Source organism: Salinisphaera shabanensis E1L3A, from assembly GCF_000215955.2.
GTDB classification, from domain to species: Bacteria; Pseudomonadota; Gammaproteobacteria; order Nevskiales; family Salinisphaeraceae; genus Salinisphaera; species Salinisphaera shabanensis.
The window spans coordinates 1-57014 of sequence record NZ_AFNV02000025.1 but is presented as its reverse complement, the minus strand read 5'-3'; the positions used below and the strand labels follow the sequence as shown (position 1 = coordinate 57014).

Here is a 57014-nt window from a genome sequence, read left to right as displayed (position 1 = left end):
GCCAGCAGGCCGTGCGGCAACTCGTAGCGTAGCTTGAGTTCGACCTGGGTGCCGCGTCCGCCCGGCGCCTCGACGAACCGAATCTCGCCGGTCTGGGGCACATCAGCGCCTTCGAGACTGCGCCAGACGATCCGTTCGCCGGGCACGTCCTCGACGATTTCGGCCTCCCATTCGTAGGTGCCGCCCAGGGGTGTTTCCGCTTGCCAGCGCGAGCGGCCGTCAGCCAGATTCTCGACTGCGGTAATGGAGGTCATGATCGCGGGCAAGCGGGTGAAATCGCGCCAGTACGCATACAGCTCTTCGCTCGGGCGGGCGATGGTGACGGCCGCCGACAGTTCGAGCGGCCCGGCTCGATGGCCGGTCAGGGTGCGCTCGGCGCCTTGCATGAGCGAGCGGCCGGTGCCCTTGAGCCCGCGCCCGGTCGAGGCGCGATAGGCCAGATAACCACTGAACGCGCCCAGCACCAGACCGGAGAGGCCGCCGCGACGCATGCCCACCATGAGCGAACCCACGCTTGCGGCCAGCGCCAGTGCGCGCTGTTTTTCGCGCTCTCTTGCACTGTCCAGATGTGAATCGTCGTTGCTGCGATAGTCGATCGGCCGGTGTGAGGTCATGCGCGCGCTCCATGCGATTGGCGAGCCTCAATGTAGCGCGCTGCGCATGAGAACGCGTCGGTGGAAGTCCTGACATGATTTCGGCGTGGCCGGGGTTACACTCGGCTAGGGTTCGACTGACTCACGCGTCGGTCGAATCACTCGAATACGGGCGGCCACGGCTTGCCGGGTGCTGGCTGGCCGGTGGGCCCGCCGATTTTGCAAAGGCTCTGAAGAGCTCTGGAGAGGTTATGGATACGGGACTCGAACGCCGCAACGGCCGGCCGCTGACTGCATCGCGCGTCGTGGATGAAGTTTGTCGGCATCCGGTGATTACCGGCGCAGCGGTGGTGGGTACGGCGGTCGTACTCGGCGCGCTGCTTCACTATGGCCCGGCGCCGCGCAGACGGCGCTCGCTTTTCGAGCGGGTTCGCGCTTCCCTGCGCTCGCTGTTCGACTGACGCGCCCCGGCTTCTGCCGTCCGCCTGAAGCCGAGAACGAAAAAGCCCCGGCCGAATAATCGACCGGGGCTTTTTTCGTGCCGTCGAGGCAGCGGGCTATCAGGCCAGCTTGCGGTGCTTGGCCTTGGCCGAGCCTTCCGAGGCGCTGCCCAGCCGGCGCTTGCGGTCGGCTTCGTAGTCCTGGTAATTGCCTTCCAGGAACACGACGTCGTCGTCCTCGAACGCCAGGATATGCGTGGCGATACGGTCGAGGAACCAGCGATCATGCGAAATCACCAGCACCGCGCCCGGGAACTGCAAGAGCGCTTCTTCGAGCGCACGCAGGGTTTCCACGTCCAGATCGTTCGTCGGTTCGTCGAGCAGCAGGGTGTTGCCGCCTTTCTGCAACAGCTTGGCCAGTTGGAGGCGGTTGCGTTCACCACCGGAGAGTTCGGATACGCGCTTTTGCTGATCCGAGCCCTTGAAGTTGAAGCGCCCGATATAGGCCCGCGACGGAATCTCGTAGTTGCCAATCTGCAGGATATCCTGCTCGTTGGAGACTTCCTGCCAGACGGTCTTGTCGGAGTTGAGCTCTTCTCGGGACTGGGTCACATAGGCCAGGTCGACCGTATCGCCTACGCGGATTTCACCCGAATCCGGCTCTTCTTCGCCGTTGAGCATACGAAACAGCGTCGTCTTGCCCGCGCCGTTGGGGCCGATGATGCCCACGATCGCGCCTTGCGGCACCTTCAGCGAGACATCTTCATAGAGCGTACGGTCGCCATAGGACTTGGTGACGTTGTTCATCTCGAACACGAGATCGCCCAGGCGCGGCCCCGGCGGGATATAGATTTCGTTGGTCTCGCTGCGCTTCTGATATTCCTTGGACTGCAGTTCCTCGAACTGCTTCAGGCGCGCTTTGGACTTGGACTGGCGGCCCTTGGCGTTCGAGCGTACCCATTCCAGCTCGGCCTTGATGGCTTTCTGGTGCGCGTCTTCGGATTTCTGCTCCTGTTCGAGGCGCTTTTCCTTCTGTTCCAGCCAGGAGGAATAGTTGCCCTCGTAGGGAATGCCGTGGCCGCGGTCAAGTTCCAGAATCCAGCCGGCGACGTTGTCCAGGAAATAGCGATCATGGGTCACAGCCACGACCGTGCCCGGGAAGTCCTTCAAAAAGCGTTCAAGCCAGGACACGGATTCCGCGTCGAGATGGTTGGTGGGCTCGTCGAGCAGGAGCATGTCCGGCTTGGACAGCAGCAGTCGGCACAGCGCCACACGACGGCGCTCGCCGCCCGAGAGCTTGGATACGTCGGCGTCCCACGGCGGCAGGTTGAGGGCTTCACCGGCACGATCCAGCGTGTTGTTGATCTCCCAGCCGTCGGCGGCGTCGATGGCTTCCTGCAGCTCGGCCTGTTCGGTGAGCAGGGCATCGAAGTCGGCGTCCGGGTCGGCGAAGGCTTCGCTGATTTCGTTGAAGCGGGCCAGCTTGTCGGCGATATTGCCCAGGCCTTCCATGACGTTGCCGCGTACGTCCTTGGATTCGTCCAGCTGCGGCTCCTGCGGCAGATAGCCGATATTGATGCCGGGCATCGGCCGCGCCTCGCCTTCGATCTCGGTATCGATACCGGCCATGATGCGCAGCAGCGTGGACTTGCCGGCGCCGTTGTAGCCGAGCACGCCGATCTTGGCGCCCGGGTAGAAGGACAGATAGATATCCCGAAGGATATGTTTTTTCGGCGGCACGACCTTGCCGACGCCGTTCATCGTGTAGATGTACTGAGCCATGGTTTCGCGGGCCTGTGTCAAAGGGTCGTCAGTGTAAGCCAACACGCGGTGCGACTGAATGCCGAATCAGCGCAATCGCGCGAGGATTATGTGTCCGGGCAAATATCCTTATTCCGGATCAGTCTAAGAAAGCGTCTTTAAAATAACGCAATCACGCTTATCATAAGCGCCATTCGTAGTCGCGCGCTGCGATGCGCCGCTCGTGGCGTGAGTCGCGCGAACCAATTCAAACGAGGTAGCAGCATGCAAGTCGATGTCGCCAAAGCCAATGCCGAACTCGCCGGCAAGCATCCCAAGGAAATCGTCGAATGGGCGGTGGGCCTCAGTGGCAAGACCATCGTCACCACCAACTTCGGCCCGGACGAGGCGGTGATCCTGCATCTGGCGACCCAGGTCCAGCCGGATATGGACGTGGTCTGGATCGATTCCGGCTATGCCACGCGCAAGACGTACCTGTTCGCCGAAAAGCTCATCGAAGACCTCAAGCTGAATATTCACGTGTTCAACCCGCTGTCCTCGGCGGCGCGCCGCGATGCGCTGATGGGCATTCCGGATGTGGATGATCCGCAGCACGAAGAATTCACCCGTCAGGTCAAGCTGGAGCCCTTCGGCCGGGCCATGGAAGCGATGGCGCCGGATGTGTGGCTGACCGCGGTACGTCGCGATCAGACCGAATTCCGCAAGAACATGGATATCGTCTCCCAGGACAAGCCGGGCGGCGTGGTCAAGGTCGCGCCGGTGCTGGAATGGACCGCCGACGACATGGCGGCCTATCGCGAGAAGCACGGCCTGCCCAACGAAACCAACTACTACGATCCGACCAAGGTGCTGGGCAACCGCGAATGCGGCCTGCATAACCGCTTTACGGCATAGTCGGGTCTTTTAAAGTGCCGCTGTACTAGCGGCGCACAACGAAAAAGGTCGCAGGCGTTTCGCCTGCGGCCTTTTTTGTGCGCACTCGATCAGGGATACGAACCGGCACGTGTGTTGACGCGCCGATTCCGTCAGCTAATCCGTCTTTCGTGCGTCTACGCGTTTCGTCGCGTCCATTTGCGGACTGTCGTCTGCAAGCGATCAGAACGCAGGCGAATCGATCGAGATCGTCGCCGTGTTCTCTACCGCGGTCTCGCTTTCGGGGGCGGTGGGCGACTTGCCTTCGTCCAGTGCCGGTGGTTCCTGTGCGGTACGGTTGTTGGTCATCCAGGTGAGGATGTCGAAATAGGCCCGGATATTGCCCACATACGTGGCGGCTTCATGCCCGCGCGCGTAGCCATAGCGGGTCTCGGAAATATAGCGTTCCTGGGTGAGCCAGGGCAGCGCATCGCGTAGGTTCACCCACAGATTCGGGTCGCGTCCGCGATCTTCGAGCAGGCGGCGTGCGTCCATTACGTGCCCGTAGCCGATGTTGTAGGCGGCCAAAGCGAACCATGTCCGGTCGGGCTGCTGGATCTCTTCGGGCATGCGTTCGAGCATGCGTACGAAATAGCGTGCACCGCCGTCGATGCTCTGGGCCGGATCGCGCCGGTTGGTGACGTTCATGTCGGATGCGGCGGCGCGTGTAAGCATCATGATGCCGCGCACGGTCGTGGGGCTGACCGCGTTCTTGTCCCAGTGGGACTCCTGATAGCCGATCGCGGCGAGCAGGCGCCAGTCCAGGCCGTATTCCTCGCCGGCGCGCTTGAAATAGTCTTCCCACAGGTGCAGGCGGTTATCGACCTGGCGGGCGAACTCGTGCCCGCCCACAAAACCCAACCGTTTGACGTGGCCGAAGTAACGATCACGCAGAATATGCAGGCGGCCGTTTTCCTTGACCTGCTCGAGAAAGGCGATCGCTTCGTTATAGAGCGTGTTGTCGCCGCCCATGTCGCCCCGACCCGGCATGGCCCAGGCCGTATGTTGGCGTACCTCGTCGAGGCTGAATGCCACGCGCAGGTTGGGGTAGTAGCGCTGGTTCATGTCGACGATGTCCGCGCTTGCGATCGTCGCCGCGAGATCGCCGGCGGCCACCCGGTCCATCAGTTCTTCGGTATTGGCCTGCTCGTCGACCGTGAATTCGATATCCGGTCGATTCGCGCGCAGCCAATCGGCAAACGCCGTATGCGCCGGTAACACCAGATCGCCGGACAGGTCGGCGAGTTTCCTGGGTTTATGTTTGTAGACGCGATAGACCACTTCCAGCTTGGCTTCATCGTAGGGGGGCGTGAAGCGCGCTTTTTCCCGGCGCGGCTCGCTGACCGCGACGCCTACGCCGATATGCGCATGCCCGGAGGCGACCGCGTCGATCACGGCCTGCTGGTCTGGCATGACGACCATATCGAAGCGCAGCCCAAGCGACTGCGCGAACTCGCGGATCAGATCGTATTCGAAACCGGTGGGGCCATCGGCGTCCAGATAGTAGGTGGTGGCCGAGTTGACCGTGGCCACGCGCAGCGTGCCGAGCGTGTCGATTTGTTCGAGCAGGCCGGGGCGTTCGATGCACGTTGCCAGCCCCAGCGTCAGCGCGGCGATCGTAATCAGCTGCAGGAGGCGCAGCAATTCGCGCAATCCGCTCATTGCGCGCAGCACCGCATTAGGCGCCAGGAGGGGCGTCGGGACGAAATCGTGGTCATGGCATCAGGCTATCTTGCACACAAGTCTTGGGAAAGCCGTCTTAATCATTTAACATACGCGACTTCGCAATAAGCCGGCGGCCAGCGTACCCCGCTAAAGCGCCAGCAGGCTGAACGAGTTTCAGGAGAGGTACCGAAGCGGTCATAACGGCACCGACTCGAAATCGGTTGGGGGCTAACCGCCCCACGTGGGTTCGAATCCCACCCTCTCCGCCATCTTTTGACCCCCTGGACCGGCCCTGCCATGTCGTCAGCAGACTCCAAGCAGCGTCTCTACCGCGTGGCCTTCTTCAACCAGGGTGAAGTCTACGAAGTATTCGCGCGCTCGGTGTCCCAGGGCGCGCTGTTCGGGTTCGTCGAAATCGAAAAGCTCGTCTTCGGCGAGCGCTCGTCGGTGGTCATCGACCCGGCCGAGGAAAAGCTCGCCAACGAGTTCGCCGACGTCGAGCGCTCCTATATCCCCATGCATTCGGTGATCCGTATCGACGAGGTCACCCGCCGCGGCACGGCCAAGGTCACGCCGGCCGATAGCGATAGCAAAGTGCGTCCGTTCCCTGTTTATACACGCCAGGGCCCCGGCGGCGGTGGTCAGGGCAATCGCTAGTGCGGCATCTCGTGAAGCGCGTATGAGCCAGGCCAACGCAAGCATGCGTTTCGCGCTGCTGGGCAGCGGCAGCAAGGGCAATGCGCTGGTCGTCGAATACGCCAACACCCGGTTGCTGATCGATTGCGGCTTTTCTGCGCGAGAAATGGAGCGCCGGCTGGCGCGCCTGGAGCTCACGCCGGCGGATATCGATGCGCTGGTCATCACTCACGAGCACGACGACCACTGGCGTGGCGTGTCGCGTTTTTCGCGCCGCCACAACATCCCGGTGTGGCTCACGCCCGGTACCCAGGCGGCCAAGGCGACCGATGTACTCGCGACGACCGAGCTGTATTCCCCGCACGAACCGTTCGCGATTGGCGATCTCGAACTGTTTCCTTATCCGGTCCCCCACGACGCGCGCGAACCCGCGCAGCTGGTGGTGGGCAACGGCGACAAGCGGCTGGGCATTCTGTCCGATATCGGCTACGCGACGCCGCATGTGCGCGAGATGGTCGATGCCTGCGATGCGCTGGTGCTCGAATGCAACCACGACCCGGAACTGCTGGCCATGGGCCCGTATCCGGCATCGCTCAAGCGGCGTGTGGCCGGCAAGCTCGGGCATCTGAGCAACAACCAGGCCGCCGAACTGCTCACACAAATCGATGCCACGAGCCTGCAGCAGCTGGTCGTGGCGCATATCAGTGAATCCAACAACCGCCCAGAACTGGCCCAGGCGGCGCTTGCCCAAGCGCTGTCGACCACGGCCGACTGGGTGCATGTGGCTAATCAAAGCGAGGGTCTGTCGTGGCGCAGTCTGGTCAACCGGTAGGCGAACACGCGATCGCTGCCGTGGAAATCATCGTCGGTAAGCCGGCGTTGGCGGAATTCGAACTCGAACGTCTGCGCGGTGGTCTGTCCGGCGCGGGCATCGACGTAGCCAGCCTGGTGGCCCGCGAAGTATTCGTCGCGGCGTTCAAGCGCACGCCCAGTGATGACGACCATGCGCGCCTGCGGGCGTTGGTGGGTGTCGATGCGGGCGACGACATGCCCGACGGCGTGATCGCGATTCCACGCCTGGGCACGGTCTCGCCCTGGTCCACCAAGGCTGAGGATATTGCGCGCAACAGCGGTCTGGATGCGCTTTCGCGCCTGGAACGCGGTGTGGTGTTCTCGTTCGGCAGCGCACCGGATTTCGAGGCCCTGGCGCAAAGCGGCGTGCTGCACGATCCGATGACGCAGTCGCTGCTGCCCAATGCCGAACGCCTGCCGCGGTTGTTCGATACGCTCGCCCGGCGCGGTCTGCGCCGTGTGCCGCTGGCGGCCGAGGGCGTCACCGCACTGCAGTCTGCCAATCGCGACTGGGGTCTGGCGCTGGCCGACGAGGAAATCGAATACCTCGCCGAGCAATACCGCGCGCTCGATCGCGACCCGACCGACGTCGAGCTGATGATGTTCGGCCAGATCAACTCCGAGCACTGCCGGCACAAGATCTTCAACGCCGAATTCACTGTCGACGGCGAGACCCGCGCCAAGTCGCTGTTCGACATGATTCGCGACTCGCACCGCGCCCGCCCCGAGGGCGTGCTTTCCGCCTATCGCGATAACGCCGCGGTCATCGAAGGCCATAGCGCGACCCGCCAGCTGGTCGGCGCGGATCGCGTCTATCGCTTGCACGAAGAACCCGTGCATATCCTGATGAAGGTGGAGACCCATAACCACCCGACCGCGATCGCCCCCAATCCCGGTGCGGCGACGGGCGCGGGCGGCGAGATTCGTGACGAGGCCGCGACCGGCCGGGGCGGCAAGCCCAAGGCCGGTTTGAGCGGTTTCTCGGTATCGGATCTGCGCCTGCCGAACGATATCCAGCCCTGGGAAACCGACGACAGCCGGCCGCCACAGGTCGCCACGCCGCTCGACATCATGCTCGAAGGCCCGATTGGCGCGGCGCGCTACAACAACGAGTTCGGCCGTCCGGCGCTGGGCGGCTATTTCCGCAGCTTCCAGTACCAGTCGGAAGAAACCGGCCTGCGCGGCTATCACAAGCCGATCATGATCGCCGGCGGCATGGGCAACGTCCGGCCCGGCGACGTGGAAAAGCATGCGGTGCCGGTCGATGCCGCGCTGATCGTGCTCGGCGGCCCGGCCATGCTCATCGGTCTCGGCGGCGGGGCGGCCTCGTCGATGGCGAGCGGCACGTCCTCGGCCGAACTCGATTTCGCCTCCGTACAGCGCGCTAATCCGGAAATGGAGCGCCGCTGCCAGGAAGTCGTCGAGGGCTGTATCGCGCTGGGCGAGGGCAACCCGATCGCCTCGATTCACGACGTGGGCGCGGGCGGGCTGTCCAATGCGCTGCCCGAAATCATCGACGCCGACGATCGCGGCGGGCGTATCCGCCTGCGCGACGTGGACGCGGCGGATGTGAGCCTGTCGCCGATGGAAATCTGGTGCAACGAATCGCAGGAGCGCTACGTGCTCGCGATCGCGGCCGACCGGCTCGATGCGTTCGAAGCGCTCTGTGCCCGCGAGCGTTGCCCCTATGCCGTGGTCGGCACCGCCACCGCCGAGCCCCAGCTGACCGTCGAAGACGAAGAAGCCGACCGCGATGATGCGCGCTATCCGGTGGACATGCCCATGGGCGTGCTGCTCGGGCGCACGCCGCAGATGCAGCGCGATGTCGAACACCAGCCGCTCGATTTGCCCGCCTGGGATCACAGCGCGATCGACGTTGCCGAGGCCGTCGAGCGCGTGCTGCGCGTGCCCAGTGTGGCCAGCAAATCGTTCCTGATTACCATTGGCGATCGCAGCGTGGGCGGTATGACCGCACGCGATCAGATGGTCGGCCCCTGGCAGGTGCCGGTCGCCGATGTGGCCGTTACCACCACCGCTTATACCGGCGACACCGGCGAGGCGATGGCCATGGGCGAACGTACGCCGTTGGCCCTGATCGATGCCGCCGCGTCCGGCCGGATGGCCGTGGCCGAGGCGGTGACCAATATCGCCGCGGCACGTATCGACAAGCTCACCGATATCCGCCTGTCCGCCAACTGGATGGCGGCCTGCGGCGAGCCGGGTGAAGACGCGCGGCTCTACGACACCGTCCAGGCCGTGGGCGAACAGCTTTGCAGCGAACTGGGTCTTGCGATTCCGGTGGGCAAGGATTCGCTGTCCATGCGCAGCGTCTGGCGCGACGACGACGGCAACGAGCGGCGCATGAGCGCGCCGCTGTCATTGATTGCCTCGGCGTTCGCGCCGGTGAGTGCGGCGCGTGCCACGCTCACGCCGCAGCTTTTGGCACCCAGCCAGGCCAAGACCGCGCTCGTACTCGCCGATCTGGGCAACGGCAAGAATCGTTTGGGCGGTTCGGCTTTTGCCCAGGCGTATGGCGCCCTTGGCAACGTCACCCCCGACCTGGATCGGCCCAAACAGCTGCGCCAGTTCTTCGCCGTCGTTCAGCGCCTGGCCGGCGAGAACCGGATCAAGGCCTATCACGACCGTAGTGATGGGGGCCTGCTGGCCTGTCTCGCCGAAATGGTGTTCGCCGGTCGGGTAGGCGCGCATATCGCGCTCGACGACCTGGGCGATGACGTCTTGGCCGCGCTGTTCAACGAAGAGCTGGGTGCGGTGCTACAGGTCGGCGCAGACGATGCCTCGGTGGTCGTGGGCGAACTGCGTGCCGCGGGTTTGACCGCGCATAAGATCGGCACGGTCACCGCCGAGCCGGGGCTTGTGGTACGCCATGCCGGCAGCACGATCTACGAAAACACCCGCGCCGCGCTCGAACGCAGCTGGGCGGCGACCAGCCATGCCATGGCCGCACTGCGCGACGATCCCGACAGCGCACAGCAGGCGTTTGATGCTCTGCTGGACGACGGCGATCCGGGGTTGGTCGCCGAGCCGTCGTTCGATCTGAGCGAAGACCCGGCCGCGCCGTTCGTGAACACGACACGCCCGCGGGTGGCGATTCTGCGCGAGCAGGGCGTGAACGGCCATAACGAAATGGCCTGGGCCTTTTCGCGGGCCGGGTTCGAGGCCGTCGATGTGCATATGAGCGAAATCGCGGCCGGTCGCGATCTGTCCGATATGCAGGGCCTGGCCGCCTGTGGCGGCTTTTCCTACGGCGACGTGCTCGGCGCCGGCCAGGGCTGGGCCAAATCGATTCTGTTCAACGCCGGTGCACGGGCGGCCTTTGCCGACTTCTTCGAACGCGACGAGACGTTCACGCTGGGCGTATGCAACGGCTGCCAGATGCTCGCCGCACTCGCCGAGATCATTCCCGGCACCGAGGCCTGGCCCCGGTTCGTGGCCAATGCGTCGCGCCAGTTCGAAGGGCGGACCAGCGGCGTGGAGATTCTGCAATCCAAGGCGATTCTGCTCGACGGCATGGCCGGTACGCGGGTCCCGATTGCCGTGGCCCACGGCGAAGGCCGTGCCGAATTCGCTGATCCCAATGATCTGGACATGCTGGCCGCGAACGGGCAGGTCGGCATGCGCTATGTCGATGGGCGTGGTGCGGTGGCGACTTCGTATCCGGCCAATCCGAACGGCTCGCCGCAGGGTGTGACCGGTTTGTGCAACGCTGATGGCCGTGTGTTCATCACCATGCCGCACCCCGAGCGCGTCACGCGCAGCGTGAATCTGTCCTGGGCACCGCGTGGCTGGGGCGAGCTGAGCCCCTGGGCGCGTCTGTTCGGCAACGCACGGCGTTTCGTCGGCTGATGGATTTCGCCATCGCCCTAATAGCGGTAGCTTTCGGTTGGTTGTTATCGCAGCTCACTGAGGTGAGCAAAAATTTCCGGGCGGGCTATATATATAAAAAAGACTTGTTACTTGAGTTGGAGGATATCGAAAAACAGCTTGAGAGAACGGTACTTATATTGTCGAGACATCTTCAATTTTATTCACATAGATCTATAGAGCCTGCCTCATTTAGGGCGATACCTAATACATACTTCAGCGAATATTTTCATAGCGCGTTCCGCCATCTGAATAGGGAGCAACGCATATCATTTCAAATGATCCACAGTGCCGTGGATGATCTGAATGAAAAGTCGAAAAAAATAGAAAGTTTTATAGAAAAATCCATTGAAGAGTATGTGGGGGCAATCACAATCGCTCGTACGAACGAGCTGGTGGAAATATACGGAAGTATGATCACCGCAGCTTATAAAACTGCCCAAGTAGCTAGGTGGCATATCCATTACCACCGCGAAAATAGCGCGGCCCCAACGCTAGATATACTAGGCGAGCAACACAAAAACTATTTGAAATTCGTACAGAGCTTACAGCAACAGATTGACGAAATTGTGATCAAGGCCAAGGATTTTAGTTTAGATGATCTTAAGAAAGGCTACTATTCTTAGAGTGACTTGGCGCGTCTGAATTTCGGGTTGGTTGAAAATCGTAGCGTGCGTGTTTGAACTTGCCCCAATATTTGGGCACGGGTGTTCAACGGTTTGTGGAGCCGTACGTACGCGCACATTAATTACGGAACATGAATTCAGCGGCTGGTCATGGACCGTCAGATCGGGCTAGTGGCGCCCAGTCCAGCAATTATTTGGAAGTCACTAAGTTCATTCTGTGTTTCCGTCATATAAGTTACGAAGATCCTTGCGCGATACCTTGCCGATGGCGTTACGCGGGATCGCGTCGACCACGCGCGTGTCGTTCAAGCGCTGAAACTTGCCCAGGCGTTCGTTGGCCCAGGCCTTAATTGTTTCGGCGTCCATATTCGCGCCCGCTGCCAGGGTAACGAACGCGACCGGCGTTTCGCCCCATTGCGCGCTCTCGACACCGAACACGGCCACATCGGCCAACGCTTCGTTTTCACGCAGCACCGCCTCGATATCGCTGGGGAAGATATTGAAGCCGCCGGAGATGATCGTCTCCTTGGCCCGGCCGACGATGGATAGAAAGCCGTCCTCGTCGAAGTAGCCGATATCGCCGGTGCGGATGAAGCGCGCGCCGGTGTCGGGCTCGTACCATTCGGTGGCACGGGTACGTTCGGCGTCGCCGTGATAGCCGCGCATGATGAAACCGGAATGGCCGACGATTTCCCCGACGCGGGTGCGTTCGATCTCCACGCCTTGCTCGTTGATGATGCGCAGCTCGTGGCCCGGCATGGGCTGACCGACGGTATGCAGTTTGTCGGGGTGTTCGTCGGCGACCAGCATGCAGCTGCCGCCGCCTTCGGTCATGCCATAGAACTCGAGCAGACCGCCCGGCCAGCGTTCGAGCACCTCGGCCTTGAGTTCGGCGCCGAACGGCGAACTGGTGCAGCATTTGACTTGAAAGCTGGACAGGTCGGTACGATCGAAATCCGGGTGATCGAGCAGCCGCCGATACTGCACGGGCACGAGCATGGCATGGGTAACGCGGTGCTGTTCGGCCAGGGCCAGAAAGCGTGCGGCATCGAATTTGGGCATCAGTACCAGCGTGCCGCCGGCCGCCAGCGCCGGCATGAAACTCACCAGCGTGGTGTTCGAATACAGCGGGGTGGAGACCAGCGTGACCGAGGATTCGTCGTAGAGCTTGACCACGCCGCCGGCGATCTGCGGCCAGCGCAGGCGGTTGGTGTGCACGATGCCCTTGGGCGCGCCGGTGGTGCCGGAGGAATAGATGATGTTGAAGATCGTGTCCGGGTCGGGCTCGATCGGCTCGGGTACGGCGCTCTCATCGGCCAGCCAGCGGCTGAATGGGGTATAGGCCGTTTCGCTGTTAATGCCCACTGGCTGGATCTGTACGCGCTCGGCGAGTGCAGGCTGGGCATTGCGGCCATAGTCGTCGACGAAGGCGAAGCGCGCGCCGCTGTTGTCGAGCATTAGGCCGAGGGCCTCGGCGGTACTCGACGGCGCCAGCGGCGCAAACGAGCCGCCGGCGCGTAGTGCGGCGAGCATGACCACGACATAGTCGATGCTGTTCGCGGCGCACAGGGCGACGACGTCGCCCGGCGTGAAGCCGTCGCGCTGGAGCGCGGCGACCGCACGATCGACAAGCCCGTCCAGTTCACCGTACGTAACGCTGTTTTCGGCGTCGATCAGCGTAACGGCGTCGGGCCGGGCGCTCGCGTGTTCATGCACACGGCCGGGCAGGGTGCCGAATTCGTCGATGGCCGTGGTCGGGGCGTAACTGGACATAAACTCTCCTCGTGCAAGCACGCCGATCATTGCCGACGTTTTAATCTTTTCGCTGCGAAGTCTTACACGCCGCAAACGCGGTCGCAATTGGAATGAAATGGCGTTTCATCCTGGTGCGCGGTGTGACGGACTCGCAGCGCAGCAGGTCAGCGATTGGTCCGCAAACGAAGCGTGGTTCATTTGCATAGCCATACAGGGAAGGCGTTGCGTCACAAGATGTGTCCGCGCATAAACGCCAATGAACGCGAATGTCACTCGGCGTTGGCAGGCTTGGCAGCATCGCTGTTTCAAGCGCCACGCCGGTACCGCCGCGCGGAATACCGCCGTCTGTGTGGCCGTCACGGCGATACCACGCCGCGTGTCGCTGACTTGCATTAGCGTTTCTTCGCGTTCATTTGCGGACAAGATTCCTCCGCGAGCGAAGTCGAGTGAAACCCAGACGTCAGCGATTCGATTCGCGCGTGGCGCTATGCCGACGATCCGCGCGCAAGGGCGAGGATACGGCGGGCTACAGCGAAATGCGGTTGGTCGACCATGCGGCCGTCGAGTTGAAAAGCCGCCGTATCGGGATTTTCATCGACCAGTGCCTGAACTCGCGATGCCCAATCCAGGGCGGCCACACTCGGCGCGAGGCCGCGGTGTAGAGTGTCGAGCTGGGCCGGGTGGATGGCCATCTTCGCGGTAAAGCCGAGGTCGCGGGCGTAGTCGCATTCGTGTTCCAGAGCATCGAGATCACGAAAGTTGGCGCTGATCGCGTCGATGGGCTCGACATCGGCCGCCGCGGCCATGAGCAAACAGTGGCGCTGCATGGCGGCTGTGAGTGCGGCATGCGCGTCGGTTGTGCCGGCAATCGGCGGTCGCGCCAGAGCCGCCGACATATCCTCCATGCCCCAACTATAACCGCGTAGCCGTGTATGGCCGCGTGCCAGGCTGGCTGCCTGCTCGCCGACGACCGCCGCCGGGCTTTCGGTGATGATGCCGACGATGCCGATCGGATCGTGGCCCAGCGCGTCGCGTGCTTCCAGCGCGTCCAGCCAGGCACTCATACGTTCAAGCTGGCTATGGCATTCCAGCTTGGGATGGACAATACCGGCAACGCGGGCCAGCGGCAGGGCCGCGAGCTCGGCCAGGGCGAGGGCCGGATCGCTGGCATTCACCCGTACCCACAGCGCCGGGCCGGTCGGTTGCGCCTCGCGTGACTGAAGAAATTCGACCGTAGTAGTCAAAGCTTCGCGCTTGCGGCTGGGGGCGACAGAATCTTCCAGATCCAGAATCAGCGCGTCCGCGGGCGAATCGATCGCCTTGTCCATCTTGTGCGCCGAATCGCCGGGAACGAAAAGATAAGACCGCGGGCCAGACACGGGCGTGTTCATGCCGATGCCTGCGTGGGCGCACGGCGCATCATCGCCTGGCGCCGGCAGTTGGCGACCTCGGTGCCGTCCTGCTTGAACGCGCGATGGATGAAGTCGACGATGCCGACCTCCGGACGTGAGCGGCTTTCACGCAGGCCGGCGACTTCCGTGACCACATTCACGGTATCGCCATGAAACAGCGGCGCTGGAAACCGGGTGTCACTCATGCCGAGGTTGGCCACGGTCGTGCCCAGCGTTGTGTCGTTCACCGAAATGCCGATCATCAGGCCGAGCGTGAACAGGCTGTTCACCAGCGGCTGGCCGAATTCCGTCTGCGCCGCGAAATCACGGTCGATATGCAGCGGCTGCGGGTTCATGGTCATGCCGCAGAACCACATGTTGTCTGCTTCGGTCACGGTTCGGGTAAGTTCGTGTTCGAAGCGCTGGCCCTCGTGGAACTGCTCGAAATAAAGACCGGGCATGGGACTCTCCTTTGAATTATTCGTGACTGCTGTCGTGTTCTTGCGGCAGATATAGCGCACCGGCCGCGACCAGATTATCGATAGTGGCATCGTCCATACCGTATTCATGCAGTACCTTGCGGCCGTCGACGCCCAGACGCGGTGCCGGTATGTCGGTATGGGAAGGCGCGCCCAGAAATCGTAGCGGCTGGCGTACGGTATTGATCGCGCCTTCGGTGGGGTGATCGACCCGCTGGAAGAAATCCACGGCAGCCAGATGCGGGTCATCGAGCAGATCCTCGAGTCGATTGACCGGCCCGCAGGGTATGTCGAGCCGTCTGAACTCGGTCAGCCATTCGGCTGACGTGCGTGCCGGCGTGGCTTCGGCGAGTACCGCATAAAGCTCGCCGATCCGTTCGCTGCGTCGTGATGCGTCGCATACCCAGTCGGCGTCGGCGAGATCGTTGCGGCCGATCAGACGCAGGAACTTCACCCAATGGCGGGTCGAATACGGCAGCGCAGCAATATAGCCGTCGGCGGTACGGTGCGGCCGGCGATGCGGCGAGGTGAGCCGGTCATAGCGCAGCGTGCCTTCGGCCGGTTCGAATACATGCCCGGACAGATGCTCGACGAGCATGAACGACGCCAGACTCTCGAACATCGCGGCTTCGACCGCCATCCCGCGGCCGGTGCGCTCGCGCGAAAGCAGGGCACCGAGAATACCGGCCAGCGCATACAACCCGGCGACCTTGTCGGTGAGAATCGTTGGTAGCAGTTGTGGCTCGGCCGCGGGGTCGATATTCATCGAGGCAAAGCCGGTCATCGACTGGATTACATCATCGTAGGCCGGGTCGTTCGCATAGGGGCCATCGCTGCCGAAACCGACGGCCGCGCAATAGATCAGGCGTTCGTTGAGTGCAGCGAGACGTTCATAGCCCAGATCGAGGCGCTCGATCGCCTTCGGACGCATGTTGTGCAGGAACACGTCTGCATCCGCGACCAGCCGATCGAGCATCGCGCGCCCCTCGGCGCTCTTGAGATCGAGCGATAGCGAGCGTTTGTTGCGATTGAGATTGAGATAACCGGCGCCCATACGTGGGCTGCGTGCCGGTGCGGCTGCTCGAAAGATATCGCCGTCCGGCGATTCGATCTTGATCACATCGGCCCCGAAATCGGCAAGCATCTGCGATGCGAACGGGCCGAACACGACCGTGCTCAGGTCGAGCACGGTGATGCCTTTCAACAATTCGAACATTCGACAATCCCTGCGATTCGGTCGGACCCGGCGGCGATCAGATATCCGGCCGCACGCTGGTCTGTTTCGCCGCCGAGTCTTGCACGATCCTTTTTTAGCTGCAATAATTTTTGAAATGATGGTTCACTAGGTGAAACTTTGGCATACGCGCCCATCACTGCACTGATGCGAGGTCTCAAGATTCTCGAAGCGGTCAACCGACTCGGGCCGGTGAGACTCACCGATATCCAGACGGCGACCGGCCTGCCCAAGGCGACTGTGCTGCGTGTGCTCGATACGTTGCGTCACGGCGGTTATGTGACCATGACGCCGGATGGCCGTGAATATCTGGTCGCTGCGCGCACGTTGTCGTTGTCGAACAACTATGCGGCCGACGAAGCGCTGATCGCGACGGCGGCGCCGATACTCCAGGAGCTGCGAGATGCAACCGGTTGGCCATCGGATCTGGCCTTCTATCAGGCCGGCAAAATGGTGATTGCGGATACCAATCGACGCCCGGGCAGTTTTTCGGTCAATCGCAAGATCGGCACGCGCGTATCGGTGATGCTGACCGCCATCGGCCGTGTCTATCTATCGTTCTGCGAGGCCGACGAGCGCGCAGCGATCATTGAGACGCTTCTGGCCAGCGACGACCCGGAAGAGCGCAGTGCTCAGGATGCGCAGGCGCTGGATGCTTTGATCACCCGCACGCGCGAACGAGGCTACGCGATCAACGAGCGCGAATCGGTGGCCACCATTCGCGCGGCTGCGGTTCCGGTCATGCACCAGGGGCGCGTGATGTGCGCCTTCAATGTGATCGGTCTCGCACAGGCCGTACCGATGCAGGAATTCGAGAACACCTATATCCCGATGCTCATGCAGGCGCGTGAGCGGATCGAGACGGCGCTCGAGCGTCGCGACTGAGCGATTGGGTCGAACGACGGCCGTCTTTTCACTGCCGTACCGGCTCTCAAGAAAGTCGGGCGGCCGCTACAAACAACGGAGGAGATTGCCGTGTATAAAAAAGCCTTGGCGAGATCGGCTCGTGTAGCCGCGTTCTGTGTGCTGGTGACGGTGGGCTGTGTGCCGGCGCAGGCGCGCACTCTCATGTTCGCGGATTCGTTTCCGCTGTCCCATACGCTTTCCACCGACGGCACGCAGCGTTGGATGAAGCGGGTCGAGACGTTGACCGACGGCGACATCGATTTTCGCCATTTCCCGGCCGAGCAACTGGCCAAGGCCGGCGAGATTCTGCAGAAGATCGAGGACGGCGTGATTCAGGCCGGCTATATCGGCACCGGCTATGTCAGCGATGAACTGCCGCTCAACGGGGCGTTGATGCTGCCGGGCGAGGTGCGCGATACGGTCAATGCCAGCCAGGCGTATTGGCAGCTGCTCAAAAACGATACCCCGCTTCGCCAGGAGTTTCTGGATAACGGCGTGGTGCCGATCTATGCCGTGATGCTGCCGCCCTACCAGCTCGTACTCAAGCGCGGGCCGGTCAGCGAGCTGGGCGACCTGCGTGGGCTCAAACTGCGTTCGACGGGCAGCCTCAATCTGGTGGTGCAGGCCGTCGGCGCCAACCCGGTATCCATGGCGGCACCCGATGCCTATCTCGCGATCCAGCGCGGCACGCTCGATGGCACCGTGCTGCCGGTTACGAGTATCGCCCCGTACAAGGTCAACGAAGTCACTAAGAGCCTGAGCACGAACGGCCGCTTCGGCAGCTTCGGTATTACCGTCGCCATGGATAAGAAGACCTACGACGGCTTGAGTGAAAGCCAGCGAAAAGCCGTCGACCAGGCCGGCGACGAAACCACCGCCCATCTCGCGCAGGTGATCGAAGACGAGGTGCAGACGGATCTCGCCGAATTCCGCGACCAGGGCATGGCCGTCTACGAACTGCCTGAATCGATGCGCGAGGCACTCGAACCCAAATATCAGGCGGCGCAGCAGGCGTGGGTGGAGCGCATGTCTGCCCGTGGACTGGATGGTCAGGCCGTGATCGATGCCTATGAGTCGGCACTGGCAGACGTAGACGCGAAACGCTGAAGCGCTTACTTCCGCCCAACCTTCGAATCGAAGGGGTACGTCGATGCTTGAGAGAATTCACCAGGGTGTGGATATCACGTTGTTCTGGCTGGCCGGCATCGCGCTCATCGTGATGATGGCGCTGGTCAGCATCGATGTGGTCGCACGTTATCTGTTCAACGCGCCGCTGACGTTTCAGTTCGAACTCACCACGAATTACCTGATGGTCATGGTGGCCACCCTCGGTTTGCCTTGGTGTCTGCGTCGAGGGGCATTCATCAAGCTTTCGGTGGTCGGCCGGTTCCTGGGCGTGCGATCACACAACCTTTTGCACGTGTTCAATGCACTGGTTGCGGCGGCCGTGCTTGTCGCCATCGCCTGGTTTTCCGGCGTGCGTACCTGGGACAAGTTTGTTGGCGGCGATGCGATGTTTGGTGTGATCGACTGGCCCGTGTGGCTGTCGACGATCTGGGTGCCCATCGGTTGCGCGATGCTGGCTTTGCGACTGGTCACGGATGCATTACTGCGGCTGCGTAACCTCGACCGGCCGGTTGATGGCGACGACGAACGTACGCAGGACGCCCGCGATATTGCAGAAAACGGCGGTGCCTCATGACCGTGTTCATCGGCGTGGCCGTGCTGATCGTTTTGCTTCTCATGGAAATGCCGATCGCGTTTGCCATGATGATCGCGGCCACGGTCGGCCTGTATCTGGTCGGTGGCGAGTCGTTCGTTGCGAGCTATCTGGCCGATGTCTACCACAGTGTGTCGGCATCGTATGTGTTTCTCACGATTCCCATGTATGTCCTGCTCGCACAGTTCATGGCTCAGTCCGGCATGGCACGCGACATCATCAAGGCCAGCGACATGTGGCTGGGCCGGCTGCGGGGTGGCTTGGGCGTGGCTTGTGTGATGGCCAGTGCCTTCATGGCCGCGATCATCGGCTCGAGCACGGCCAGCTCGGCGACCATGTCGGCCGCCGCGTTTCCGTCGATGCGCGAAGTCGGCTACGACCGGCGCGTCTCGGTCGGCATCATCGCAATTTCGGGCACGCTCGCGATCATGATCCCGCCGAGCATCGTGCTCATCATTTACGGCATTCTGACCGAACTGTCGGTCGGCAAACTGCTTATCGCGGGCCTGTTGCCGGGCGTGCTCACTGCGGTCGGCTATATCGTGACCATCCTCTGGATCGCGTGGCGGCACCCCGAGAAGATGCCGGCCCAGCCGCAATTCGACGTGCGTGCCGCCACACGTGCACTGGTCCCGGTATGGCCGGTGCTGCTGCTGATGCTGCTGGTGGTTGGCGGGCTTTACGGCGGTGCCGCCACGCCGACCGAGATCGGCGCCGTGGGTGCGGCCGCGGCACTCGTGATCACGCTGATCATGCGGCGCATGGATCGAGCCCGTTTCGTGACCGCGATCGAGGATACGCTCGGTACGACGGTGATGATCGTGACCATCGTCATCGGCGCGATGATGTTCGGTTATTTTCTCACCCTCACACAGGCCACGCAGTCGCTGTTCGACGCTATCCAGTCGGCTGGCATGGCGCCGTGGATGGTCATTGCCGTTCTCGTGCTGATTTATCTCGTGCTCGGCATGTTCATGGACCAGATCGCGATCCTGGTGCTCACCGTGCCGGTCACGCATGCGCTCATCACCCAGCTGGGTTTTGACGGTATCTGGTACGGGATCGTGATTACCAAGACGGTCGAAATCGGTCTGGTCACGCCGCCGCTCGGATTGAACGTGTTCGTCACATCCGGGGTCACGCGCGTGCCCCTGGCCGAATGTTTTCGCGGCGTTGCGCCGTTTCTACTTGTCGAGATCGTGGTTCTGGGCCTGCTGCTGGCGTTTCCCGAGATCTCGCTGTTGCTGCCCAATTTGATGAGCCATTGAGGAGAGACCCATGCATTTCGATCTGCCCGAAGAACTGGTCGCGCTCAGCGACGCGGTCGCCGATTTCGCCAACCGGCGCCTGACCGACGACGCCGACGCCTACGAGCGCAGCGGCGAGTTTCCTTATCCGTTGATACGGGAAATGGGCGAGGCGGGCTTTTTCGGTGCGCCCTTTCCCGAGTCGGTGGGCGGCAACGAGGCCGGCTTCATGGCGGTATCGATCATCGCCGAGGAAATCTCGCGTATCGCACCGGCCTACGGTTATGCGATGAACATGCAGTGTGCGACATGTCCGTACACGATCTACAACTGGGGCACACAGGAACAGATCGAACGTTTCGTGCCCGAGCTGATTTCCGGCCGCACGATCGGCATGTTCGCGCTATCGGAAGCCGGGGGCGGTTCGGACCCGGCCGGTGCCATGCGAACGACCGCGCGGCGTGAGGGCGACCACTATGTGCTCAATGGCTCGAAGATGTGGATCACGTTCTCGAACGCGGCCGACGTGGGCGTGCTGTTCGCCAAGACCGATCCCAAGGCGACCCCCGCGCACAAAGGCGTAACGGCGTTCATCGTCGAGCCCAAGAAATTCGAAGGTTATAGTGCACAGCCGATCGATATGCCCGGGCTATCGAAGAGCCTGCGCTCCTGTACGATTTTTCTCGACGACTTTAAGGTGCCGGTCGAAAATCGCCTGGGCGAAGAGGGCAAGGGATTCGGTATTGCCATGAACGCGCTGGAGTTCGGCCGGTTGACTGTCTCCGCTCGGCTGACCGGTCTCGCCCAGGCAGCGCTCGATGCCAGTATCGCCTATGCCAACGAGCGCGTGGTCGGCGGCGGGCCGATCGCACGGCACCAGCTGGTTCAGCAACGTATTGCCGATGCGACCGTGCATGTGGAAGCGGCGCGCCTGATGGCCCGTCGTATCGGCTGGACGATGGATCAGGGACGCACGTCAACGCGGGTGGCTTCGCGCGGCAAGTATTTCGCCACCCAAGCCGCACGCCTGGCTTCCGATGTTGCCCGCGAAGTCTTCGGCGGGAACGCCCTGACTGCGGAATACCCGGTGCAGCGGCTGCAATCCTATATCGACATGCTCACCGTGGGCGAGGGATCGGAAAACGTCCAGCGAGTGCTCATCGGTGAGGATGCGCTGGGAATAAAGGACGCGGCGCGGCATACCATGCGTAATCGTTTCGTGGGTGTAACCTGAACGCGAACGCATTCTGCTAGAAAGGATCGAGGCATGAGCGAAGCCAATCCCATCGTTTACCGACCGAGTACCGAGCGCATACGCGCCAGTCGTATGTACGACTACATGCAATGGCTGGAGCGCGAGGGCGTTGTCGAAGTCGAGGACTACGATGCGTTGCATGCGTGGTCGGTCGATGCACTGGAAGACTTCTGGGCCAGTATCTGGGACTACACCGGGGTGATCGCCGAGGCGCGTGGGAATACCGTACTGGATAGCCGGTCGATGCCGGGCGCACGCTGGTTCGGCGGCGCCCGCTTGAATTTTGCCGAGAATCTGCTTCGCGAGGCAATCCACGGCGATGCGGACAAGACGGCAATCGTCGGGCTGTCTGAATCGCGCGATGAAATACGGCTGAGCTACGCAGAACTGCTCGATCAGGTCGGCGCGTTCGAAGCGTGGCTGGTCGAACAGGGCGTCGGTGCCGGCGATCGCGTGGCCGGCGTGGTGGCGCATACGCACGAGCCGATCGTGGCGATGCTCGCCTGTGCCAGTATCGGTGCGATCTGGTCGTCGGCATCGCCGGACTTTGGTGTCGCCGGGCTGGTGGATCGGTTTGCCCAGATCGAGCCGCGCGTATTGATTACCGTCGATGGATATCGCTACGGCGGAAAGGATTTCGATCGTCGTGACCGGATCGAGGAGCTGTGCGAGCGGATTCCCTCGATTACCCATGTAATCGTGACAGCGCACCAGGGACGGGCCTTGCCGGACGACGCGCGCGTTACGGCCTGGGACGACGCACTGCAAGCACATCGCGGCGCCAGGCCGTCGTTTACCCCGCAGGCTTTCGAGCACCCGGTCTATATTCTGTTCTCGTCGGGCACGACCGGCGCGCCCAAGTGCATCGTTCACGGTGCCGGCGGCGCGCTGCTTCAGCATAGCAAGGAGCTGATACTGCACGGAGATATCGGTCGCGACGACGTGTTTTTCTATTTCACGACCTGCGGCTGGATGATGTGGAACTGGCACGTCTCCGGCCTGCTCACCGGTGCGCAGCTGGTGCTCTACGACGGCAACCCTGGTCATCCGGATCTGGACGTGCTCTGGCAGGTGGCCGAACGTGAGCGGGTAACGCATTTTGGCACCAGCGCGAAATGGCTTGCCAGCTGTCGTAATGCACAGATCACGCCGGGCGCCGATCATGATCTGTCGGCGCTGCGGGTACTGTTTTCGACCGGTTCGCCGCTGCTGCCGGCGGATTACGACTGGGTCTATGCGCAGGTGAAACAGGATCTGTTGCTGGGGTCGATCTCTGGCGGTACCGATATCGTGTCGTCGTTCGTGGGCTGTTCGCCGTTATTGCCTGTACGCCGCGGCGAAATCCAGTGCCGTCTGCTCGGCGTGGCGGCCAAGGCATTTAATGAAGCCGGCGAGCCGGTCATCGACGAATGCGGCGAGCTGGTCTGTACCCAGCCATTGCCATCGATGCCGATCGGGTTCTGGAACGATGCTGACGGCAGTCGCTATCGCGAAGCCTATTTTTCCAGTTTCGACGGCGTCTGGGCGCACGGCGATTTCGTGCTGTTTACGCAACAGGGCGGGGCGATCATTTACGGGCGTAGCGATGCGACGCTCAACGTCGGCGGCGTGCGTATCGGTACGGCCGAAATCTATCGCCAGATCGAGCCCATGGCCGCGATCGCGGATGCCATGGTCGTGGCGCAGCCTTATGGCGACGACACCCGGATTGTGATGCTGGTCGTGCTCAATCGGGGATATACCCTGGACGATTCGCTCAAGAAAGAGATCCGAAAACAGCTGCGTGAGAACGCCAGTCCCCGCCATATGCCGGGCGTTATCGAAGCGGTTACCGCTTTGCCGTATACGCGCAGCGGTAAGAAGGTCGAGATTGCGGTGGCACGCCTGCTGCGAGGGATGACGATCAACAACACCGGGGCGATCGCGAACCCCGAGTCACTCGATGAAATCCGCGGGCTTGATACCCTCGAATTGAACGATGAGGCGGTACGCCGCCAGCTCTGACGCAAGAAAAGGCAGGGCCGTTCCAGCGGCCCAGCGGCCCTGCCTTTATTCGATACGCGTTTCTTCAGTGTGCTGCGCGCAAACGGATGACATCGTTGAGCGCGCAGAAATCGATGATCGCCCGCATCTGGGCCGGCGCATTGATGAAACTCAACGACGCCTGATTGGCGTGCGCATCGCGGACCCATTCCAGCAGCAGCGCGACCCCGGCGCTATCGACACGTTTGACGCCGGAGAGATCGATCACCGTTTCCTCGCCGCTTTCGAACCAGTTTTCGGATTCGCGCAGCCGCCGGGGCACGGTTGCTGCGTCGAGCTCTCCGGATAGCTGGACGTGCTCGGCTCGGGTGTCGTGATCGCTCATATGCAATGCTGCGTCCGGCGACGGGCTAGCTGCCCGTGTTGTAGCGAGATTCCATACGTTCGATCAACTGCTCGAGACCACCACTGCGGATCTGCGAGTTGAACTGGCCGCGATAGTTGGTCACGAACGACAGATTGCCGACGCTGCCGTCGTAGATTTTCCATTCGCCGTCGACGATATGCAGCTGGAAGGTCACCGGCGTTTTCTGGCCGTCGTCGGTGGTCACGATGGCACGGAAGGTCACGTCATCGGCACCTTCGGCGGCACGCACCGGCTGATATTCGATTTCCTGGCTGTCGTCGAAGCTCAGCAAACCGTTGCCGTAGGTCCGGATCAACATGTTCTTGAACGCGGTCTGGAAGCGATCACGCTGCTCGGGGGTGGCGGTGCGCCAGGCACGGCCCAGCACCAGCTGTGACATATACGGTAGATCGACCAGGGGCACCAGCTCGCGGTCGATGAGCTGATAGAGCTCCTGCGGATTCTTGCGCAGTTCGTCCCGACGGCCTTCCATTTTGGACAGTACCGACTGAACCGTCTCACGGGCGAGTTGATCAGGCGGTGTGGGCGCAGCCAATGCCAGCGCCGGAACGAGCAGGGCCACGGCGACAGCGGTAATCCAAGAGCGCTTCATGCGTAACATCGCGAATCCTCGCAGGGTTGTTCGACAAGATTGTGCGAATGGCGTCGAGTATCGCCCAAGGCGATGAATCGACCCTGAATTGATTGTGCGCGAGCGAAGGGAGGGCCTAGGGCGCCGGCAGTGCATTCTGCCCGCCGCCATTGCCGCTGGAGCCCCCGCCGCCGCCGCTGCTGTTGTCCGAGCCCATGCTGGTCATGAACTGACCAATGAGATTTTCCAGTACGACGGCGCCCTGAGTGATGATGAATTCATCACCGTCCTGCATATTCTTCAGCGAGCCGCCGGGGCCGATGCCGACATACTGCTCACCCAACAGGCCCGAGGTGAGAACCGAGGCATCGGAATCCTTGGGCAGCTTGTATTTTTCGCCGATGCGCAGTCGCGCTTCGGCACGATAGGTCTGCTGATTGAGTGTGATATCGGCCACACGCCCGACTCGTACGCCAGCGAGGTTGACCGGCGCGCCGACCTTGAGCCCGCCGATATTATCGAAGGCGGCGATAACGGTGTAGCCGCCGTTCACGTCGCTGGTATCGGCGAGGTTACTCACCCGCATGGTCAGGATGAAGATCGCCGCGATGCCGAGGCAGACGAAGAAACCGACCAGAAGCTCTACTGCTCGAGACTGCATAGACGAACCCTAGTTACTGCCGAAAAGCACGGCAGTGAGCATGAGATTGGCGCCGAGGATCGCCAGGGATGCGATGACCACGGTATTGGTAGTGGCGCGCGACACGCCCTCGGATGTCGGCGGCGCATGATAGCCCTGATAAACCGCGACCCAGGTGATGATCGCACCGAATACGCCGCTCTTCAGGAAGATGTTGATGATGTCTTCGCCGAAATCGACGTTGGCCTGAATACCGGACCAGTAGGAGCCAGCGTCCACGCCGAGCATGTCGACGCCGACGAAATAGCCGCCGCCCGCGCCGATTGCCATCACACAGAATATCGATGTCAGCAGGGGCAGAGCGATCACGCCGGCCAGAAAACGCGGGGCGACAATACGTTTGACCGGGTCGACCGCCATCATTTCCATGCCGGCGAGCTGATCCGTGGCTTTCATCAGACCGATTTCGGCGGCGAGCGCGCTGCCGGCGCGCCCGGCGAACAACAGCCCGGTGACCACCGGCCCGAGTTCGCGTACGACCACCAGTGCGACCGACGTGCCCAGTGCCTCTTCGGCTCCGAAGCCGACCAGCAGGCGATAGCCCGACAAAGCCAGCACCATGCCCACGAAAATGCCGGCAACGACCACGATCACCAGCGACAGCACGCCCACGGAATAGATCTGCTCGACAAGCAGCCGCGGTTTGAGCACCAGTGACGGCAGGCTCATGAGAATACGCAGCAGAAATATGGCGCCGCGACCGAGATCGGCAATCCAGGATGTGGCCGTGCTGAAACTGCGTTGAAGCGAACTCATGAGCGATCGGTCTCGAGCAGGTCTTCCGCATACGGCTCGGCGGCCTGATAATGAAACGGCACCGGCCCGTCTGCCTCGGCATGGATGAACTGCTGGACCCACTTCGAACTGGAATCGCGGATCTGCTGCGGCGTGCCGTGGTCGATGACCGTGCCGTCCGAGATCACATAGACATAATCTGCAATGCCTAGCGTTTCCTTGACGTCGTGGCTCACCACGATCGCGGTCAGGCCCAGCACGTCGTTGAGCCGGCGGATCAGGCGCAGCAATACGCCCATGGAGATGGGGTCCTGACCGGCGAACGGCTCGTCGTACATGATCATTTCCGGATCGAGTGCGATCGCGCGCGCCAGCGCCACACGCCGTGCCATCCCGCCCGACAGCTGGGCCGGGTAGAGGTTGCGCGCGCCGCGCAGGCCCACCGCCTCGAGCTTCATGAGCACGATGTCGCGGCCCAGCCGCTCGGGCAGTTTGGTGTGTTCGCGCAGCGGAAAGGCCACATTGTCGAATACCGACAGATCGGTGAGCAGCGCGCCGGACTGGAACAGCATACCCATACGCTTACGCTGCTCGAACAGTTCGTTCTGCGACAGCTTCGCCACATGCCGGCCGTCGAAATAGACCTTGCCGGACGCCGGGCGCCATTGACCGCTGATCAGGCGAAGCAGTGTGGTCTTGCCGGTACCACTGGGCCCCATGATGGCCGTAATACGCCCGCGCGCGATATCCAGATCCACCGATTTGTAGATCACGCGCCGGCCTATGGCGAAGTGCACGCCGCGCACTTCGACCAGATTGTCGGGCGCTGTGTCCCGGTGGTCAGCCATAGAAGAGTCTGGATTCATTGAGCATTACGCACTTAACTTGCGCGCAGCCTATCAGATCGGCATGGCGCCGAGACTGCCTGTCGCACTAACTTTGAGCGTTCGGCACAGCTGGACGCTCAGATCGTTTGCCACAACGTCCAGCGATGAGGGCCCGCCGAGATCCGAAACCTGGGTCATGGCCAGGCCGTGATAGCCACAGGGATCGATACGCGAGAAGGGTTCGAGGTCCATATCCACGTTCAGCGCAAGGCCGTGATAACTGGTGCCACGGCGTACGCGTAGGCCAATCGAACCGATCTTGGCCGCGCCCACATAAACGCCTGGCGCGTCGGGTTTGGCGAAGGCTTCGATGCCATAGCCGGCGAGCGTACCCACCATGGCCTGCTCGAGTGCGGTGACCAGGCTGCGGATGCCGATACCCAGCCGTCGTAGGTCCACCATCACATAGGCCATGATCTGGCCCGGGCCGTGATAGGTGATCTGGCCGCCACGGTCGATCGGAATGACTGGAATATCGCCGGGCGCGAGCACGTGTTCGGCGCGCCCGTTCTTGCCCTGCGTGAAGACCGGCGTGTGATTAAGCAGCCAGAGCGCATCATCGGTGTTGTCGTCGCGCGTGTCGGCGAAGTCCTGCATCGCCCGCCAGATCGGCTCGTAGGGCTGGGGCGTCCAGTCAAAGCGCGTGATATCGATAACCGGCGTGGCCATGCTAGAGCGCCATCAACACGCTGTCGTCATCGCTCAGATCGCCGTAGATCGCGTCGAGCTGCGCCTGGCTGCGCGCGGTGATGTTCGCGGTCACGGCCAGATACTTGCCGCCACGGCTGTCGCGTGCGGTGATGGCACTGCGTTCGAGTTCCGGCACATGCTGTTTGATCAGCGTATAGATATGTTCCTCGAAATCGCCGGCATGCTTGCCGAACGCCTTGATAGGGAACTCACAGGGGAATTCGAGTAGTGTTTCTTGCTTAGTCATGGGCCATAGCTTGCAGCGCTGTCTGCATACGCGTCCAGACCGGGCCCGGTTTGCCGGTACCCACGGTTTCGCCGTCGAGCGTTGTGACCGGGAAGATTTCGCGAATCGACGACGTCACCCAGATCTCACTGGCGCTGCGCAGCGCGGCAGGCGACAGCGTCTCGATTTCGGCGTGATCGATAACGTCGCGCTCTGCGAGTTCGAGCACGGCGGCACGCGTGATGCCGGGCAAAATAGTATCCCGTAGCGCAGGGGTGACAAGCCGGCGATCGATCACGGCGAACACGTTCGATGACGTGCCTTCCTGTACCGCGCCGTCGCGCACCATTAGCGCTTCGCTTGCGCCGCGGCTGCGTGCGTCATCGGCCGCCAACACGTTGGCCAGCAACGAGGTCGATTTGATCGTGCAATAACGCCAGCGCGTGTCTTCGTGGGTGATGGCCGCAATGCCTTGTTCCAATACCGCAGGATCGACCGGGGCACGGCTTTGGCAGAACGCGACCACGGTCGGCTCAATATCTTCGGGAATCCGGTGATCGCGCCGCTCTGGTGCGCCGCGAGTGACCTGAATATAAAGCGCCAGGTCGCCGCCGCCGTTGGCCTCAATCAGTTCGGCGATGATTTCATGCCAACGCGTACGTTCGTATGGATTGACGATACGCAGCAGGGCCAGGCTGCGTTCCAGGCGCTCCAGATGGGCGTTGAGACGAAAGCCGCGCCCGGCATAGAACGGCACTACTTCGTAGACGCTATCGGAAAATAGAAAGCCCCGGTCGAGCACCGATACGCGCGCGTTTTCGAGCGGCAGAAACTCGCCGTTAACGAAAGCAGTTTTCATGGGTGCGGCTCGCGGGTCGTCATAGCGGTTGGGCAACGGCAGACGGCCGCGCCGGCCAGGTGCCGGGCGCGGCCTTGTCCGTTATTCGAACATCATCATCACTTCGTCGGTGAGCTGGCGGAAGATGCCGCCCCGTTCGATATCCTTGCCGGCGAACAGCGGGACCTGGGCCAGCGTCTTCGTGTCGTACTTGATTTCTAGCGTGCCCAGGCGTTCGCCTTTCTTGATCGGCGCCAGCAACGTGGATGGCAGCTCGGCGCTGGTGGTCAACGCATCGCGCTGGCCGCGTGGGAATGCGACATCGACCGCGCCCTTGGCCACGACCGGCAGCATGGTGTCGTCGCCTTTCCATACGCGGACTTCGGCAATCTCCTTGCCGGCGTCGAACAGATGGCCGCTTTCGTAGAAGCGGAATCCGTAGTTGATCAGGGCCGCGGTCTGGGATTTGCGCGCATTATTGGAATTGGTGCCGGTCACCACGGCAATCGTGCGCATGCCGTCACGCTTGGCCGAGGCAGACAGACAATAACCGGCCGCTTCGGTATGCCCGGTCTTGCCGCCGTCGACGCTCTCGTCGGACCACAGCAGGGAATTGCGGTTGTATTGCTCGATGCCGTTGTAGGTGAACTTCTTTTCGTTGAAGTACTGCTGATACAGCTCGGGGAAGTCGCGAATGATCGCGCCGAGCAGGCGGGCAATGTCGTGCGCCGACATATAGTGGTTTTCATGCGGCCAGCCGCTGGCATCCACGAAATGGCTGTTCTCCAGCCCGATTTCGCGGCCGTACTGGTTCATGTAGTCCGCGAACGTGGATTCCGTGCCGGCGACGTATTCGGCCAGCGCCACAGTGGCGTCGTTGCCGGAGGCCGTGACCATGCCATGCAACAGATCATCCACGGATACCTGGGTGCCCACTTCGATGAACATCTTCGAGCCGCCCATGCGCCAGGCTTTTTCGCTGATGGTGACCTTGTCGTCCGGCGAAATATTGCCCTTCTTGAGCTCGTCGAAGACGATATAGGTCGTCATCAGCTTGGTGATGCTCGCCGGTTCGACGCGTTGCTCGGCGTTCTTGGCCGCAAGCACTTGGCCCGAGTCGAAGTCGAGAAGGATATAGCTGCGCGCGTCCAGGCTCGGGGGTTCCGGAATCGGCAGCGGTTTGGCAAACGCGCTGGCCGTAACCATGAAAAGGAAAACAAGATAAAGCAGGCGTTTCGCGTGGCTCATCGACTTCGGCTCTTTAACGGATAAACAAGGGCAATCCCGAAGCGCGGCAGTTTAGCGCTTCGATGCGGTTTCGGGCTAACGATCGACTTCTTCGGCAGAAAATCCCTGCTCGCGCAGAATCTGGCGATTGAGGGCACGACTGCGTTCATTCGGGTAGGGGCCGAGCTGGACGCGGTAGATAGGTGTGGCGCCGCCTGACTCCACCACGTTGACCCGCTGGAAGCCCGCATTCTGCAAACGTCGGTGCAGACGTTGTGCGTTGGTGGGGTTGCCGAATGCGCCGGTCTGCAAGTAGAGCGTACCCTCGGCGCTTGTCGCGGCGGCGCTCGTCGGCGCCGAATGCGTGCGGTTGGCCACCTTGATCGCGCGACCGGGCGAATTCGCCGTCGACGCCGCCGGCGCGGCGGGTGATGCTGGGCCGGGCGGGCTCGCCGCGCGCTGTGTTTCGCGGCGCAGCGGTGGCTTGGCAGCGGCGCTTTGCGTGGTGCGACCCGCGGCACGCTGTTCGGCCTTCAGGCTGGCCGGGGTGACGGTTTCGATACGAACCGGCACGCTACCATGCGCGACCACATCAAGCCGGCGCGCGGCGACATAGGACAGATCGATAATCCGGCCGTCGTGAAAGGGGCCGCGGTCGTTGACGCGCACGATTACCTGCTTGCCCGTATCCAAGTTGGTCACGCGCACATAGCTGGGAATCGGCAGGCGCTTGTGGGCCGCCGTCATCTTGAACATGTTGTACGGTTCGCCACTGGAGGTGCGCCGGCCGTGGAACTGCTTGCCATACCAGCTGGCCCGCCCGGTCTGGGTGAAACCGGCCGCGCTCGGCAGCACGTAGTAGGTCTTGCCCAGGGCTTCGTAGCTCGCCGGGTTGCCGTAGCGCGAATAAGGCTCGTCACGCGGTATCGCATCCGGAATCGATGCCAGATCGATATTTTCGTCGTCGGGCGGGCCGTCGTTCTGGTAATAACCGCCGCCCTTGCTCGCCTGGGGCGACGGCGCACTGCCGCTCGAACTGGTGCTGCGCGGCTGACTCGCGCACCCGGCCACGATTAGCGTCAGACCGGCCAGCGCCAGCGTGCGTCGCATACTGCTCATCGCGCCGGGTCGCCGCCTTTTGCGGCGTTCTGGCGGGCATAGGCGATTTCCTGGCCGAGCTGATAGACGGCCATGGCGTAGAGCGGGCTGTGATTGTAGGTGGTGATCACGAAAAAGTTGTTCAGTCCGAGCCAGTATTCCGTGCCGTGCGCGCCTTCGAACTGCAGCAGTCCGACCTGAGCATCGTTCGGCGGCGGGTCGTCCACGCGTACACCCAGGCGGTCGAGCGCGTCCCAACGATAGGCGGGTTTACGGCTGCTGCGTTCGATGGCGTCGAGATTTTCACCGTCGCCGATCCAGGCCGGCAGGGCAACCCGCGCATCACGTTGCCAGCCGTGCTCGGCCAGATAGTTGGCGACGGAGTAGATGATGTCGGCCGGCTCTTCCCACAGGTCGCGCTTGCCGTTGTCGTTGCCGTCCACCGCGTAGGCGCGATAGCTCGACGGCATGAACTGGGGCAGACCCATTGCGCCGGCATAGGAGCCGATTTCGCGATCGCAGGCGAGATCTTCCTCCACGCAGAGCACGACGAAGTTTTCGAGTTCCTTGATGAAGTAATCGGCGCGCTCGGGATAGTCGAAGCCGAGCGTCGCCAGGGCGTCGAGCACCCGATCGCGGCCGATGAAGGCGCCGTATTTGGTTTCCACGCCGATAATCGCGGCAATAATGTTGGCCGGTACGCCGTACTCGACTTCGGCGCCGTCGAACAGCGCACGGTGTTCTTCGATATAGGCCGCGCCCTTACGCGCGCGCTCGGCCTGCAAAAAGATCGGTCGGTAATCGGCCCAGGTCAGCGTGCGCTCGGCGGGCTTGCGCATCGTGGCCACGATCTTGGGCTGGTATTCGGCGTCTTCGAGCAGCGCACGAGCGGCATCGATATCCACACCGTCGGTCTTTTGCAGGCGCTCGAGCAGGGCCTTGCCTTCGGGTCGTTCGGCATAGTTGCCGGTCGCAGCCGTTGCGATCATGGGTACGCAGGTCAGCGCCAGAGCGAGCAGAGATAGGGATCTTGTCATGTGGCGAGCAGTTTCCGATGGGTATGGATAGACATGAGAATGCCGAACGAAGCCAGCAGGATCACCATGGAGGTACCGCCATAGCTGATCAGCGGTAGCGGCACGCCCACGACGGGTAAAAGCCCGGCGACCATGCCGATATTGACGAATACATAGATGAAGAATGTCAGGCTCAGGCTGCCCGCGGCCAGGCGCTGAAACGTATCCTGGCTTTTCAAGGCGATATACAGCCCGCGTGCCACGATGAAGCAATACAGGGCCAGCAGCGCCATCACGCCGAACAGCCCCGTTTCTTCGGCGAACACGGCGAATACGAAATCGGTATCCGATTCCGGCAGGAAATTCAGATGCGCCTGGCTGCCATTGAGCCAGCCTTTGCCGAACAGCCCGCCCGAGCCGATGGCAATCTTCGACTGCGATATGTGATAGCCCGCGCCCGTGGGATCACGTGCCGGGTTGAGAAAGGTGAGCACGCGTTCCTGCTGGTACTCGTGCATGTTGTACCAGAGCATCGGCGCGGCGGCGGCAGCAATGAGCACGAGCAGCAAGATAATGCGCCAGCGCAGGCCGGCGAAATAAAGCGCGAAGCTGCCGGCGGCGGCGATCAGCAAGGCCGTACCCAGATCGGGTTGATCGGCGACCAACAGTACTGGCACGGCAATGAGCAGTGCGCCCACGCCCACGTCCTTGAGGTTGGGCGGCAGGCTGCGGTCGCGAAAATAGGCAGCGACGGTAAGCGGGGCCGCGAGTTTCATCAGCTCGGACGGCTGAAAACGCACGACGCCCAGATCCAGCCAGCGGCGCGCGCCCATCGCTGTATCGCCCAGCAGCACCACAAGTACCAGCAGCAATACGCCGAAACCGAACACCCAGGGGGCGGCCACGCGGAACCACTCGGGCGGAATCTGGGCCACGACCAGCATGCCGAGCAGACCGATGCCCAGGCGAATGGCCTGGTTGATCACGACCGTACTTGATTGACCGGACGCGCTATAGAGTACGAACAGACCCAGGCCGGCGCAGCAGGCCAAGGCCACCAGCAATTGCAGGTCGATACGCCAATAGACCAGCCATTCGGAAAGCGTCGACGGCGCGTTGGTGGCGTTCGCGCTCATCGGCCCATCCCTGTCGAAGCCTGCAGTACGGGCGGCTGACTACGAAACGCATCGATGACCTTGCGAGCGACCGGGCCGGCCACGCTCGAGCCGCCACCGCCGTGCTCCACGAGCACGGCCACCGCGATCTCGGGATCGGCGATCGGCGCAAACGCGATGAACAAGGCGTGATCACGAAACTGGTGCTCGACATCCTCCAGATCGGGCGCGGCCTGATTCTGGGCAAGCTTGGTCACCTGGGCAGAGCCGGATTTGCCCGCGATCGTGTAGTCGAGGTTCTGGCCGACGTAGTAATGAGCGGTGCCGCGCGGGTTGGTGATTACCTGTTGCATGCCGCTGATGACCACATCCCAGTGCGACGGATCGTTGAGCTGGATGGGGCGCAGCTGGGTGGGTTTGGTTTGCTGGATGTTGCCATCGAGCGGGTTGCGCCAGCCGCGCAGCACATGGGGTTGATAGCCGCCGCCGCGTTCGGCGATACGGCTGGTCATCTGCGCGAGCTGCAGCGGCGTCGTCGTCATGAAGCCCTGACCGATGATCGTATTGAGCGTTTCGCCAGGAAACCACGGCTGGTTGCGGGTGCCGTTCTTCCAGGCGCGTGAGGGCATGATGCCGGAATTCTCTCGCGGCAGGTCGATGCCGGTGCGTGAACCCAGCCCGAACAGATCGCCATAGCGGTGGATATTGTCGATACCGAGCTTCAGGCCGAGCTTGTAGAAATACACGTCCGAGGAGCGATAGATCGCCTCGGGCATATCGACCCAGCCATGGCCCGAGCGCTTCCAGTCGCGATAGCGATGGTTGCTACCGGGCAGTGTGATATAGCCGGGGCACCACACCTGTTTGTCGGCCGCGATCTGATCGGTTTCGAGCCCGGCAAGCGCCATGACCGGCTTCACCGTCGAGCCGGGCGGATACTGGCCTTGCAGCGCGCGATTGAACAGTGGCTTGTGCGGGTCCGAGATCAGTTTTTTATAGTTCAAGTGGCTGATGCCATCGACGAACAGATCCGGGTTGTAGCTGGGCTTGGAAACGAGGGCGAGCAGACCGCCGGTTTTCGGGTCGATCGCCACGACCGCGCCGTCCTGATCGCCCAGTGCTTCGTAGGCGGCGCGCTGCAGGCGCGAGTCGATGGTCAGAAAGAGGCTTTCACCGGCCACGGGGCGATGCATTTCCAGCTCGCGCAGGGCACGACCGCTGGCATTGGTTTCGACCACGCGCGAGCCGGGTTCGCCGTGCAGGCGTGATTCGTAGCTGTATTCGACCCCCGACTTGCCGATGTGGTTGGAGCCGCGATAGCGTTTTTCGTCCACGCGGCGCAAATCCTGCAACGTAATACCGCCGACATAGCCGACCAGATGGGCCGCGACATCACCCAGCGGGTAATGCCGGGTCAGGCCCGCGCGGATTTCCACGCCGGGAAAGTCGCCGCGGTTGACTTCGAAACGTGCCACTTCGCGCTGGCTCAGGTTGAGTCGAATCGGCACGCCGCGAAAACGTGGCGTCTTGGCCACGCGGTCACGAAAGCGTTGTCGATCGGCATTGCGTATTTCCACGATGCGCGACAGGCGATCGAGCGTGGCGTCCACGTTGTCGACTTGTTCGGGCACGATTTCGAGTCGATAGGCCGGCAGGTTATCTGCAAGCACTACGCCGTTGCGGTCATAGATCAGCCCGCGTACCGGCGGCATGACCTGCACCCGCATGCGGTTATCCTGCGACCGGGTTTCGTAGTAGCCGTGACGCAATACCTGAAGAAAACCCACGCGAAAGACCAGTACGCCCACGAGCACTGTCACCACCGCACCCGCGACCGCGGTGCGCAGCAAAAACATGCGCCGTTCGGCGGCATGGTTCTTGATGGCATTGTCAGAGACCATGCGGCGTGAATAACTCCCGTGCCCCCAAGGGCCTGTATTGATGTACTGACGTATGGTGCGACGCACCGCGGCGCGATCGTGTGGCTAAAACACGCGCGTGCCGCCACTGGAGCCCGCCATGCGGCGCATCATCCAGTGCGCTCGGCGGTTATCGCGAATATCTTGAATTCCCTGGGCTATCCGACCTCTAATTCGGCGATGCGTTCCAGAAACGAGGCCCAGAACGGCCATACGACAGTCGTTGTCGCCACCGGCAGCCAGCGCCACCACTGGTTGACCTCGGCCCCGGCCACACCGTCGATCCAGAACAGCGCGAATTCATACAATATGAATACCGGCAGCAGCAGGATGCCTTGTTGCCAGATCGGCAGCGTCCACAGGAGTTCGCGCATGCGAATGACCGCATAACCCGCGATCGCCAGCGCCAGGCCGTGCTCGCCCAGCGGCGTACCGTAGATGACATCGATCAGGATACCGCATGCCCAGGCGGCCAGAAGCCCAAAGCTTGCCGGTTGCATCAGTACCCAGAAAAGCACCGTGGCCGGATAGATAGCGGGGCGTATGGCCGACAGTGCGTCCGGCAATGGCAGCAATGCCAGAAACAGCGCGCCGCCCAGCGTGGCGAGGATCAGCAGGCCGCTGACGCGGCGCTCGATAATCATGGAGCCGGCGTATCGCCGCGTGCATCGCCCTCGACTTCGGCTGCGCCCTCGGCTTGCGCCTCGGCGACCGGCTCGATCGTGTTGTCGGTCCAGACCAGCAGTACTTCACGACCGCGATTGAGATGCGCGGTCGGGCTTGCTACCACGTCGAGAAACTCGTCGCCCGGCTGGTGAACCACGCTCGTGACCTCGGCGACCGGATAGCCGGATGGATAACGCCCGCCCAAGCCCGATGTCACCAGCAGATCGCCGATCTGGATATCGGAGTTGTTGGCGAGAAACGGCAGCCGCAGCTCGTTGGTCTTGCCGCTGCCCTGGGCGATCGTCTGCAAACCGGTACGGTTGATCTCCACCGGAATACCGTGATTGGCATCGGTGATCAAAATCGCACGTGAACCCATGGGCGTGACGTCGGTCACCTGACCCATGATGCCGTTGGCATCGACCAGTGCCTGGCCGACAAATACGCCATCGGTCGAGCCCTTGTTGAGCTTGATGTAGTGGCGGTACGGGTCGGGGCTGACCGAAAGGATGCGCGCGATGAGCACGTTCTGGTCCAGCGAACTGGCCGAAGCGAGAAGGGCGCGGATGCGCTCGTTTTCCGCCTGTAGCGAGGCCAGACGCTGCAGGCGCGCCTGCAGAAGCAGCACTTTCTGTTCCAGCGCTTCGTTATCGGAAATGAGCTGGCCGCGATCGAAGTAGCGCCCCATGTAATGCGCGACTTCGCCGGGGATTTCGGCGATCATCTGAATAGGCTGGGTAGCGACCGCGAGCGTGCTTCGAATCGGCGTGAGCGACGTGCTCGCGTGATCGACCATCATCAGGATAACCGAGATGACCACGATCGCGACGATTCGAAGGCCCGGCGTAATGCGGCGACCCAGCAACGATGATTTGTCGTCCTCGGCGAGTCCGCGCACTCAACGCCCCTGAAACCGTGGAATAAACCGTAATGATCACGCCAGATTAGGCTGGCGCACGGGCCTTCGCAACTGTCATGCAGTCGCGAAGGCGACAGACCGCTGTCTTATTCCAGCGCGAGCAGCTGCCCGGTCTTGCGGTCGATCATTTCCAGGAGAATGCCGCCACCACGGGCCACGCAGGTCAAGGGATCGTCGGCAACGATCACCGGCAGGCCGGTTTCTTCGGAAATAAGTTTGTCCAGATCGGCCAACAGCGCGCCGCCACCGGTAAGCACGATTCCGCGCTCGGCCACATCCGAACCCAGTTCCGGCGGGGTGGACTCCAGCGCCAGCTTCACCGCGCTGGTGATGTTCGACAGCGGTTCCTGCAGCGCATCCAGCACTTCGTTGGAGTTGAGCGTGAACGCGCGCGGCACACCCGCTGACAGATGACGGCCCACCACTTCGATTTCCTTGACCTCGTGGCCGGGGAAAGCGGTGCCGATCTGCTGCTTGATCGATTCGGCGGTGGATTCGCCGATGAGCATGTTGTACTGGCGACGTACGTAGTTGACGATCGCCTCGTCGAACTTGTCGCCACCGGTGCGAACCGACTCGGCATAGACGATGCCGTTAAGTGAAATCACCGCGACTTCCGAGGTGCCGCCGCCGATATCCAGCACCATCGACCCGCGCGCTTCGCCAATCGGGATGCCCGCGCCGATGGCCGCAGCGACCGGCTCTTCCACCAGATACACGCGGCGCGCGCCGGCATTGGAAGCCGACTCGCGAATCGCACGGCGTTCAACCTGGGTCGAGCCGTAGGGCACACAGACCAGTACGCGCGTCATCGGGCGCAGCATGCGTTTCTTGTGCACCTTGCGGATGAAGTGCTGGAGCATCTTCTCCGTGACGGTGAAATCGGCAATCACGCCGTCCTTGAGCGGACGGATCGTGGTGATGTGGTTTGGCGTGCGCCCGAGCATGCGCTTGGCGTCGTGGCCGACCGCTTCGATACGTTTGCCACCGCGGGCGTCCATACGTACGGCCACCACCGATGGCTCGTTGAGCACGATGCCCTGGTCGCGCGCATAAATCAGCGTGTTGGCTGTACCCAGATCAATCGAAAGATCGTTGAGGAACAGGCCGCGAAAATTGTCGAACATGTAGAGCACACCCGAGGGCAAGTACAAAAAAGCGCGTGATCAACACGCGCGGCGGGCACCGCGAAGTCGCGTCGCGACGCACTGAAGATCGCAATGCTAGCAACGGGCTTGCGTGACGGCAACGCTGACGGCGGGATGGGGTGGACTTATGCTAGTTTTAGCCCCGCGAAGCGCGTGTGCGCTGTGTTTTTCACGCCCCGTACCCATTGGAAGAATTGCTGTGAGTCTGAGCGAAGATCAGGTCCGCAATGTGGCCCGCCTTGCCCGTCTGGGCCTTGATGACGACCAGATCGCCGACTATGCCGGCGAGTTGTCGAATATTCTCGATGTTGTGGTGAGCCTGGAAAAAGCCGATACCACGGATGTCGAGCCGATGGCCCATCCGCTTGATCTGGCCGCGCGTCTGCGCGCCGACGACGCCATCGAGGTGAGTTCGCGCGACGAATTTCAGGCGATTGCGCCCGCGGTTGCCGAAGGCGTTTATCTCGTGCCGAAGGTGATCGAATGAGCCACACCCGCAGTATCCGTGAATTGGCGAGCGATCTAGCCGCGAAAAAGATCAGTGCGGTCGAGCTGACCGAGCACTTTCTCAAGCGTATCGCTGCCCATGACGAACGTTTGAATACGCTGATCAGCCGCAACGAAGAATCCGCACGCGAGCGCGCCGCGGCCATCGATGCTGGCGACAACGCTGGCGCGGCCCTGGCCGGCTTGCCGATCGCGCACAAGGACATTTTTTGTACCCGTGGCGTGCGTACGAGCTGCGGCTCGCGCATGCTCGACAACTTCGTCGCACCCTACGACGCGACCGTGGTCGAGCGCCTGGCTGGCGCGGGCACGGTGACGCTCGGCAAGACGAATATGGATGAGTTCGCCATGGGCTCGTCCAACGAAACGAGCTTCTACGGCTCGGTTCGCAACCCCTGGAATACCGATTATGTTCCGGGCGGTTCATCCGGTGGCTCGGCCGCGGCCGTCGCGGCAGGCCTTGTCCCCGCCGCGACCGGCAGCGATACGGGCGGCTCGATCCGCCAGCCCGCCGCGCTCTGCGGTGTCACCGGGATCAAGCCGACCTACGGGCGCGTGTCGCGCTACGGCATGATCGCGTTTGCGTCGAGCCTCGATCAGGGCGGCTGTTTTGCCCGCTCGGCCGAGGATTGTGCCGCGGTGCTGCAGGCGATGTCCGGCTTCGATGCGCGCGATTCGACCAGCGTCGAACGCGAGGTTCCCGATTACAGCGCCGTGCTCGATAGCCAGGGCGATGATTTTCTCGAGGGGCTGAAGGTCGGGCTGCCGAAGGAATATTTCGCCGAAGGTCTGGACGACGCCAGCCGTAAGGTTATCGAGGCGGCGATCGCCGAGTTCGAGGCCCGCGGCGCTGAGATCGTGGAAATCACGTTGCCGCATACTGATTTGGCGGTCTCGACCTATTACGTGCTTGCGCCGGCCGAGGCCTCTTCGAATCTGGCCCGTTTCGATGGCGTGCGCTACGGTTATCGCTGCGAGAACCCGGTGGATCTCGAAGATCTGTATACCCGCTCGCGTGGCGAAGGCTTCGGGCGCGAGGTGCAGCGGCGCATCATGGTGGGCGCCTATGTGCTGTCGGCCGGTTATTACGACGCTTACTATCTGAAAGCCCAGAAAACACGGCGTCTGATCGCGCGCGATTTCAGCGACGCGTTTGAAAACGTGGACCTCATCGCCGCACCGGTAACCCAGGCCCCGGCCTTCAAGCTCGGTGAAAAGCTCGACGATCCGGTGTCGATGTACCTCAACGATGTGTACACGCTGCCGGCGAGCCTGGCCGGCTTGCCGGGCATGTCGGTACCGGCCGGTTTCGTCGACGGGCTGCCGGTGGGGCTTCAGCTGCTCGCACCGTGGTTCGAGGAAAGCCGACTGCTGGGCGCCGCGCATGCCTATCAGCAGTCCACCGATTGGCACACCAAGCGTCCGGCAGGGTTCGAATAATGGCCTGGGAAACCGTAATCGGGCTGGAAGTGCATATCCAGCTCGCGACTCGAAGCAAGATCTTCTCGACCGCGCCCACCGCGTACGGCGCCGAGCCGAACACGCAGGCCAGCGCGGTGGATATCGCGCTGCCCGGCGTGCTGCCGGTGATTAATGGCCAGGTCATTCGTATGGCCACGCTGTTCGGGCTCGCTATCGATGCCGATATCGCGCCGAAGTCCGTATTTGCGCGCAAGCATTATTTCTATCCCGATCTGCCCAAGGGTTACCAGATCAGCCAGTTCGAGCTGCCGATCGTCGCCAACGGCCATCTGGATATCGTGTTGCCTGACGGCACGGAAAAACGTGTCGGCATCACCCGTGCACATCTCGAGGAAGATGCCGGCAAGTCGCTGCACGAAGCGTTCGATCGCGATACCGGGATCGATCTCAATCGTGCCGGCACGCCGCTGGTCGAATGTGTTTCCGAGCCGGATATGCGCAGCGCGGCAGAAGCCGTGGCCTATGCCCGCAAGCTGCATGCGCTGGTGCAGTATCTGGGTATTTGCGATGGCAACATGCAGGAAGGCTCTTTCCGCGTGGATGCCAATGTGTCGGTACGCCCGGTCGGCTCGAGCGAGTTCGGCACCCGTACCGAGACCAAGAACGTCAATTCCTTCCGTTTTCTCGAGAAAGCGATCGAGTTCGAGGTCGAGCGCCAGATCGATGTGCTCGAATCCGGCGGCAAGATCGTGCAGGAAACCCGCCTGTACGACCCGGACGCTGACGAAACCCGCTCCATGCGTAGCAAGGAAGAAGCGCACGACTATCGCTACTTCCCGGATCCGGACCTGCTGCCGGTCATCATCGACGCGGCATTCGTCGAAGCCGCGCGTGCAGACCTGCCTGAACTGCCGGATGCCAAGCGTGAGCGTTTCGCAGCCGAATACGGCCTCAGCCGCGAAGACGCCGCGGCGCTGACGAGCTCGCGCGCACTGGCCAACTATTTCGAAGCCACGGTCGCCGCCGTGGGTGGCGAGACTGCTCAGCACGGCAAGCCGGCAGCGAACTGGATCATGGGCGATTTGTCCGGCGCGTTGAATCGTGAAGGACTGGCGATCGTGGACTCGCCGGTCAGTGCCGAGCAGCTGGGCGGCCTGATTGCACGCGTGGCCGACAACACCATCTCCGGCAAGATCGGTAAGGACGTGTTCGAGGCCTTGTTCAAGGGTGAGGGCGACTCAGCCGACGCGATCATCGAAGCGAAAGGCCTCAAGCAGATTACCGATACCGGCGCGATCGAAGGCTTTGTAGACCAGGTGATCGCCGACAACCCGGATCAGGTGCAGCAGTACCGTGAAGGCAAGACCAAGGTCATTGGCTTTCTCGTTGGCCAGGTGATGAAGGCTTCGAAGGGCAAGGCCAACCCGAAAGAGGTCAACCAGATGCTGGCGGCGAAGCTCGCCGAATAGTTCAGCGCGCTAGGCTCGGGGCGGCGTGCCCCGGCCGACAATATTTTCGCGACGCTTTCACGGGCTTGTAATCGCGTCGGCCGTCGCAATGGTTTGAGCTATGCAAAGCACGCTTTCATTCGAAACCCCAGGCCGCTCGACGCGCGATATCACCGAGGACGTCAACGCCGTGGTGCGCGAGGCGGGGGTCGCGACGGGCGTCTGTCATGTGTTTATTCGCCACACCTCGGCCTCGCTGATGATCTGCGAAAACGCTGATCCGGATGTGCGCGAAGACGTCGAACGCTGGATGGCCAAGGCGGTCGTCGATGGCGATCCGATGTTCGAACATGACATGGAAGGCCCGGACGATATGCCCGGCCATATCCGCAGTATTCTGACCGGTATGGATCTGACGGTGCCCATCACCGACGGCGCACTCAATCTCGGTACCTGGCAGGGCATTTATCTCTACGAACACCGCAGCGCGCCGCACCGGCGTGAAGTCGTCGTAACATTGTTGCCGGCCGCTGGCTGAAACGGGCCTCCGGCTCTGTCGATAAGAACGCACAGAGCGCGGTGATCGATCACGCGGCTAGTCGATCACGCCGCAATACATTCGTACGCCACCCTTGCCATGGTGCGGGTCGCCATAATCGTTGTAATGATCCGGCGCCGAGTGAATCATGATCGAGCGTCCGTTGATATCGGCTACGGTCAGTCGCGGCGCGAGCACGGGAATCGTGGCTTCGCCGTTGGCTTCGGCAATCAGGTTGGGGAGATCGCCGAGGTGGCCTTCGCCATACGGACCGGCGTGCTGGCCTGTATCCGCCGGGTCGTAGTGAGCGCCGGCGGCGGCGCCGACCATCATGCGGCCGTGTTTGGAGCGGGCGCCGCAGGCGGGTTTCGTATGAATATGCGTGCCGTGTGCGCCAGCCGGCTCCAAGCCGTGCAGGTCCGGCGTGATCAGCAGGCCGTGCTCCGTATCCGAAAACAATACGGTTCCGACCGCCTCGGCTTCGCCGTCGACGCTCAGGCGATGCAGGGTCGCTTGAGTCTCGTTGGCGGCAGCGCTGGTGCAAAGTAAAAGCGCTACCAGCGCAGCGTAGCCGGTCTTTTCCATATTTATTCAGCCTTGGCGAGCGGTGTAACCGGTTTCCATTCGGTAATTCCGTCAATAGTAGCGCGTTGTTCGCCCAGTTGGATCGGTATCGACCATCGCTTGAGCACAACGCTTTCATCGGTTGCGGCCACCTCGTCGATGAAGCCGATACGCGGATCGACCCAGCCATAGTTGGGCTGGTTTGAAACTGTGGCCCAGTCGGCACCTTCGCCGGCGATATAGTCCGGCGCGCCGGCTGGCGCAATCTGTTGCCAGGTTTGGCTATGACGGTTGACGTCCACACCGCCGTCGCCGAACCGCAGCATGGGCTCGTCGTAGGCGCCATAGACCAGCAGCGCTTGCTCGCCGCGGTAAGACACGAACACACCGCTACGCGCGCTACCGTTCATGGCACGCACCAGCGTGCTCGATGCCAGCGGACCGGTTGCGGTTACGCGCGCTTCCGGTATGCCTTGGGGTTCCGGCACGAATTCGAAACGGCCGGTGATCGCTGTGCGTTCATCGCCCAGTTGTACCGGTACGCGCCATTGGCCGACTTGCGCCCGTTTGCCGCGTTGCTGGATATCGTTGGGCACGGCGACATCATTGCTGCGCAGCCGTAAATCGAACCAGCCCCAGTGCGGCGCCGGCTCGACTATCTGCCAGTTCGGCGCCTGCGATGCATCGGCGGCAAATGCGCCCGGCGCCATGAGGGTATTGCTGCGATGAAAGGCGGCCGCGCCCAGGTCGGCCTCGACGTCTCCTGAGCCGATCCGCAAAAACGCGCGTCCATCATCGTCGAACACGGTCAGCGGCTGCTGGGTTTCGTTGCTGATGAGCAGTTGCGGCGCCAGCGTACGGCGCAGTTGTACACGTACGCCCTCAAGCGAAGCGGGAAGTGGGTCGAGTACGGCGCGTACCGTCGCGTCGTCGTTGTCGGAATGGCCGCTGTGCGCGTTGGCCAGTGTGCACATGCACATCAGCAGCGACAGGACGAAACACCGGCCCGCGCAAGCGAGCCGGCGTGTGGATATCGCCGCCATCATTCTGCGTCCGTCGCCTCGGGCTGTGCGCCGTCCTTGAGATCCTGCGCCAGCCCCTTACCGGCTTGCGGCAGCCCGGTCGCGGTATCCGCGCCGATACCAACGGCGCGTTCGCCCGCATTCTTGAGCTCTGTACCGACCTCCGGCGCACCGTCGATCAGCGTCTGCGGCCCGGGAATGACACTGGTCACGCCGGAGAGCAGATCCGTGATCGGCATGAGCGGCGATACATCATCGCCAGCGGCGTCGCTGTCGAGCAGACCGTCGCCGGACAGCAAGCCACCGATCAGGCCGTCATTGTCCTGTGAATCGACTACCTGCGCTGCGGGTTCGGGCTGATTGATCTCACCCTGGCCGGCCGGATTGGGCGCCACGCCAACGGGCGTCGAAATCGACGGTACACGCATGCCGTCTTCGGTTTCGAAGCTGGCAAACAGCATGTACTGGCCTGCAGGCAGCACGGCCGGGTTGGCGGTCATCTGCACGGTGAGCACGTTGCCGCTACGCGACACGACCGGCAACTCCACGGCGCGCTGGTCGCCGTCGACGAGATGCGTGGTCGCCGTACGGCGAATCAACATGACCTGATCCACGGCCGGATTGCTGACTGTCATCGTGAATGTGTCGCCGTTGGTTTCCAGTTCAGTCGGCGCATTTTCAATCACAGGGCGATCGCCACGCATGGCGTAGGGCGGTGTATAGATCTCGAAGGACGGGTCGCGGCTTTCGTAGTTCGCAAGGCCGATACTGTCGAAATTGATATTCGACGCGTAGGCGGTGTTGATCGGCGAATGACCGCCGATGAGCACGCGTCCGTCCGGCATCAGCACGGCGGTGTTGTGGTACGTGCGTTTGCGGTGGGCGCTGGCCATGACCTGCCAGGTTTCGGTTTCCGGGTCGAAGCGTTCGGCCTCGCGGATCGCGCCTTCCAGACCGGGCAGGACCACGCCATCGCGATCGCCGCCGGAGAAGATCATCACACTGTCGTCGGGCATGACCACCGAATAGCTATACCAGCGCGGTCGGCTGAGGGGGCCGGTCAGCCGCGACGAGTAGCTCATTTCGTCGTCGTTGACCTCGACCGTATCAATACGCGAGGACGACACCGGCAGATAGCCGCCCGGGCTGCCGACGGTGACATAGGTCGGTACACCGCCTGCGGTGAGAAATTCGGCTTCGTGGTAGCCGCCGTTCTCGTCCGGGCGCAGAGGAAGCATTGCAGAGAACGTCGAACCGCGCATGCCGGAGCCGATCGTGCGCTCGAGCACACGGGCATCCACCGGGGTATCCGTGAGCTGCTGGATGGCGGCGGTCGGATTGCTGACGGTCGTGCCGACCAGGTCGCCGATCAGGCTGGTGGCCTGCTCGGGGTTGGCATTGGTGATGTTGACCGTGCTGGTCAGCTCCTTGAGCCCGATTTCGTTGAACTTCAACGGTAGGCCGGCATAGCCCAGATCGGTCCATTGCTGGGTGTCCGGATCGTAGGCGGCGACGATATTCCAGAGCGCCTGATCGTAGGCCTGACCGAACGGATTGAACGCCTGACCGCCCGCGTTGTAATAGACCTGCCCGTTGGGCAGCAGATGCAGGCGGGGGAACAGCGGCAAGGAACGCTGGGCCGCTTCACCGTTATCGCTCCAGCTACCGGTATCGAGATCGTAGGTCTCGGTCTGGGCCACGTTGCGGCCGGAGTTGAGCGGCTCTTCTGGATACACCGGCTTGAGCAACTTGGTCACGCCGCTGGCCACGAAGACATCGCCGTCGGCGAGCGTGACCAGCGTCGGATACCAGCGGCCGAAGGTCATATCGCCGCTTTGCGTCCAGGTATTGCTCTGCGGGTCGAAGATACGCGAGGACTTGAGCCCTTCGAGTTCCACCACGCCCACGGGCAGGCCATCGACACCGGGCTCGGTGTAGTAGTCGGTCCCGCCGACTGCCATCATGCTGCCGTCGGCCAGGAACACGACATCGGCACAGAAGAGCGCGCCATCGTTCTTGGCGGTGTTATCGGCCGTCGACAAGATGCCATTGGGCACGCCGGGCAGGCCGCGCGCGATGGTTTCGCTGTCATTGCCGTTCGGATTCGCGCCGCCGTCGTTCGGCGTCGGCTTCTTCCAGGAGGGCGTGTCGTCAGCGTCTAGGGTGAGCACCCGCGACTGATCGTTGACGGTCACTTCGCCGAACTCGGCGACGATCGATAGCTCGACGTTTTCTGTGCCTTCGAGCGCGTTCAGGTACACGAAACGGCCATCGCCGAGGTTGGCGACGGTGCCGGCGGCAGGCTTGCAGCTCAGCGTACCGTCTTCGCGCTGCATGCAGCGGTCTTCGGTCTGCACTTCCTTGCCGTCGACCACCAGCGTGGGTTCGGAAAACGGTTCGCTAAAGCGCCCGCCGATATGCGCCGGGACGTTGGTCGGGGCACTGGCGGTTGTCTCGTTCCCGGGTAAGGCGGCGGACGATGGCGCGGCCTCGTCCTCAGCGGCCGCCCGATCGGCCCCGTCCGGGTTTGCCTGGGTGGACGTGTCTGGCTTGCCGGCATTGAGCAGATCGCCCAATACGCCGTCGTCGAGGGCGGCAAGCGCCGGGCTCGACGTCAGGCAAAGCGTTAGGGCGGCGGTCGTCGCCGCAGACAGGGTCATGCGCATCAGGGGGCTCCTCCGACAACTTTCTGGGCGCTTTCAGGTTGTGCCCGAGTTGTTTTATTAATCGATTGGTCGGGAGCAACCGTTAGCACGCGCCAATTAATTGGCGCAAACGTAAAATTCGCCTCGGAGGGGGATTATTTGCGGCACAAGCGTTTGCCGCCAACGGGTTACGCTGGCCGCCTAAATTTTGGGAAAATCCGACCAGACGTGTCTTTGGCGCGGGATCGGCAGGATTCCGCGCAGCCGAATTGCGTTGTTGCCTGGCCCGGGCGACGGTTTCCGGGCTAGTGGTGGAAGTGGCGAATGCCGGTGAAGACCATGGCAATGCCGGCCTCATCGGCTGCAGCGATCACTTCGTCGTCGCGGATCGAGCCGCCGGGCTGGATGACCGCTTTAACGCCGGCTTCGGCGGCCGCGTCCAGGCCGTCGCGAAACGGAAAGAACGCGTCCGACGCCATGACAGAGCCTGCCACGTCGAGGCCCGCGTCGCGGGCCTTGATGCCGGCGATACGGGCCGAATCCACGCGGCTCATCTGACCGGCACCGACACCGATCGTCCGTCCGTCGCGAGCATAGACGATCGCGTTGGACTTCACGTATTTGGCGACGCGCCAGGCGAACAGCAGATCCTGCAACTGGGTGCCGTCGGGCTGCGCTTTCGTGACCACATCGAGCTTGTCGCGGTCGAATAGAAGCGCATCGGCATCCTGAACCAGCAAACCGCCGGCGATCTGACGCATCGCCAGCTGTGGATCGGCGCTTTGCTTGAAATCGCCGGTCGCGATCACACGCAGATTCTTCTTTTTGGCGAACACGGCCAGCGCGGCGTCGTCGATGCGCGGCGCAAGGATCACTTCGGCGAACTGGTTTGCCAGTATCTGCTCGGCGGTGTCGACATCGAGCGTTTCGTTGAAAGCGATGATGCCGCCAAAGGCCGAGGTGGGATCGGTGGCGAAGGCGCGCTCGTATGCGGTTTTTAGATCGGGGCCGACGGCGACGCCACAGGGGTTGGCATGTTTGACGATCACGCAGGCCGGCGCCTGATCGAAGGCGCGTACGCAGGCGAGTGCGGCGTCGGAGTCTGCCAGATTGTTGTAGGAGAGCGCCTTGCCCTGGCACACATGCGCATCGACAAGGCTGCCCGCCACGGGTGTCGCGGCCGCATACAGTGCCGCGCGCTGATGCGGGTTTTCACCGTAACGTAGATCCTGGCGCTTCGTATAAGTGGCCGCAAAACGTGCGGGCAGGGCGTCCTCGGCTTCGTTGTCGGGTGTGCTGTCGTCACCACGCAGATAGTCTGCGATGGCGCGGTCGTAGCCGGCGGTGTGGTTGAAGCCCTTGGCAGCCAGGCGGCGACGCGTGGCGGTGCTCGTACCGCCCTGTGCGTTCAGATCGTCCAGCACGGCGTCGTAATCCGCGGCGTCGACCACGAGCGTGACGAAGGCATGATTCTTTGCTGCCGCGCGCAGCATGGCGGGGCCGCCGATATCGATGGTTTCGATCGCCTGATCACGCGGACAATCCGGGTCGGCCACGGTCTGTTCGAACGGGTAGAGATTGACCACCACGAGATCGATGGGCGCGATGCCCTGTTCGCTCATCACGGCATCATCCATGCCGCGGCGCCCGAGGATGCCGCCGTGAATCTTGGGATGCAGCGTTTTCACGCGCCCGTCCATGATTTCCGGCGCGCCGGTATGCTCGGCCACATCGACCACAGTCACGCCAGCTTCGCGCAACACGCGCGCGGTGCCCCCAGTAGACAGAATCTCGACGCCGTGCTCTTCGGCCAGCGTCTTGGCGAATGCGGCAACGCCGGTTTTGTCGGAAACGCTGATCAGGGCGCGGCGGATGGGGGCGTGTTCGGTTGCGGTCACGATAGCCTTTGTCCGTAGAACGGATTGTGTTCGTTTGAAATAAAAACACCCGCAGTGCGGGTGGATAGCTTTACGGCCTTGTTCGGCGGCTTAACGGTCGAGCGCGTAGTTACGCAGTTTCTTGCGCAAGGTGCCGCGATTGATGCCCAGCATTTCGGCGGCACGCGACTGGTTGCCCTGGCTGTAATCGAGTACGCGTTCCAGCAACGGCTTTTCGACCTGCTCAAGCACCATCTGATACAGATCGTGCGGTGGTGCGCAGCCGTTGAGTGATTCGAAATAACGATCGAGACTGGCGCCGACATAATGACTGAGCGGCTGGGCAGCGTCGGAGTCGGTCTTCGGCATTCGAAACGGGCGCACTGGCAGGGACAAGGCGCAAAACTATAACGGCATTTCGCGCGCAGAGAAAGACGACTTTTGGGCTATTGTTTATCCAGCCCCGTGGCGTCGGCCATTCAGGCACACCCAGTCTTCTTCGACGACCGGCTCGGCGAACTCGAATGCGCGCGTATAGGCGTTTTTCACGTCCTCGATCTGACGCGTGAGCAATCCGGAAAGCACCAGCGGCGCGCCGGGGGCGGCATGGGCGGTCAGCGTCGGCGCGAGGGCGATGAGCGGCTTGGCAAGGATGTTGGCCAGCACGATATCGAACTCGCGCTCGCCGATGTCATCGAGTGGCGGCGTGTGTATGCGGTCGAGTACGCCGTTGCGCTCGGCGTTCTCCTGGGTCGCGCGTACGGCCTGATCATCGATATCAACAGCGGTCACCGAGGCCGCGCCCAGCCGGGCCGCCGCGACGGCGAGAATGCCCGAGCCACAGCCGTAATCGAGCACATCCTTGCCGGCGAGATCGGCCGTGGCGAGCCATTCCAGACATAGCGCTGTGGTCGGGTGGGTGCCGGTACCGAAGGCCAGCCCCGGATCCAGACGCACGATAATGGCATCGTCGTCGGCTTCGACCGGCGCATTGTGCGGGGCGATCCATAGCCGTTCGCCGAACCGAATCGGCGGGTGCTGGGCCAGCCAGGCACTGGCCCAGTCCTCATTTTCCAGTCGGTCGACACGAATCACGGCTTCGTCGCCGAGGGCGTCACGCAGCGCCGTTTCGATCGGCTCGGCCCGGGTACCGTCGGTGAACAGTCCGGTGATGCGCGAGTCCTGAAAGGCCGGCTGTTCGTTGGGCGTATTTTCGACGGTGATGTCATCGCCGGCGTCGAGTACGGTCACGGCCTCGGCGTCAAAACTTTCGAACACCGCCTCGGCAAGCGAGGCTTTGGGTGTTTCGACCGTGATCTGCAACCACGCAACCGGGCTGCGTGTTTCAGCCACGACTGCTTTCTTCCTTGAGCTTCTTCTCGAGCCAGTGAATCGATACGCCGCCTTCGATATGCGCCGGATCGTGGATGATGCGCTTGTGCAGGGCGATATTGGTGTTGATGCCCTCGACCACCATTTCCGAGAGCGCCATGTTCAGGCGCGCCGTGGCGGCTGCACGCGTATCGCCATGGGCGATGAGCTTGCCGATGAGCGAGTCGTAATACGGCGGAATGCTGTAGCCGGCATAGATATGCGAATCCATGCGAATACCCGGGCCACCCGGGGCATGATACGCCTGGATCTTGCCGGGTGAGGGCACGAACGTTTCAGCGTGTTCGGCGTTCACGCGACATTCGATCGCATGCCCGCGCAGCACGATATCCTCCTGCTTGTAGCGCAGCTCGTGGCCGGCCGCGATACGCAGCTGCTCGGCGACGAGATCCACGCCGGTAATCATTTCCGTCACCGGATGCTCGACCTGAATACGCGTGTTCATTTCGATGAAATGAAACTCGCCGTTTTCGTAGAGAAACTCGAACGTGCCCGCGCCGCGATAGCCGATACGCTTGCAGGCATCGGTACACAGCTTGCCGATATGTTCACGTTCTTCCGGGGTGATGCCGGGTGCCGGCGCTTCCTCGACGACTTTCTGATGACGCCGCTGCGGCGAACAGTCGCGCTCGCCCAGATGGATCGCGTTGCCATGATTGTCGGCGAGCACCTGCACCTCGATATGCCGCGGCAGCTCGAGGTACTTTTCCATATAGACGGCCGGGTTGCCGAAAAAGCTGGCGGCTTCGCGGCGCGCCATATCGATGGCGCCGGCGAGCGCCTTGGCCTCGTAGACCACGTGCATGCCGCGCCCGCCGCCGCCACCGGCGGCCTTGATAATGACCGGAAAACCAATCTTCTGGGCCAGCTTGCGATTGGCCGCATCATCGGCCGTCAGTGGCGCCCCGGAACCGGGCACGCAGGGCACGCCCGCGGCTTTCATTTCCTGAATGGCCGAAGTCTTGTCGCCCATCAGACGGATGGTTTCCGCGCGCGGGCCGATAAACGTGAAGCCGGACTGTTCGACGCTCTCGGCGAAATCGGCGTTTTCGGACAGAAAACCATAGCCGGGATGAATGGCACTGGCGCCGGCCACCTCGGCCGTACTCATCAGTGCCGCCATGTTCAGATAGCTTTTAGCGCTTTCGGCCGGTCCGATGCACACGGCTTCTTCGGCCAGCAGTACGTGTTTCTGTTCGCGATCGGCGGTCGAATAGGCCGCAACCACGGGAATATCGAGCTCGCGGCAGGCACGCAGAATACGCAGCGCGATCTCGCCGCGATTGGCGATGAGGACTTTGCCTAGCATGGGCATATTTCCTCCGTTATTTGACGACGAACAGCGGCTGGTCGAACTCGACCGGCTGGCCGTTTTCAACCAGCACGGCGCTGACCTCACCCGAGACTTCGGCCTCGATCTGATTGAGCATCTTCATGGCTTCGATGATGCACAGCGTGTCGCTCGGTCCGATCTTGTCGCCGACATCCACGAAAGGCTTGGCATCCGGTGCCGGCGCACGATAGAAGGTGCCGACCATCGGCGAACGCACGATATGGCCTTCCGGCGTGTCGGCGTCCTCTTCTTGCGCGCTGGCGTCGTTACCGGCGGCTGCTGCAGCCGGGGCGGGCGCCGGCGCCGCAGGGGCTGCCGGTTGGGCCGGGGCGGCCGGCACACTGCCGGGCGCCGGATAACGGCCGATACGCACGGACTCTTCACCTTCGGTGATTTCAAGTTCGGCGATGCCGGAATCCTCGACCAGCTCGATGAGCTTTTTCAGCTTGCGGATATCCATGGGGTGCTATTTCTCCTCGGTGGTCTCGGCGGCGCGCGCCATTGCGGCATCCAGGGCCAGGATGTAGCCGTGCGCGCCAAAACCGGTGATGGTGCCGATCGCGATGTCGGCGATATAGGAATGATGACGAAACGCTTCGCGTTGCGCGGTGTTGGATAGATGGATTTCGATACAGGCCAGGCCCGTGCCCAGCAGCGCATCGCGCAGAGCGATGCTCGTATGCGTGAATGCACCGGGGTTGAACAGCACACAGGCGATGTTTTCATCGCGTGCGGTGTGGATGCGATCGATCAGTTCGCCTTCGCTGTTGGACTGAAAACAGGCCAGGCTGTGGCCCTGTTCGCCTGCGCGTGCTTCTAGACGGTGCTCGATATCGGCCAGCGTGTCGTGGCCGTAGACATCCGGCTCGCGGGTGCCGAGCAGGTTGAGGTTGGGTCCGTTGAGCAGCAGAAAATGAGCCACGCAGGCCGTCCGTGTATGGCGATCGTCGGAGTCTGCCCCAAGGAAATCGGTGTTACAACCGAAAAGAAAGTGTTTTCGCGACCGTTCGCCACCGTATTGTCGATAATTCGGCGACGTTCAGGCCAGCCACGCCGCATGGCAGCGGCTGTTACCCGGTGTTCGGGGCCGCGGCTCAGTCTTTCGTCGCAGATGCCCTTTTTTCGAGCAATGGCTGCACGATATCGGACAATCGCGCATGATCCAGCGCGCCCGCAATGCGTTCGACCACGCGCCCGTCACGATCGACGATCGCTGTGAATGGCAGCACGCCGGCCGGTGCGTCTTGCGCGGTATAGCGATCCTGAATACGCGCGCCTTCGGTTGCATCGGCCAACACGGGATAGTTGATGTCGTAGGCGTTTGCAAATTCGCGCGCCGCGTCGGGTGTATCGACCGCAATGCCGAGAATCTGGAACCCTTGCTCGCCATACTCGCGTTGGGCGTCGATGAGCATGGGCACTTCTTCGCGGCAGGGTTTGCACCAGCTGGCCCAGAAGTTGAGCACTACGACCTGGCCGTCGTAGTCGGCGATCGAATGCGGCTGGCCTTCGAGATCGGCCAGGGTGAAATCGGGACGATGCGGCGTATCGTCGGCGCTCATCCAGTAGGCGAATCCGCCAATAACGGCGGCGGCTACGAGCAGGGCGACACCAACGATATTGGCAACCCGGCGACTCATCGTGAACGCTCCAGCCGCTGCAGCCGTTGTATGAAGCCCGCGGTATCGATCGTGCCGATCAGGCGCTGATCGGCGGCTTCGGTGCCGTCGGGTCGGTAGAACAGCACCGTGGGCGGGCCGAACACATCCAGATCGCGCATGAGCGCGCGGTCTGTACTGTCGTAGTCGGTGACATCGACCTGCAGCGCGACGACCTCAGACAAGGCCGCGCGTACGTCCGGTTCCGCGAACAGGCCGTGTTCCATCTGTACGCATTCCACACACCAGTCGGCATAGAAATCGACGACCGCGGGACGGCCGTTCTCGTGTGCGTTGGCCAGGGCGGCCTTGAGTTGATCGAGATCCGCGACCCGGGTGAACGGGGATGTCGTCGTACTTTGCGCCGTGGCGCCGGCATTCACGGCGCCGCCCAGCAGCGGTGCGAGCGGGCGCAACGCGCTGGCGTTGTTGGCGCCGGCAAGCAGGCCAAGTGTTGCCGCACCGGCATAGACGAACAAAAGGAATACCACGCCGCGCTTGATCGCCCGGCCCGCGCGGGCGGCGGTTTCGAGTGTGGACAGGTAGCTCGCGTACGCCAATGCCAACAAGCCCCAGCCCGCCAAGCTGACCGGCGCGGGCAGGATGCGCGTCAGCAGCCAGAGCGCGACGGCCAGAAGGATGACGCCGGACAGGATCTGGACTTCCTTCATCCAGGCGCCGGCGTGCGGCATGAGTCGTGCGCCGAACACGCCAATCGCGATCAGCGGTACGCCCATGCCCAGGCCGAGCATGAACAACGCGGCGCCCCCCAGCACCATGTCGCCGCTGCTGGAGATATAGAGCAGCGCGCCCACAAGCGGCGGTGCGAGGCAGGGCCCGGCGATCAGCGCCGAGAAAAACCCCATGAGCGATGCGCCAACGATGCCGCCACGGCGCGCGCCGATCGCACTGGCACGCTGGCGAATCGGCGCGGGCATCTGTAGTTGGAACACGCCGAAGGCAGCCAGCGCCAGCACTACGAACACCACGGCAAACGGAATGAGCACCGCCGGCATCTGCAGTGCGGCCTGCAGGTTGGCACCGAAATAGCCAGCGATGACGCCGAATACGGTATAGGCCGCAGCCATCGCCAATACATAGGCCAGCGAAAGTGTGAAAGCACGTGCCGGGGACGCCTGGGCGCCGACGATCAGCCCGGAAAGAATCGGGATCATCGGCAGGATGCACGGCGTGAATGCCAACAATAGCCCGAAGACGAAGAACAGCCCCAACGTGGGCAGCGTGCCCGCACTGGCCAGCCGCCCGGCCAGATCATCCTGCTGGGTCAGGAAACCACCGCTATCATCGGTGATGCCGGATTCAGCCGGGGTGTTTTCGCCGGAACGCGTCGGCGAAATATCCAGCGTTTTCGTCTGTGGCGGGTAGCACAGGCCGGCATCCGCACAGCCTTGATAAGTCACGCTTAGCCGCGCGTCGTCGGCCAGCGGCGTGTCGCCCTCGACGGGCATGATCACGCGCACGCTGTCGCGATACGTCTCGACCGGGCCGAAGAATTCGTCGGTGTGTTTTTCCCCGTCCGGGATTTGCGGATCGCCTAGATTCGAAACATCGCCGTCGGTCAGCTCGAAATCGAAGGCGTGGCGATACAGGTAATAGGTATCGGCAATCTGCCATGTAATCGCGATATCACCGTCGGCCGTACGCGCCGCGCTGGGCGCAAACGCTTCGTCAACCGGCAGAAAGTCGTTGGCGGCCTGGGCGAGGGTACTCGCCAGGCCGAGAACGCAAACAATTAGAACCAGCGCCAGCCACGGCCAGCTGTATGGATTGGCAACACGCGCTCTGGGGGTCACTGCGGCCGGGTCTGTTCGTCGAGCCAATCGAGATAGGCGCTAGAACCTTCGATGATCGGCACCGCAACCATCTCCGGTACATCGTCTGGGTGCAGAGCGGCTACGCGGGCCTGAATGCTGGCCACACGATCGGCACGCGTCTTGATGAGTAACAGCAATTCGTTATCGATTTCGATACGTGATTGCCAGCGATAAACGGATTCGAGCCCGGGCAGAATATTCACGCAGGCAGCCTCGAAATGTTCGACTACCGCGCTGGCGATCAGGCGGGCGGTTTCGATATCCGGGCAGGTCACATAGACCATACGGGCGTCGGCAGAGTTTCGGGTATCGTTCATGGGCCGCATTCTAGAAGCTTGCGGCGCAATGCGCGATAACGCGCCGGCCTTGTCCCGCGCAAAGCCGGCCCCAGAATAAAAAACGAAGTGAAAGTTATTTAGTGGCGCGAAATGGCACTGTTATAGTCGCGCCACAACAATGAATGGAGTAAGCGATATGAGTTTGCGATTGGGCGATACCGCACCAGATTTCACCGCCGACACGACTGAAGGCGAGATCAACTTCCACGAATGGCTCGGCGACGGCTGGGGCATGCTCATGTCGCATCCCGCCGACTTCACGCCGGTGTGCACCACCGAGCTGGGCGCCGTGGGCGGCCTCGGCGAACGCTTTGCCAAGCGCAACGTGAAAGCGATTGTCGTATCCGTGGACTCGGTCGAAGACCACAAAGCCTGGTCGAAAGACATCGAAGAGACCCAGGGCAACACCGTGAACTTCCCGATCATCGGCGATGCCGACCGCAAGGTGGCCCAACTCTACGACATGATCCACCCCAACGAGGGCGACACGTCGACGGTTCGTTCGGTGTTCATCATCGACCCGAACAAGAAGATCCGCATGACGCTCACCTACCCGAAGAGCGCCGGCCGCAACTTCGACGAGATCCTGCGCGTGATCGATTCGCTGCAGCTGACTGACAACTACAAGGTCACCACGCCGGCGAACTGGCAGGACGGCGACGACGTGATCGTCTCGCCCGCGCTCTCGAACGAGGACGCCGAGAAGCTGTTCCCGGCCGGCTGGAACGAGCTCAAGCCGTACCTGCGCATGACCAAGCAGCCGAACAAGTAACCGGCGCACAGGTCAGCGAACAAAAGGCGCGGTCTTTCGAGGCCGCGCCTTTTTTTGTGCGTACTGCACGCATCGCGGCATACTACGCGGCTCGATAGCCGGCAATGCGGCTGCGCGCGCTGGTGCAAACCAGGCCGAGCGCGCCTCGCCCGCACTGTCTGCACAAGTACAAGCACACCTTTCAGACCCACAACGAGAACACATCATGGCCGAGGACACGCCGAAACAGCGCCGCAGTCACGTCGTCACCCAGGGCACCTCGCGTGCGCCCAACCGCGCCATGCTGCGCGCCATGGGCTATACCGACGAGGACTTCAACAAGCCCATCGTCGGCATCGCCAACGGCTACTCGACCATCACGCCCTGCAACATGGGCCTGAACGATCTGGCCAAGCGGGCCGAAGCTGCGCTCGAAGACGGCGGCGCCAAGTCCCAGATGTTCGGCACCGTGACCGTGTCTGACGGCATCTCCATGGGCACGCCGGGCATGAAGTATTCGCTGGTCTCGCGCGAAGTCATTGCCGACGTCATCGAAACGGCCGTGCAGGGTGAATCCATGGACGGCGTCATGGCGCTGGGCGGCTGCGACAAGAACATGCCGGGCGCCATGATCGGCATCGCGCGCATGAACGTGCCGGCCATCTTCGTCTATGGCGGCACCATCAAGCCCGGCCATGCCTTCGGTGAAGACCTCACCGTGGTTTCCGTGTTCGAAGCCGTCGGCCAGCGCGTGGCCGGCAAGATCGACGACGAACGCGTCAAGACCGTCGAATGCAATGCCTGCCCCGGCGCCGGCTCCTGTGGCGGCATGTTCACCGCCAACACCATGTCCAGCGCATTCGAGGCGATGGGCATGAGCCTGCCGTATTCGTCGACCATGGCCGCGGAAGACGAAGAAAAAGCCGAAAGCGCGGCCCGCTCGGCGGAAGTGCTGATCCAGGCCATCGAGAAGGACATCAAGCCGCGTGATCTGCTCACGTTCGAAGCCTTCGAAAATGCCATCACACTGATCATGGCCGTGGGCGGCTCCACCAACGCCGTGCTGCATCTGCTGGCCATCGCCCAGGCCGCGGACGTGAACCTCACCATCGACGACTTCGAGCGCATCCGTGCCAAGGTGCCGGTGTTCTGCGACCTCAAGCCCTCCGGGCGTTTCGTGGTCACCCAGCTGCACGCCGCCGGTGGCATTCCGCAGGTGCTCAAGATGCTGCTCAACGCTGGCCTGCTGCACGGCGACTGCCTGACCATCACCGGCGAAACGCTGGCCGAAACCCTGGCCGACGTGCCGGATGAGCCGCCGAAGAGCCAGAAAGTCATCCTACCGATGGAAGAGGCCCTGTATAAGTCCGGCCATCTGGCCATCCTGAAGGGCAATCTGGCTGAAGAGGGCGGCGTCGCCAAGATCACCGGCCTCAAGAATCCGGCCATCACCGGCCCCGCCCGCGTGTTCGACTCCGAAGAAGAAGCCATGCAGGCCATCGTCGACGAGAAAATCGTCTCCGGCGATGTCGTCGTCATCCGCTACGAAGGCCCGAAAGGCGGCCCCGGCATGCGCGAAATGCTCTCGCCGACCTCCGCCATTGTCGGCCGCGGCCTAGGCGAAGAAGTCGGCCTGATCACCGACGGCCGTTTCTCCGGCGGCACCTACGGCATGGTCGTCGGCCACGTCGCCCCGGAAGCCGCCGTCGGCGGAAATATCGCGCTGGTGCAAGAAGGCGACACCATCACCATCGACGCCCGCGAGCGTAAGTTGCATCTGCACGTCAGCGACGAAGAACTTGCGGACCGCCGCAACGCCTGGCAGCCGAAGCCGCCGAATGCCACGCGGGGTGTGTTGGCTAAGTATGCTCGGTTGGTTGGGACGGCTTCGAAAGGGGCGGTTACGGATCAGGGCGACGATTGATTGGCACTGGTTGAGTAGCCGTCTATTGAAAGCCCGCTTCGTGCGGGCTTTTTTATGTTCATCGATTCTGAGATGCTTTAAGCGAACAGCGGGGAACGCCGGTCGTACGTGTTAAAACCTCATCGAAAAATCGGTATTCCGCTTTTCGATAACTCTAAGCTGTAAGTGTTTGAACAATAGGTAGCCAAGTATTGCTATACGAAAAAAGGTGTAATCGCTATACCTAGCTTCGTCCGTA

General features: G+C 62.3%; 53 protein-coding genes and 1 tRNA gene (1 of these 54 running past the window's edge). 19 read left to right on the top strand and 35 right to left on the bottom strand.

All coding sequences use genetic code 11. The annotated features are described in order from the left end of the window. Nucleotides 1-614, bottom strand: partial view of an SRPBCC family protein gene (locus SSPSH_RS14935; protein WP_006915307.1) — the 5' portion only. Its footprint begins 142 nt before the window's first position; only the first 614 of its 756 coding nucleotides appear in the window; its start codon is at nucleotides 612-614; its stop codon lies beyond the left edge, outside the window. A gap of 230 nt (nucleotides 615-844) precedes the next feature. Here SSPSH_RS14935 and SSPSH_RS14930 point away from each other — a divergent pair, with 230 nt between their 5' ends. Continuing rightward, complete coding sequence (locus SSPSH_RS14930; protein WP_006915308.1) at nucleotides 845-1054, top strand: hypothetical protein; 210 nt, start codon at nucleotides 845-847, stop codon at nucleotides 1052-1054. Nucleotides 1055-1153: 99 nt separating this feature from the next. On the opposite strand, the gene ettA is transcribed toward SSPSH_RS14930, so the two are convergent. Then, the gene (ettA, locus tag SSPSH_RS14925; protein WP_006915309.1) at nucleotides 1154-2815 is read right to left on the bottom strand and encodes an energy-dependent translational throttle protein EttA; all 1662 of its coding nucleotides are present in this window, start codon (nucleotides 2813-2815) and stop codon (nucleotides 1154-1156) included. A gap of 243 nt (nucleotides 2816-3058) precedes the next feature. Between ettA and SSPSH_RS14920 the strand changes: the two genes are divergently transcribed. Further along, on the top strand, nucleotides 3059-3688 hold the full coding sequence (locus tag SSPSH_RS14920) for a phosphoadenosine phosphosulfate reductase domain-containing protein (RefSeq protein ID WP_006915313.1): 630 nt from the start codon (nucleotides 3059-3061) through the stop codon (nucleotides 3686-3688). Nucleotides 3689-3889: 201 nt separating this feature from the next. Here the strand turns inward: SSPSH_RS14920 and mltF are convergent, their stop codons facing one another. Next, entirely contained in the window at nucleotides 3890-5368 is a 1479-nt protein-coding gene (gene mltF, locus SSPSH_RS14915) for a membrane-bound lytic murein transglycosylase MltF (RefSeq protein ID WP_006915316.1), read from the bottom strand. A gap of 180 nt (nucleotides 5369-5548) precedes the next feature. On the opposite strand from mltF, the gene SSPSH_RS14910 reads away from it, so the two are divergent. From SSPSH_RS14910 to SSPSH_RS14890, 5 genes are all read left to right on the top strand, one after another. Next, a tRNA-Ser gene (locus SSPSH_RS14910) sits at nucleotides 5549-5640 on the top strand. 28 nt (nucleotides 5641-5668) lie between these two features. Then, complete coding sequence (locus tag SSPSH_RS14905) at nucleotides 5669-6028, top strand: DUF1820 family protein (protein WP_006915318.1); 360 nt, start codon at nucleotides 5669-5671, stop codon at nucleotides 6026-6028. 22 nt (nucleotides 6029-6050) lie between these two features. Continuing rightward, a complete protein-coding gene (locus SSPSH_RS14900) occupies nucleotides 6051-6839 on the top strand; it encodes an MBL fold metallo-hydrolase (RefSeq protein WP_006915320.1) in 789 nt (262 codons plus the stop codon). Further along, nucleotides 6815-10726 carry a phosphoribosylformylglycinamidine synthase gene (gene purL / locus SSPSH_RS14895; RefSeq protein WP_006915322.1) on the top strand — a complete coding sequence of 1304 codons (3912 nt, stop codon included), beginning with the start codon at nucleotides 6815-6817 and terminating at the stop codon, nucleotides 10724-10726. Before SSPSH_RS14900 ends, purL begins: the two co-directional genes overlap by 25 nt. Then, complete coding sequence (locus SSPSH_RS14890; protein WP_006915324.1) at nucleotides 10726-11370, top strand: hypothetical protein; 645 nt, start codon at nucleotides 10726-10728, stop codon at nucleotides 11368-11370. Before purL ends, SSPSH_RS14890 begins: the two co-directional genes overlap by 1 nt. Before the next feature lie 210 nt (nucleotides 11371-11580). Here the strand turns inward: SSPSH_RS14890 and SSPSH_RS14885 are convergent, their stop codons facing one another. The 4 genes from SSPSH_RS14885 to SSPSH_RS14870 form a co-directional block, all read right to left on the bottom strand. Further along, complete coding sequence (locus SSPSH_RS14885) at nucleotides 11581-13143, bottom strand: class I adenylate-forming enzyme family protein (RefSeq protein WP_006915326.1); 1563 nt, start codon at nucleotides 13141-13143, stop codon at nucleotides 11581-11583. Nucleotides 13144-13610: 467 nt separating this feature from the next. Continuing rightward, complete coding sequence (locus tag SSPSH_RS14880) at nucleotides 13611-14516, bottom strand: HpcH/HpaI aldolase/citrate lyase family protein (RefSeq protein WP_006915328.1); 906 nt, start codon at nucleotides 14514-14516, stop codon at nucleotides 13611-13613. Further along, nucleotides 14513-14977, bottom strand: coding sequence for a MaoC family dehydratase (locus SSPSH_RS14875; RefSeq protein ID WP_006915330.1), 465 nt, complete (start codon nucleotides 14975-14977; stop codon nucleotides 14513-14515). The genes SSPSH_RS14880 and SSPSH_RS14875 overlap by 4 nt, the downstream gene beginning before the upstream one ends. Before the next feature lie 16 nt (nucleotides 14978-14993). Then, nucleotides 14994-16211 carry a CaiB/BaiF CoA transferase family protein gene (locus SSPSH_RS14870; protein ID WP_006915332.1) on the bottom strand — a complete coding sequence of 406 codons (1218 nt, stop codon included), beginning with the start codon at nucleotides 16209-16211 and terminating at the stop codon, nucleotides 14994-14996. 138 nt (nucleotides 16212-16349) lie between these two features. Here SSPSH_RS14870 and SSPSH_RS14865 point away from each other — a divergent pair, with 138 nt between their 5' ends. From SSPSH_RS14865 to SSPSH_RS14840, 6 genes are all read left to right on the top strand, one after another. After that, a complete protein-coding gene (locus SSPSH_RS14865; protein WP_006915334.1) occupies nucleotides 16350-17114 on the top strand; it encodes an IclR family transcriptional regulator domain-containing protein in 765 nt (254 codons plus the stop codon). A 90-nt stretch (nucleotides 17115-17204) separates the two neighbouring features. Continuing rightward, nucleotides 17205-18242 (top strand): TRAP transporter substrate-binding protein, encoded by a 1038-nt coding sequence (locus SSPSH_RS14860; RefSeq protein WP_006915335.1) that lies wholly within the window; start codon nucleotides 17205-17207, stop codon nucleotides 18240-18242. Nucleotides 18243-18285: 43 nt separating this feature from the next. Then, nucleotides 18286-18837 (top strand): TRAP transporter small permease, encoded by a 552-nt coding sequence (locus tag SSPSH_RS14855; protein WP_006915336.1) that lies wholly within the window; start codon nucleotides 18286-18288, stop codon nucleotides 18835-18837. After that, complete coding sequence (locus tag SSPSH_RS14850) at nucleotides 18834-20123, top strand: TRAP transporter large permease (RefSeq protein ID WP_006915337.1); 1290 nt, start codon at nucleotides 18834-18836, stop codon at nucleotides 20121-20123. Before SSPSH_RS14855 ends, SSPSH_RS14850 begins: the two co-directional genes overlap by 4 nt. Before the next feature lie 10 nt (nucleotides 20124-20133). After that, nucleotides 20134-21336, top strand: coding sequence for an acyl-CoA dehydrogenase family protein (locus SSPSH_RS14845; protein WP_006915338.1), 1203 nt, complete (start codon nucleotides 20134-20136; stop codon nucleotides 21334-21336). 33 nt (nucleotides 21337-21369) lie between these two features. Continuing rightward, nucleotides 21370-23361, top strand: coding sequence for an acetoacetate--CoA ligase (locus tag SSPSH_RS14840; protein WP_006915339.1), 1992 nt, complete (start codon nucleotides 21370-21372; stop codon nucleotides 23359-23361). 64 nt (nucleotides 23362-23425) lie between these two features. Here the strand turns inward: SSPSH_RS14840 and SSPSH_RS14835 are convergent, their stop codons facing one another. The 16 genes from SSPSH_RS14835 to SSPSH_RS14760 all read right to left on the bottom strand — a co-directional run bounded on the left by SSPSH_RS14835 (nucleotide 23426) and on the right by SSPSH_RS14760 (nucleotide 37501). Next, nucleotides 23426-23725: an STAS domain-containing protein gene (locus SSPSH_RS14835; protein WP_006915340.1), complete on the bottom strand. Its 300-nt coding sequence runs from the start codon at nucleotides 23723-23725 to the stop codon at nucleotides 23426-23428. A gap of 25 nt (nucleotides 23726-23750) precedes the next feature. Then, entirely contained in the window at nucleotides 23751-24359 is a 609-nt protein-coding gene (locus SSPSH_RS14830; RefSeq protein ID WP_040608338.1) for an MlaC/ttg2D family ABC transporter substrate-binding protein, read from the bottom strand. A 115-nt stretch (nucleotides 24360-24474) separates the two neighbouring features. After that, nucleotides 24475-24999: an outer membrane lipid asymmetry maintenance protein MlaD gene (gene mlaD, locus SSPSH_RS14825; RefSeq protein ID WP_006915343.1), complete on the bottom strand. Its 525-nt coding sequence runs from the start codon at nucleotides 24997-24999 to the stop codon at nucleotides 24475-24477. A gap of 9 nt (nucleotides 25000-25008) precedes the next feature. Next, nucleotides 25009-25794, bottom strand: coding sequence for a lipid asymmetry maintenance ABC transporter permease subunit MlaE (mlaE, locus tag SSPSH_RS14820; RefSeq protein ID WP_006915344.1), 786 nt, complete (start codon nucleotides 25792-25794; stop codon nucleotides 25009-25011). Further along, nucleotides 25791-26621, bottom strand: coding sequence for an ABC transporter ATP-binding protein (locus SSPSH_RS14815; RefSeq protein WP_021031847.1), 831 nt, complete (start codon nucleotides 26619-26621; stop codon nucleotides 25791-25793). The genes mlaE and SSPSH_RS14815 overlap by 4 nt, the downstream gene beginning before the upstream one ends. Before the next feature lie 51 nt (nucleotides 26622-26672). Beyond that, on the bottom strand, nucleotides 26673-27329 hold the full coding sequence (gene lipB, locus SSPSH_RS14810) for a lipoyl(octanoyl) transferase LipB (protein ID WP_006915346.1): 657 nt from the start codon (nucleotides 27327-27329) through the stop codon (nucleotides 26673-26675). A 1-nt stretch (nucleotide 27330) separates the two neighbouring features. Beyond that, complete coding sequence (locus tag SSPSH_RS14805; protein WP_006915347.1) at nucleotides 27331-27597, bottom strand: YbeD family protein; 267 nt, start codon at nucleotides 27595-27597, stop codon at nucleotides 27331-27333. Then, a complete protein-coding gene (locus SSPSH_RS14800; RefSeq protein ID WP_006915348.1) occupies nucleotides 27590-28435 on the bottom strand; it encodes a D-amino acid aminotransferase in 846 nt (281 codons plus the stop codon). Before SSPSH_RS14800 ends, SSPSH_RS14805 begins: the two co-directional genes overlap by 8 nt. A gap of 81 nt (nucleotides 28436-28516) precedes the next feature. Then, nucleotides 28517-29662 carry a D-alanyl-D-alanine carboxypeptidase family protein gene (locus SSPSH_RS14795; protein WP_006915349.1) on the bottom strand — a complete coding sequence of 382 codons (1146 nt, stop codon included), beginning with the start codon at nucleotides 29660-29662 and terminating at the stop codon, nucleotides 28517-28519. 75 nt (nucleotides 29663-29737) lie between these two features. Then, nucleotides 29738-30760 (bottom strand): septal ring lytic transglycosylase RlpA family protein, encoded by a 1023-nt coding sequence (locus SSPSH_RS19730; protein WP_006915350.1) that lies wholly within the window; start codon nucleotides 30758-30760, stop codon nucleotides 29738-29740. Then, complete coding sequence (gene mltB, locus SSPSH_RS14785; RefSeq protein WP_021031846.1) at nucleotides 30757-31776, bottom strand: lytic murein transglycosylase B; 1020 nt, start codon at nucleotides 31774-31776, stop codon at nucleotides 30757-30759. The genes SSPSH_RS19730 and mltB overlap by 4 nt, the downstream gene beginning before the upstream one ends. Next, nucleotides 31773-32891: a rod shape-determining protein RodA gene (gene rodA, locus SSPSH_RS14780; protein ID WP_006915352.1), complete on the bottom strand. Its 1119-nt coding sequence runs from the start codon at nucleotides 32889-32891 to the stop codon at nucleotides 31773-31775. The genes mltB and rodA overlap by 4 nt, the downstream gene beginning before the upstream one ends. Then, the gene (gene mrdA, locus SSPSH_RS14775; RefSeq protein ID WP_006915353.1) at nucleotides 32888-34771 is read right to left on the bottom strand and encodes a penicillin-binding protein 2; all 1884 of its coding nucleotides are present in this window, start codon (nucleotides 34769-34771) and stop codon (nucleotides 32888-32890) included. The genes rodA and mrdA overlap by 4 nt, the downstream gene beginning before the upstream one ends. A 176-nt stretch (nucleotides 34772-34947) precedes the next feature. Next, nucleotides 34948-35433 carry a rod shape-determining protein MreD gene (mreD, locus tag SSPSH_RS14770; RefSeq protein WP_006915354.1) on the bottom strand — a complete coding sequence of 162 codons (486 nt, stop codon included), beginning with the start codon at nucleotides 35431-35433 and terminating at the stop codon, nucleotides 34948-34950. Further along, nucleotides 35430-36353, bottom strand: coding sequence for a rod shape-determining protein MreC (mreC, locus tag SSPSH_RS14765; RefSeq protein ID WP_006915355.1), 924 nt, complete (start codon nucleotides 36351-36353; stop codon nucleotides 35430-35432). The genes mreD and mreC overlap by 4 nt, the downstream gene beginning before the upstream one ends. Nucleotides 36354-36460: 107 nt before the next feature. Continuing rightward, nucleotides 36461-37501, bottom strand: coding sequence for a rod shape-determining protein (locus tag SSPSH_RS14760; protein WP_006915356.1), 1041 nt, complete (start codon nucleotides 37499-37501; stop codon nucleotides 36461-36463). A 220-nt stretch (nucleotides 37502-37721) separates the two neighbouring features. Here SSPSH_RS14760 and gatC point away from each other — a divergent pair, with 220 nt between their 5' ends. From gatC to SSPSH_RS14740, 4 genes are all read left to right on the top strand, one after another. Continuing rightward, a complete protein-coding gene (gatC, locus tag SSPSH_RS14755; RefSeq protein WP_006915357.1) occupies nucleotides 37722-38009 on the top strand; it encodes an Asp-tRNA(Asn)/Glu-tRNA(Gln) amidotransferase subunit GatC in 288 nt (95 codons plus the stop codon). Then, nucleotides 38006-39469 (top strand): Asp-tRNA(Asn)/Glu-tRNA(Gln) amidotransferase subunit GatA, encoded by a 1464-nt coding sequence (gatA, locus tag SSPSH_RS14750; RefSeq protein WP_006915358.1) that lies wholly within the window; start codon nucleotides 38006-38008, stop codon nucleotides 39467-39469. The genes gatC and gatA overlap by 4 nt, the downstream gene beginning before the upstream one ends. Beyond that, nucleotides 39469-40920 (top strand): Asp-tRNA(Asn)/Glu-tRNA(Gln) amidotransferase subunit GatB, encoded by a 1452-nt coding sequence (gatB, locus tag SSPSH_RS14745; protein ID WP_006915359.1) that lies wholly within the window; start codon nucleotides 39469-39471, stop codon nucleotides 40918-40920. Before gatA ends, gatB begins: the two co-directional genes overlap by 1 nt. Before the next feature lie 100 nt (nucleotides 40921-41020). Next, nucleotides 41021-41437 carry a secondary thiamine-phosphate synthase enzyme YjbQ gene (locus tag SSPSH_RS14740; protein WP_006915360.1) on the top strand — a complete coding sequence of 139 codons (417 nt, stop codon included), beginning with the start codon at nucleotides 41021-41023 and terminating at the stop codon, nucleotides 41435-41437. Nucleotides 41438-41494: 57 nt separating this feature from the next. Here SSPSH_RS14740 and SSPSH_RS14735 read toward each other — a convergent pair whose 3' ends face one another. The 12 genes from SSPSH_RS14735 to cutA all read right to left on the bottom strand — a co-directional run bounded on the left by SSPSH_RS14735 (nucleotide 41495) and on the right by cutA (nucleotide 54080). Further along, entirely contained in the window at nucleotides 41495-42022 is a 528-nt protein-coding gene (locus SSPSH_RS14735; protein WP_006915361.1) for a superoxide dismutase family protein, read from the bottom strand. 2 nt (nucleotides 42023-42024) lie between these two features. Then, the gene (locus SSPSH_RS14730; protein ID WP_006915362.1) at nucleotides 42025-43047 is read right to left on the bottom strand and encodes a hypothetical protein; all 1023 of its coding nucleotides are present in this window, start codon (nucleotides 43045-43047) and stop codon (nucleotides 42025-42027) included. Beyond that, entirely contained in the window at nucleotides 43044-45689 is a 2646-nt protein-coding gene (locus SSPSH_RS14725; protein ID WP_006915363.1) for a galactose oxidase-like domain-containing protein, read from the bottom strand. Before SSPSH_RS14725 ends, SSPSH_RS14730 begins: the two co-directional genes overlap by 4 nt. Before the next feature lie 284 nt (nucleotides 45690-45973). Beyond that, complete coding sequence (gene purH, locus SSPSH_RS14720; RefSeq protein ID WP_006915364.1) at nucleotides 45974-47566, bottom strand: bifunctional phosphoribosylaminoimidazolecarboxamide formyltransferase/IMP cyclohydrolase; 1593 nt, start codon at nucleotides 47564-47566, stop codon at nucleotides 45974-45976. Between the two features lie 90 nt (nucleotides 47567-47656). Then, nucleotides 47657-47914 carry a DNA-binding transcriptional regulator Fis gene (gene fis / locus SSPSH_RS14715; protein WP_006915365.1) on the bottom strand — a complete coding sequence of 86 codons (258 nt, stop codon included), beginning with the start codon at nucleotides 47912-47914 and terminating at the stop codon, nucleotides 47657-47659. A gap of 84 nt (nucleotides 47915-47998) precedes the next feature. Next, nucleotides 47999-48898: a 50S ribosomal protein L11 methyltransferase gene (gene prmA / locus SSPSH_RS14710; RefSeq protein ID WP_006915366.1), complete on the bottom strand. Its 900-nt coding sequence runs from the start codon at nucleotides 48896-48898 to the stop codon at nucleotides 47999-48001. Then, a complete protein-coding gene (gene accC, locus SSPSH_RS14705; protein WP_006915367.1) occupies nucleotides 48891-50246 on the bottom strand; it encodes an acetyl-CoA carboxylase biotin carboxylase subunit in 1356 nt (451 codons plus the stop codon). The genes prmA and accC overlap by 8 nt, the downstream gene beginning before the upstream one ends. 16 nt (nucleotides 50247-50262) lie before the next feature. Then, nucleotides 50263-50730: an acetyl-CoA carboxylase biotin carboxyl carrier protein gene (gene accB / locus SSPSH_RS14700; RefSeq protein WP_006915368.1), complete on the bottom strand. Its 468-nt coding sequence runs from the start codon at nucleotides 50728-50730 to the stop codon at nucleotides 50263-50265. A 6-nt stretch (nucleotides 50731-50736) separates the two neighbouring features. After that, complete coding sequence (aroQ, locus tag SSPSH_RS14695; RefSeq protein ID WP_006915369.1) at nucleotides 50737-51192, bottom strand: type II 3-dehydroquinate dehydratase; 456 nt, start codon at nucleotides 51190-51192, stop codon at nucleotides 50737-50739. A gap of 172 nt (nucleotides 51193-51364) precedes the next feature. Further along, nucleotides 51365-51910 (bottom strand): TlpA family protein disulfide reductase, encoded by a 546-nt coding sequence (locus tag SSPSH_RS14690; protein ID WP_006915370.1) that lies wholly within the window; start codon nucleotides 51908-51910, stop codon nucleotides 51365-51367. Continuing rightward, nucleotides 51907-53742: a protein-disulfide reductase DsbD gene (gene dsbD, locus SSPSH_RS14685; protein WP_006915371.1), complete on the bottom strand. Its 1836-nt coding sequence runs from the start codon at nucleotides 53740-53742 to the stop codon at nucleotides 51907-51909. Before dsbD ends, SSPSH_RS14690 begins: the two co-directional genes overlap by 4 nt. Next, on the bottom strand, nucleotides 53739-54080 hold the full coding sequence (gene cutA / locus SSPSH_RS14680) for a divalent-cation tolerance protein CutA (protein WP_006915372.1): 342 nt from the start codon (nucleotides 54078-54080) through the stop codon (nucleotides 53739-53741). The genes dsbD and cutA overlap by 4 nt, the downstream gene beginning before the upstream one ends. Before the next feature lie 157 nt (nucleotides 54081-54237). Between cutA and SSPSH_RS14675 the strand changes: the two genes are divergently transcribed. After that, on the top strand, nucleotides 54238-54873 hold the full coding sequence (locus SSPSH_RS14675) for a peroxiredoxin (RefSeq protein WP_006915373.1): 636 nt from the start codon (nucleotides 54238-54240) through the stop codon (nucleotides 54871-54873). Between the two features lie 205 nt (nucleotides 54874-55078). Further along, nucleotides 55079-56776 carry a dihydroxy-acid dehydratase gene (gene ilvD, locus SSPSH_RS14670; RefSeq protein ID WP_006915374.1) on the top strand — a complete coding sequence of 566 codons (1698 nt, stop codon included), beginning with the start codon at nucleotides 55079-55081 and terminating at the stop codon, nucleotides 56774-56776. Nucleotides 56777-57014: the final 238 nt, after the last annotated feature.

What these genes read in the sequence shown, in the direction of transcription:
- SSPSH_RS14930 (WP_006915308.1), top strand. Translation starts at nt 845, where the DNA reads ATGGATACGGGACTCGAACGCCGCAACGGCCGGCCGCTGACTGCATCG.
- ettA (WP_006915309.1), bottom strand. Translation starts at nt 2,815, where the DNA reads ATGGCTCAGTACATCTACACGATGAACGGCGTCGGCAAGGTCGTGCCG.
- SSPSH_RS14920 (WP_006915313.1), top strand. Translation starts at nt 3,059, where the DNA reads ATGCAAGTCGATGTCGCCAAAGCCAATGCCGAACTCGCCGGCAAGCAT.
- mltF (WP_006915316.1), bottom strand. Translation starts at nt 5,368, where the DNA reads ATGAGCGGATTGCGCGAATTGCTGCGCCTCCTGCAGCTGATTACGATC.
- SSPSH_RS14905 (WP_006915318.1), top strand. Translation starts at nt 5,669, where the DNA reads ATGTCGTCAGCAGACTCCAAGCAGCGTCTCTACCGCGTGGCCTTCTTC.
- SSPSH_RS14900 (WP_006915320.1), top strand. Translation starts at nt 6,051, where the DNA reads ATGAGCCAGGCCAACGCAAGCATGCGTTTCGCGCTGCTGGGCAGCGGC.
- SSPSH_RS14890 (WP_006915324.1), top strand. Translation starts at nt 10,726, where the DNA reads ATGGATTTCGCCATCGCCCTAATAGCGGTAGCTTTCGGTTGGTTGTTA.
- SSPSH_RS14885 (WP_006915326.1), bottom strand. Translation starts at nt 13,143, where the DNA reads ATGTCCAGTTACGCCCCGACCACGGCCATCGACGAATTCGGCACCCTG.
- SSPSH_RS14880 (WP_006915328.1), bottom strand. Translation starts at nt 14,516, where the DNA reads ATGAACACGCCCGTGTCTGGCCCGCGGTCTTATCTTTTCGTTCCCGGC.
- SSPSH_RS14875 (WP_006915330.1), bottom strand. Translation starts at nt 14,977, where the DNA reads ATGCCCGGTCTTTATTTCGAGCAGTTCCACGAGGGCCAGCGCTTCGAA.
- SSPSH_RS14870 (WP_006915332.1), bottom strand. Translation starts at nt 16,211, where the DNA reads ATGTTCGAATTGTTGAAAGGCATCACCGTGCTCGACCTGAGCACGGTC.
- SSPSH_RS14855 (WP_006915336.1), top strand. Translation starts at nt 18,286, where the DNA reads ATGCTTGAGAGAATTCACCAGGGTGTGGATATCACGTTGTTCTGGCTG.
- SSPSH_RS14850 (WP_006915337.1), top strand. Translation starts at nt 18,834, where the DNA reads ATGACCGTGTTCATCGGCGTGGCCGTGCTGATCGTTTTGCTTCTCATG.
- SSPSH_RS14845 (WP_006915338.1), top strand. Translation starts at nt 20,134, where the DNA reads ATGCATTTCGATCTGCCCGAAGAACTGGTCGCGCTCAGCGACGCGGTC.
- SSPSH_RS14840 (WP_006915339.1), top strand. Translation starts at nt 21,370, where the DNA reads ATGAGCGAAGCCAATCCCATCGTTTACCGACCGAGTACCGAGCGCATA.
- SSPSH_RS14835 (WP_006915340.1), bottom strand. Translation starts at nt 23,725, where the DNA reads ATGAGCGATCACGACACCCGAGCCGAGCACGTCCAGCTATCCGGAGAG.
- SSPSH_RS14830 (WP_040608338.1), bottom strand. Translation starts at nt 24,359, where the DNA reads ATGAAGCGCTCTTGGATTACCGCTGTCGCCGTGGCCCTGCTCGTTCCG.
- mlaD (WP_006915343.1), bottom strand. Translation starts at nt 24,999, where the DNA reads ATGCAGTCTCGAGCAGTAGAGCTTCTGGTCGGTTTCTTCGTCTGCCTC.
- mlaE (WP_006915344.1), bottom strand. Translation starts at nt 25,794, where the DNA reads ATGAGTTCGCTTCAACGCAGTTTCAGCACGGCCACATCCTGGATTGCC.
- SSPSH_RS14815 (WP_021031847.1), bottom strand. Translation starts at nt 26,621, where the DNA reads ATGGCTGACCACCGGGACACAGCGCCCGACAATCTGGTCGAAGTGCGC.
- lipB (WP_006915346.1), bottom strand. Translation starts at nt 27,329, where the DNA reads ATGGCCACGCCGGTTATCGATATCACGCGCTTTGACTGGACGCCCCAG.
- SSPSH_RS14805 (WP_006915347.1), bottom strand. Translation starts at nt 27,597, where the DNA reads ATGACTAAGCAAGAAACACTACTCGAATTCCCCTGTGAGTTCCCTATC.
- SSPSH_RS14800 (WP_006915348.1), bottom strand. Translation starts at nt 28,435, where the DNA reads ATGAAAACTGCTTTCGTTAACGGCGAGTTTCTGCCGCTCGAAAACGCG.
- SSPSH_RS14795 (WP_006915349.1), bottom strand. Translation starts at nt 29,662, where the DNA reads ATGAGCCACGCGAAACGCCTGCTTTATCTTGTTTTCCTTTTCATGGTT.
- SSPSH_RS19730 (WP_006915350.1), bottom strand. Translation starts at nt 30,760, where the DNA reads ATGAGCAGTATGCGACGCACGCTGGCGCTGGCCGGTCTGACGCTAATC.
- mltB (WP_021031846.1), bottom strand. Translation starts at nt 31,776, where the DNA reads ATGACAAGATCCCTATCTCTGCTCGCTCTGGCGCTGACCTGCGTACCC.
- rodA (WP_006915352.1), bottom strand. Translation starts at nt 32,891, where the DNA reads ATGAGCGCGAACGCCACCAACGCGCCGTCGACGCTTTCCGAATGGCTG.
- mrdA (WP_006915353.1), bottom strand. Translation starts at nt 34,771, where the DNA reads ATGGTCTCTGACAATGCCATCAAGAACCATGCCGCCGAACGGCGCATG.
- mreD (WP_006915354.1), bottom strand. Translation starts at nt 35,433, where the DNA reads ATGATTATCGAGCGCCGCGTCAGCGGCCTGCTGATCCTCGCCACGCTG.
- SSPSH_RS14760 (WP_006915356.1), bottom strand. Translation starts at nt 37,501, where the DNA reads ATGTTCGACAATTTTCGCGGCCTGTTCCTCAACGATCTTTCGATTGAT.
- gatA (WP_006915358.1), top strand. Translation starts at nt 38,006, where the DNA reads ATGAGCCACACCCGCAGTATCCGTGAATTGGCGAGCGATCTAGCCGCG.
- gatB (WP_006915359.1), top strand. Translation starts at nt 39,469, where the DNA reads ATGGCCTGGGAAACCGTAATCGGGCTGGAAGTGCATATCCAGCTCGCG.
- SSPSH_RS14740 (WP_006915360.1), top strand. Translation starts at nt 41,021, where the DNA reads ATGCAAAGCACGCTTTCATTCGAAACCCCAGGCCGCTCGACGCGCGAT.
- SSPSH_RS14735 (WP_006915361.1), bottom strand. Translation starts at nt 42,022, where the DNA reads ATGGAAAAGACCGGCTACGCTGCGCTGGTAGCGCTTTTACTTTGCACC.
- SSPSH_RS14730 (WP_006915362.1), bottom strand. Translation starts at nt 43,047, where the DNA reads ATGATGGCGGCGATATCCACACGCCGGCTCGCTTGCGCGGGCCGGTGT.
- SSPSH_RS14725 (WP_006915363.1), bottom strand. Translation starts at nt 45,689, where the DNA reads ATGCGCATGACCCTGTCTGCGGCGACGACCGCCGCCCTAACGCTTTGC.
- fis (WP_006915365.1), bottom strand. Translation starts at nt 47,914, where the DNA reads ATGCCGAAGACCGACTCCGACGCTGCCCAGCCGCTCAGTCATTATGTC.
- accC (WP_006915367.1), bottom strand. Translation starts at nt 50,246, where the DNA reads ATGCTAGGCAAAGTCCTCATCGCCAATCGCGGCGAGATCGCGCTGCGT.
- accB (WP_006915368.1), bottom strand. Translation starts at nt 50,730, where the DNA reads ATGGATATCCGCAAGCTGAAAAAGCTCATCGAGCTGGTCGAGGATTCC.
- SSPSH_RS14690 (WP_006915370.1), bottom strand. Translation starts at nt 51,910, where the DNA reads ATGAGTCGCCGGGTTGCCAATATCGTTGGTGTCGCCCTGCTCGTAGCC.
- cutA (WP_006915372.1), bottom strand. Translation starts at nt 54,080, where the DNA reads ATGAACGATACCCGAAACTCTGCCGACGCCCGTATGGTCTATGTGACC.
- SSPSH_RS14675 (WP_006915373.1), top strand. Translation starts at nt 54,238, where the DNA reads ATGAGTTTGCGATTGGGCGATACCGCACCAGATTTCACCGCCGACACG.
- ilvD (WP_006915374.1), top strand. Translation starts at nt 55,079, where the DNA reads ATGGCCGAGGACACGCCGAAACAGCGCCGCAGTCACGTCGTCACCCAG.